The organism is Streptomyces sp. NPDC126503 (assembly GCF_040302405.1).
GTDB classification, from domain to species: domain Bacteria; phylum Actinomycetota; class Actinomycetes; order Streptomycetales; family Streptomycetaceae; genus Streptomyces; species Streptomyces gulbargensis.
The window spans coordinates 54,016-103,944 of sequence record NZ_JBEORS010000022.1 but is presented as its reverse complement, the minus strand read 5'-3'; the positions used below and the strand labels follow the sequence as shown (position 1 = coordinate 103,944).

Below are 49,929 nucleotides of genomic sequence, written 5' to 3'. Positions count from 1 at the left end.
TGCTGCTCGTCACCAACAACGCGGCCGTGCCCGAGACGACCCCCCGTGCCCGCCCCGGGCGGCCCGGTGGCCCCGGGCGCGGCCGACGCGCGCCCGGCCGGCCCCGGGGAGCCGCGTCCCCTGGGGACGCCGGCGGCGGACGGCGCGCCGGCCGTCTCCCCCGGCACGGTGGCCATGTCCGTGTCCCCGCGCAGTCCCGAGTTCGGCGGGGAGGCGGCCGGGCGGCGCGAGGGCGACCGGCTCCGGTTCGTCGGGGCGGCGACCCGGCGCATCGCGCGCGGGCTCGACCTGGACGAGATCGTGCTCGGCCTGTGCCGGGCCACGGTGCCGACCTTCTCGGACGAGATCCTGGTGTATCTGCGCGACCCGCTGCCGGTGGGCGACGAGCGCCCGGTGGCCCCGTTCGTGCTGCGGCTGCGCCGTACCGACCGGCTCCGCTTAACGGACCTGGAGGGCGAGGAGCTCGTCCTCGTCCCCGACCCCGATCCGACGCCCGCGGCAGAGCTGTGCGAGGTGCCGAACGGCAGCGCCCTGGCCGAGGTGCTGCGCGGGGTGCGGCCGGTCTTCGGCGACTCCGACGCGGCCCGGGCCGCGCTCGCCGAACTGCTCGGCTCCGACCATCCGCTGCCCGCCGGGCCGCGGGCGGTGCTCGCGCCGCTGCGCGGACGGCGCCGGGTGATCGGCGCCGCCGTCTTCCTGCGCCGCCCCGAGCGTGCCGTCTTCGAGCCGAACGACCTGCTGGTCGCCGCGCAGTTGGCCACCCACACGGCGCTGGGCATCGACAAGGCGGTGCTGTACGGCCGGGAGGCGTACATCGCGGACGAGCTCCAGCGGACGATGCTGCCGGACTCGCTGCCCCAGCCGACCGGTGTGCGCCTCGCCTCGCGCTATCTGCCGGCCGCCGAGACGGCCCGGGTGGGCGGCGACTGGTACGACGCGATCCCGCTGCCCGGCAGCCGGGTGGCGCTGGTCGTCGGTGACGTCATGGGCCACTCCATGACCTCGGCGGCGATCATGGGCCAGCTGCGGACGACCGCGCAGACCCTGGCCGGCCTCGACCTGCCGCCGCAGGAAGTCCTGCACCACCTGGACGAACAGGCCCAGCGGCTCGGTGAGAACCGCATGGCGACCTGCATGTACGCGGTGTACGACCCGGTCTCGCACCGGATCACCGTCGCGAACGCGGGCCATCCGCCGCCGATACTGCTCCACCTCGGCGGGCGCGCGGAGGTGCTGCGGGTGCCGCCCGGCGCGCCGATCGGCGTCGGCGGGGTGGACTTCGAGGCGGTCGAGCTGGACGCCCCGGCCGGTGCCACGCTGCTCCTCTACACGGACGGCCTGGTGGAGTCCCGGCTGCGGGACGTGTGGACCGGCATCGAGCAGCTGCGGGAGCGGCTCGCGGCGACGGCGCAGCTGACCGGCCCGGACCACTCGCCGCCGCTGGAGGCGCTCTGCGACGACGTCCTGGACATGCTGGGCCCGGGCGACCGGGACGACGACATCGCGCTGCTCGCGGCCCGGTTCGACGGGATCGCGCCGAGCGACGTGGCGTACTGGTTCCTGGAGCCGGAGGACGCGGCCCCGGGCCGGGCGCGGCGGCTCGCCCGGCGGGCGCTCGCCCGCTGGGACCTGGAGGACCTCACGGACTCGGTGGAGCTGCTGATCAGCGAGGTCGTCACGAACGCGGTGCGGTACGCGGAGCGCCCCGTGACGCTGCGGCTGCTGCGGACGGACGTGCTGCGCTGCGAGGTCGGCGACGACTCGCCGCAGCTGCCCCGGCAGCGGCGGGCGCGGGAGACGGACGAGGGCGGGCGCGGTCTGTTCCTGGTGAACCGGCTGGCCCGGCGGTGGGGCGCGACACGGCTCTCGGGCGGCAAGGTGGTCTGGTTCGAGCTGGCGATCCCGCAGGGCTGAGCCGCCTGCCCGGAGGCGCCCCCGCGGACCGGCGCCCGCGCCCACCCCCGTACCGCACGCGGACGAGGACGGCCGGCCCCCTTCCCGGGGGCCGGCCGTCCTCGTGTCTCAGGTCTCGTGCCTCACTGCGGCAGCGGCGGCGTGTCGCTGGTCCGCTGGCCGCCTCGGCCGGGAGTCGCGCCGTCCGGCGGCTCGATCGACGGCGGCGGCGACGGCTCGTCGGTCGGCTTCCGCGTCGGGGACGTCGGGGGCTTCGGCGGCGTGGTGGACGGCGTCTGCGGGGTCCGCGGCGGGGTGGTGGCGGGCGTCGTCGTCGGCGGGGTCGACGGGGTCGCGGGTGTGGTGGGCGGCGGGGTGGTCGTGGGCGCCTCGGTCTCCGGGGCCTCGGTGGTGGGCTCGGTGGCCGGGTCGGTCGGCTCCCACGTGGGGTCGACCGGGACGAAGCTGTCGGTCTTCAGCTCGAAGCGGGCGTCGGAGCCGCCGTCGAGCGCGCGCGTGGTGTAGTCGCCCCAGATGCGGGCGGGGGTGCGGCCGCCGTTGGCGCGGCCCGGGTTGATGGTGTTGGTCAGGGTGACCTGGTCGCCCTTGGGGTCCTCGCCGAAGAGGCCGACGGCGGTGACCAGTTCGGGGGTGTAGCCGACGAACCAGGCGGACCGGTTGTTCTCGGAGGTGCCGGTCTTGCCGGCGGCCTGGTAGTCGCCGGCGGCGCGGGTGCCGGAGCCGTTCTGGACGACGCCCATCATGGCCTTGGTGGTGGTGTCGGCGGCCTCGCGGCTGATGACCTGGTCGCCGATCGGGTCGGCCGGCTCGACCGTGCGGTCCTTGTGCGCGGCGGCCTTCACCAGGGTGGGCGTGACGCGCTTGCCGTGGTTGTCGAGCGTGGCGTACACACCGGCCATGTCGAGGGTGGAGGCGCCCATGGTGCCGAGGGACATGGCGGGCGTCTCGCCGAAGTCCTGGCCGTCCTTCATGCCGAGGTCGAGGGCGGTCTTCTTCACCTTGTCGGTGCCGACGTCGACGATCATCTGCGCGTAGACGGAGTTGATCGACTTGTTGGTGGCCGTCTGCACGGTGACGGAGCCGTGGTCGCGGTCGTCCTCGTTCTCCGGCGCGAACGGGATGTCGCTGCCGACGACCTTGCGCTTGCTGGTGCCGTCGTAGACCGTGCCGAGGCCGATCTTCCGTCCGTCCTGGGTGACGGAGTGGTTGTCGACGGCGGAGGCGAGGACGATCGGCTTGAAGGTGGAGGCGGGCTGGTAGTCGCGCCGGGTGGCGTTGGACATCCAGTGCTCGGTGGCGCCGGCGCCGCCGTAGAGGGCGACGACCCCGCCGGTCCTGGGGTCGACGGAGGTGGCGCCGGCCTGGACGGTGGCGTGCTTGGGGTTGCCCTCGCGGTCGAGCTTGGCCTCCAGCTCCTCGTCGACGGCCTTGACGAGGTCCTTCTGCTTCTCCTCGTCGATGGTGAGGGTGATCGTCCAGCCGCCGGCCTTGATGTCCTCCTCGCTGACACCCCGGCGCACCAGCTCCTGGTTGGCGGCCTCGACGATGTAGCCGGTCTGGCCCTCCATGCCGGGGGCGGGACGCGGCTTCTGCGGGACCGGGAACTTCATGCCGGCCCGCTCGGACGGGGAGAGCCACTCCATCTCGACCATGTTGTCGAGGACGTAGTTCCAGCGCTCCTCGACCAGCTTGCGGCCGGTGGGGCTGGCGGAGGTCCAGTCGTACTGGTTGGGGGCCTGGAGCAGCGAGGCGAGGTAGGCGCCCTGCGCGGTGGTGAGCTTGTCGGCGTCGACGCCGTAGTAGGCGCGGGCGGCGGCCTGGACGCCGTAGGCGGAGCGGCCGTAGTAGCTGGTGTTCATGTAGCCGGCGAGAATGTCGTTCTTGGCCGTCTGCTGGTCCACCTTGAGGGCGATGACCATTTCCTTGAGCTTGCGGGTCGCCGTCTGGTCCTGGCTCAGGTAGAAGTTCTTGACGTACTGCTGGGTGATGGTCGAGCCGCCCTGCTTGCCCTTGCCGGTGACGGTGCTCCAGGCGGCGCGGACGGTGCCCTTGATGTCGACGCCGTTGTCCTTGTAGAAGCTCTTGTTCTCGGCGGCGACGAAGGCCTGCTGGACCTGGCGGGGGATCTTCTCCAGGCCGACTATCTCCCGGTTGATCCTGCCGGTGCGGGCGAGGATCTTGCCGTTGGAGTACTTGTAGATGTTGCTCTGCATGGTGGCCTCGGCGTTGGCCGTGGGCACGGGGACCATGAGGTAGACGACGTACAGGGCGCCCATGGCGATCAGGCAGCACACGAAGAAGGTGCCCAGGAGCTTCTTCCAGGTGAAGAGGCGGCGTATGCCGCTCTTCTTCGCCTTGCTCTTGTCCGGTCGGCCCATGGGTTGCGTCGCTCCGCTCGTCGTGGTCTCGGCGTTCCGGCCCGGGTGTCCGCGCCGGATCAGCTCAGAAAGCTAACACCGGCGAGGCGGACAAAGGGCAGCCGATCCCGTCTTTTCGGGACGTGAGAATCAGCACCCGCCCCCGGGGGAACCGACGTGCGAACGCTCCGGATGGTTGCCTGAGGTGGGCATTCCGCTTATGACCGGGCCGGCGGACGGCACACCTCCGGACCGGCGGGTCGCCTATACACCCCGCGTATACACACCGTGTACAGTGATGCCCATGTCCATCGGTCACACCCTTCTCGGGCTCCTGGAATCCGGACCGCGCCACGGCTACGACCTCAAGCGCGCCTTCGACGAGCGATTCGGCCACGACCGCCCGCTCCACTACGGCCAGGTCTACTCGACCATGTCCCGTCTCCTGAAGAACGGCCTGGTGGTGGTCGAGGGCATCGAGCCCGGCGACGGGCCCGAGCGCAAGCGGTACGCGATCACGGAGGCCGGCATCACCGACGTCGGACAGTGGCTCGCCACGCCCGAGAAGCCGGAGCCGTACCTCCAGTCCACGCTCTACACCAAGGTCGTCCTCGCCCTGCTCACCGGGCGCGGCGCCGCCGACATCCTCGACGCCCAGCGCTCCGAGCACCTGCGCCTGATGCGCGAGCTCACCCGGCGCAAGAGGGACGGCGACCTCGCCGACCAGCTCATCTGCGACCACGCCCTCTTCCACCTGGAAGCCGACCTGCGCTGGCTCGAACTGACCGCCGCCCGCCTGGACCGGCTCGCCGAGGAGGTCCGCCGATGACGACCGCGCCCCTGCTGCGCGCCACCGGCCTGACCAAGGCCTACGGCGCCACCCCCGCCCTCTCCGGGGCCGACTTCGCGCTCCGGGCCGGCGAGGTCGTCGCCGTCATGGGTCCCTCCGGCTCGGGGAAGTCGACGCTCCTGCACTGCCTGGCCGGGATCGTCCGCCCCGACTCCGGCACCCTCACCTACGACGGCCGCGAGCTCACGGCCCTCTCCGACGCGCACCGCAGCGCCCTGCGCCGTACCGACTTCGGTTTCGTGTTCCAGTTCGGCCAGCTCGTCCCCGAGCTGACCTGCGTCGAGAACGTGGCCCTGCCGCTGCGCCTGGGCGGCGAACGGCGGAAGGCGGCCGAGGCCCGGGCCGCCGAGTGGCTGGCCCGCCTGGAGGTCGACGACACGGCGGGCAAGCGGCCCGGCGAGATATCCGGCGGCCAGGGCCAGCGGGTCGCCGTCGCGCGTGCCCTCGTCACCGCCCCGCGCGTGATCTTCGCCGACGAGCCCACCGGGGCGCTCGACTCCCTCAACGGCGAGCGGGTGATGCAGCTGCTCACCGACGCCTCCCGGGACACCGGCGCCGCCGTCGTCCTCGTCACCCACGAGGCCCGCGTCGCCGCCTATTCCGATCGCGAGATCGTGGTGCGCGACGGTTCGGTGCGGGACGCGGAGTGGGCGGCATGAGCCTGTCCGCCCGGGCCCGCGACCTCGCCCTCGGCGCCCGCTTCGCCTTCACCGGCGGCCGCTCCGGCCTGCTGCGCACCGTGCTGACCGCGACCGGCGTCGGCTTCGGCGTGGCGCTGCTGCTGCTCGCCGCCTCCTTCCCGAACATGCTGTTCCAGCGGGAGGTACGGGAGTCGGTCCGCGCCGTCGACGGCAGCGCGCAGGTGACCTCCCCGCGCCCCGACTCCTTTCTCCACCTCGACCGGCCCACGGTCTACCGGGGGGAGGCCGTCAGCGGCCTGCTGCTGCGCCCCGAGGGCGACGCCCCTCCGGTCCCCCCGGGCGCGACGCGGTTCCCCGCGCGCGGCGAGATGCTGGTCTCCCCCGCGCTGCGCGACCTGCTCGACTCCCCCGAGGGCGCCCTCCTCAAGGAACGCCTGCCCTACGAGGCCGTCGGGACGATCGGCCCCGCCGGGCTCATCGGCCCGGCCGAGCTGCGGTACGTCGCCCACGCCGGCTTCCTGACCACCGAGAACCTCGACGGGCGCGGCGTCCGCTTCGGCTGGTCGGTGCCCGAGGAGCCGATGAACGCCTTCCTCGTGCTGCTCGTCCTCGTGGCCTGTGTCGTCCTGCTGCTGCCGGTGCTCGTCTTCATCGCGACCGCCGTCCGCTTCGGCGGCGAGCAGCGCGACCGGCGGCTCGCCGCGCTGCGGCTGGTCGGCGCGGACGCCGCCATGACCCGGCGGATCGCTGCGGGCGAGGCGCTCGCCGGCGCGCTGCTCGGCCTGGCCGTGGGCGGCGGCCTCTTCGCCCTCGCCCGGCAGTTCGCGGGCACCTTCACCATCTGGGACGTCAACGCGTACCCGTCCGACGTCGTGCCGATGCCGGTGCTCGCCGCGCTCGTCCTCGTCACCGTCCCCGTCGCCTCCGTCGTGGTCGCCCTCTTCGCCCTGCGCGGGGTGGCGATCGAACCGCTCGGCGTGGTCCGGACGGCCGCGCCGCGCCGCCGCCGGCTGTGGTGGCGGCTGCTGCTGGTGACGGCCGGCGCGGCCCTGCTGCTGCCGCTGGTCGGCGAGGTGCGGGTGACGGGGACGAGCGTCGACACGGTGGCGATCGCGGCCGGCATCGTGCTCTGTCTGATCGGACTCGTCACCCTGCTGCCCTGGCTGGTCGAGGCCTGTGTGAAGCGGCTGAACGGCGGCCCGGTGGCCTGGCAGCTCGCGGTCCGCCGGCTCCAGCTGAGCAGCGGGACGGCCGCCCGGGCCGTCAGCGGCATCGTCGTCGCGGCGACCGGGGCGATCGCCCTGCAGATGCTGTTCCAGTCGATGGAGAACGACTTCACGCAGTTCACGGGCCAGGACACCTCCCGGGCCCAGGTGGCCGTCGGCACGCACGCCAGGACCGCCGAGGAGGCCCGCCGGGTGATCGAGCGCCTGGAGCGGACCCCGGGCGTCAGCGCGGTGATCGGCACCGTCGAGTCGCACGTGTGGCGGCCGGGCCCGCTCAAGGGCGGCGAGGAGTTCGCTCCCAGCGCCTCGGTCAGGGTCGGCGACTGCGCCTCCCTCAAGGAGTACGCCACCCTGCCCTCCTGCGCGGACGGCGACGTCTTCGTCTTCCTCGCGCACGGGGCCCAGGGCAACCCGGAGGACGCCTGGGTGACGCGGACCGCCCGGCCGGGCGCGACGGTCGTCCTGCGCGACCCGTACCCGCACCCGGACGCGCCGCGCCGTGCCGACGGCGGCCCGCTGCCGCAGTGGCGCATCCCCGCCACCGCCCGGGTGGTGGACGCGCGGCCCGACCCGACGGGCATGTACCGGTTCGGCGTCCTCGCGACGCCGTCGGCGATCGACGGCACCCTGCTCGACGAGCCCGACGCCCAGGCCATGGTCCGGCTCGACCCGACCGTGCCCGACGCGGCCGAGTACGTACGGAACGCGGCGGCGGCGATCGACCCCACGTCCTGGGTGCGCACGCTCCAGGACGTCCAGCGGGACGCGGCCTTCTCCAGCGTCCGGACCGGCATCCTGGTCGGCTCCACCCTGACGATGCTGCTGGTGGCGGCCTCGCTCCTGGTGGCCACCCTGGAGCAGCTGAGGGACCGCAAGCGGCTGCTCTCCTCGCTGGTCGCCTTCGGCACCCGGCGCTCCACCCTGAGCTGGTCGGTGCTGTGGCAGACGGCGGTGCCGATCCTCCTCGGCCTCGCCCTGGCGGCGGCGGGCGGCCTCGCCCTCGGTGTGGTGCTCCTGCGGATGACGGGCCAGCGGGTCCAGGACTGGTCGGTGTTCCTGCCGGTCATGGGCGTCGGGGCCGGGCTGATCGCGGTGGTGACGCTGGTGAGCCTGCCGGTCCTGTGGAGGCTGATGCGCGCGGACGGGCTGCGCACGGAGTAGCCGGTTCGGCGGCGGACGCGGCGGGCGCCGGTTCCTGGCACCGGGGGGTGTCAGGAACCGGCGCCCAGCACCCGTACCGGAAGGTCCTTCATCGCGTCGCGCAGCGCCCCGGCCAGCTCCTCGAACTCGGCGTGCCGGGCGGCGCCGGTCCGCATGGCCAGGGCGACCCGGCGCGAGGGGGCGGGGTCGGTGAAGAGACCGGTGCACAGGGCGGTGTTGCGGGCGGTCTCGACGGTGACCGCGGTGCGCGGCAGCAGGGTCACACCGAGGCCGCCGGCGACGAGCTGCACCAGGGTCGACAGGCCCGCCGCGGTGGTGGTGACCTCGGCACCGTCGGTGCGGCCGGCCTCCCGGCAGATGTCCAGGGCCTGGTCGCGCAGGCAGTGCCCCTCGTCCAGGAGCAGCAGCCGCAGCTCCTTGAGGGCGTCGCGGCGGATGTCGTCCCGGCCGGCCAGCGGATGCCCCTGGGGAGTGACCAGCACGAAGTCCTCGTCGAACAGGGGCAGCTCGGTGACGCCGGGCACCCCGAGCGGCACGGCCAGCAGCAGCAGGTCGAGGCGGCCGGCGGCGAGCCCCTCCAGGAGCGAGGAGGTCTGCTCCTCGTGGACCTGGAGGTCGAGTTCGGGGTAGCGGCGGTGGACCAGGCGCAGCACGGTCGGCAGCAGATAGGGCGCCACGGTGGGGATCACCCCGAGCCGCAGGACGCCGGTGAAGGGAGCGCGCGCCGCCTCCGCCTCCTCCACCAGCTCGGCCACGGCGTCCAGGACGGTCCGCGCGCGGCCCGCCAGCCGCTCCCCCGCGGGCGAGAGCAGTACCTTCCGCGTCGTACGCTCGAGGAGCTGGACACCGAGTGCCTCTTCGAGAGCCGACACCGCGCCCGAGAGCGCCGGCTGACTCATGCCGATCGCCGCGGCCGCGTCGCGGAAATGCAGGTGCTCCGCCACCGCCACGAACGCCCGGAGCTGCGAAAGGCTCGGAAGTTTGGCGCGATGTGGACTGTACGGGGGGCTGTACGGGGATCCCACTGATAACCACCTTCGATCAACACGACCCACTCTAGCTATTTCACTGATCAATGCACCCCGTGCCATGCTGTGATCCGTCCAACCCCTCACGGAAGCCCCCAAAAGGGACCCTTCCACTCTGCAAGGAGAGCGCGTGCTCACTGTCGGTGACCAGTTCCCCACCTACGACCTGACCGCCTGCGTGTCGCTGGAGAGCGGCAAGGAGTTCGAGCAGATCGACCACAAGTCCTACGAGGGCAAGTGGCGCGTGGTGTTCTTCTGGCCGAAGGACTTCACCTTCGTGTGCCCGACCGAGATCGCCGCGTTCGGCAAGCTGAACGACGAGTTCGCCGACCGCGACGCCCAGATCCTCGGCGTCTCCGGTGACTCGGAGTTCGTCCACCACGCCTGGCGCAAGGACCACGACGACCTGCGCGACCTGCCCTTCCCGATGCTCGCCGACTCGAAGCACGAGCTGATGCGGGACTGCGGCGTCGAGGGCGAGGACGGCTTCGCGCAGCGTGCCGTCTTCATCGTGGACCCGAACAACGAGATCCAGTTCACCATGGTGACCGCCGGCTCCGTCGGCCGTAACCCCAAGGAGGTCCTGCGGGTCCTGGACGCCCTGCAGACCGACGAGCTGTGCCCGTGCAACTGGACCAAGGGCGAGACCACCCTCGACCCGGTCAAGCTCCTGGCCGGTGAGTGAGCATGGCCCTCGATGAGCTGAAGGCCGCCGTCCCGGACTTCGCCAAGGACCTGAAGCTGAACCTCGGTTCGGTCATCGGCAACAGCGAGCTTCCGCAGCAGCAGCTGTGGGGCACGGTGCTGGCCTGCGCCATCGCCTCCCGCTCGCCGAAGGTCCTCACGGAGCTGGAGCCGGAGGCCCGGGCGAACCTGAAGCCGGAGGCGTACGAGGCCGCCAAGGCCGCCGCCGCCATCATGGCGATGAACAACGTCTTCTACCGGACCCGGCACCTGCTGTCGGACCCCGAGTACGGGACGATGCGCGCCGGTCTGCGGATGAACGTCATCGGCAAGCCCGGCGTCGAGAAGGTCGACTTCGAGCTGTGGTCGCTGGCCGTGTCCGCGATCAACGGCTGCGGCCAGTGCCTGGACTCGCACGAGCAGGTCCTGCGCCAGGCCGGTGTCGACCGCGAGACGATCCAGGAGGCCGTGAAGATCGCCTCGGTCATCCAGGCCGTCGGCGTCACGCTGGACGCGGAGGCGGTTCTCGCCGAGTAGTCGGCGTCCGTACGGAGAAGGGCCCCGGGGCAGCAGCCCCGGGGCCCTTCTCCGCGTGCGTCACTTCTTGAGGGCGGCGAGGAGGGCGAGGGCGTCCTGGGTCAGGGGGACCTCGATCCCGGAGAGGTCGGTGTCCGGAACCTCCACCGTTCCGTCCGCGTCGGCGGAGTACTGACGGGAGACGTCGATGTCGACCTCGGCCTGGCCGTCGAGGATCCTCAGGAGGCCGCCCTCCTCCCCCCGGTCGTCGAAGAAGGCCCGCTCCCCGAGGCCGTCGATCGTACGGATCGAGCCCTGGTCCAGCGCCCGTGCGTCGAACTCCGGCCCCGGGTCGGTCACCTTGTGCAGGGTGTACGTGATCGAGACCTCCGGCCCGCTCTCGGCCGGCCCGAAGGTGACCGTGCAATGGGCCACGTGGAGCGCGGGCTCGCTCAGGACGGGGCTCCCGGCGGATTGGCTGCGCTTGCCCAGGGCGCCCGCGAGCGCCGGGAGCTCGGCCACCGCGCAGGGGTCCTCGACCGGCTTGTAACCCCCCAGGTCCGGACCGGCGTCCTCGCGCTGTTCGTACGCGTAGAGCCCCGCGCCCCACACCAGCGAGGCCGCGAGCGCGCCGCCGAGCGCCCACGGCCAGGGGCGGCGGCGGCCGGCGGGCCGGGTGGGCGCGGGGGGCTCGGCGAGTGGTGCGGGGCCTTCGAAGCCGGAGCCGCCGTCGAGTTCGGGTTCGGAGATCACGCGTCACCCCGGGGCGGGGTCTCGCCCGGCGGCGTCTCGCCGGGGGGCGGCCCCGGGGCGGCCGGCGGCGCGGGGGCAGGAGCGGAAGCGGGAGCCGGGGTGGGTGCCACTTCGAAGGCGGTCGCGCCGCGCGGCTCGGGCGCGGCGCGCAGGGCCTGTTCGGTGCTCCACGCGCGGAGGTAACCGACCACGGTGTTGGCGACGGCGACCAGCGGGACGGCGACGACGGCGCCGCCGATGCCGGCCGTGAGGCCGCCGGCGGCGACGGCGAGCACCACCGCGAGCGGGTGGACCCGGACGGCCCGGCCGAGGATGAAGGGCTGGAGCACGTGCCCCTCGATCTGCTGCACGGCGAGGACGACGACGAGCACCATCAGGGCGGTGAAGACACCGTTGGTGACGAGGGCGACGACACAGGCGAGGGCGCCCGAGACGACGGCTCCGACCAGCGGGACGAAGGCGAAGAGGAAGATGAAGACGGCGAGCGGCACCGCCATCGGCACCTCGAGGAAGTAGAGGCCGAGGCCGATGAAGACGGCGTCGATGAGGGCGACGATGACCGTGCCGCGCACATAGGCGGTGAGGGTGCGCCAGGCGCGCGGGCCGGCGCCCGCGACGCCGGGACGGGCCTGGGCGGGGACGAGCCCCAGCACCCACTGCCACACCTTCTTCCCGTCGTAGAGCAGGAAGAGGGTGGAGAACATGGCGAGCAGGATGCCGGTCATCGCCTCGACGATCACGGTGACGCCCTGGAGGCCGGCGGAGGTGATCTGTTCGGCGTTGGCGCCGATGGTGTCGCTGAGGTTCTTGGCGATGTCGTTGATCTGCCGCTCGGTCACGTGGAACGGGCTGTCGAGGAGCCAGCGCTTGAGCTCCTCGATGCCGTCCCTGACCCGGTCGGTCAGGTTGTCGATGTTGTCCATCACCTGCCAGACCACGAACCAGCCGACCAGGCCCATCACGACGAAGCCGGAGACGGCGGTGACGGCGGTGGCCAGGCCGCGCGGCAGGCCGCGGCGGCGCAGCATGGCCACGGTCGGCTGGAGCAGGGCGGTGACGAGGAGGGCGGCGACGAAGGCGAGGACGACGAGCTGGACGGAACTGATGACCTTCATCAGGACCCAGACGGTGCCCGCGAGGACGAGGAGCCGCCAGCCCGCTTCGGCCGCGACCCGCATGCCCCACGGGATCGCGTCGACCGGCTCGGGCCGGGCGGCGACGGCCGGGGCGTAGTCGGGGGGCGGGGGCACGGTGAGCGTCTGCCCGCCGGAGGACTCGCCGACGGGCTCCTTCTCCTCGCGCCCGGGGCGCGCCGCCGGCTCCCGGGCGGCGGGGGCGTTCCCGCTCCCGTACGGCGGGCCGACCGGGTCCTCCCGCTCGGCCTCGGCCCTGCGCTCGTCCAGGCGCGCGCCCATCCGGCTCAGGCCTTCGCCCAGCCGTCCGAGCCACCGTGGCACTCTCGACATCTCGTTCCTCTTCCCCCGCCCGCTGTTCACCGCGAACCTACACGCACGAGCCCCTCACCGTAGGACGGCGAGGGGCTCGACGGGGTTGATCACGGCATCTAGTACCAGCGGTTGGCCTGCCAGAAGGACCAGGCGCCGCAGGGGCTGCCGTAGCGGCCGTCCATGTAGCTGAGGCCCCACTTGATCTGGGTGGCGGGGTTGGTCTGCCAGTCCGCGCCGGCCGAGGACATCTTGTGGCCGGGGAGGGCCTGGACGAGGCCGTAGGCGCCGGAAGAGGGGTTGGTCGCGCGGTAGTTCCAGCCGGACTCGTGGTCCACGATGTTGCTGAAGCACTGGAACTGCGAGGCCGGGATGATCTGGCGGGCGATCGCCTTCACCTCGGCGATGGTGTACGAGCCCTGGGCGGGCGCGGAGAAGCTCGACACGTCGCGGGTGGCGTCGCGGCTGGCGCGCTCCTCGGCCTCCCGCTTCTCGCGCTCGGCGCGTTCGGCGCGCTCCTCGGCCTCCTTGCGCTCCTGCTCGGCCTGGTCGGCCGCCTTCTTCTTCGCCTCGGCGTCCTTCGCCGCCTGGAGGCGGGCGGCCTCTTCGGCGGACTTGCGGGCGGAGGCGTCGGCGGCGGCGGCCTGGACGTCGGCCTGCTCCGTGAGGGAGGAGACCTGTACCTGGGCCTGCTCGCCGGCGGGGATGTCCGCGAGGAGGGTGGTGTCGGCCGCGGTGGCCTCGAAGTTGTCGCCCGAGGGCTGGGCGGCGTTGCCCGAGGCAACGCCGACGACGGCGCCGACGGTGGTGACCGCGGTGGCCGAGGCCACTGCGAATCCCCGGACCGAGATCCGGCTCACACGGTTTCCTTCCAGCATCGCCCGCACAGGTGACCACGCGGGCGAAATCGTGCCCCTGGCGCTGGTCTTCGACGTAACGGGTCACTGAAGACACGGGCCCGTGGTGCTGTGGGCGGCATACGGCGGACGGTTGTTGAGTTGTGTGCTGCTGCGTCCCTGAGGATGCACGTGTGCCGTATGCGGGGCCTGACGGAAGCAAGACTCTGCCGGACGGCGACGCCGCAAGGCAATTCCGTGTTGCGTGTGAAAGCTCACACCCGTGTGGCCGCAGGTGATTTGAAGGATGTGGAGGACAGCGGGGCGCCGCCCGGCTAAGCTCCTGCGCTTTGCCGGGCGGCGCCCTCGGTGAGGTGCGTTCGGGTCAGATCTGCACGTCCTCCAGCATTTCGGTCACCAGGGCGGCGATCTGGGAGCGCTCGGACCGGGTGAGGGTGACGTGCGCGAACAGCGGATGCCCCTTCAGTTTCTCGACCACGGCGACGACTCCGTCGTACCGGCCGACCCGCAGGTTGTCGCGCTGGGCCACGTCATGGGTCAGCACCACCCGGGAATTCGCCCCGATCCGGGACAGAACGGTCAGCAGGACGTTCCGTTCCAGGGACTGGGCCTCGTCCACGATGACGAAGGCGTCGTGGAGCGAGCGGCCCCGGATGTGGGTGAGGGGCAGGACCTCCAGCATCCCGCGGCCGAGGACCTCCTCGATGACCTCGCGCCCGGCGACCGCGGACAGGGTGTCGAAGACCGCCTGCGCCCAGGGGCTCATCTTCTCGGACTCGCTGCCGGGCAGGTAGCCGAGGTCCTGGCCGCCGACCGCGTACAGCGGACGGAAGACCATCACCTTCTGGTGCTGACGGCGCTCCAGGACCGCCTCCAGGCCCGCGCAGAGCGCGAGCGCCGATTTGCCCGTGCCGGCCCGTCCTCCCATCGAGATGATGCCGACGTCCGGGTCGAGGAGCAGATCGAGCGCGATGCGCTGCTCGGCGCTGCGGCCCCGGATGCCGAAGGCCTCCCGGTCGCCGCGGACCAGCCGTACGTTCCCGTCGGGCGTGACCCGGCCGAGGGCCTTGCCGCGCTCGGACTGGAGCACGAGACCGGTGTGCACCGGGAGCTCGGCGGCCTCCGGCACGTACAGCCGCTCCTGGTCGTACAGCAGGTCGATCTGCTCGGCCGACAGCGCGAGCTCGGACATCCCGGTCCAGCCGTTGGCGTCCGTGACGGCCAGTTCGGCCCGGTACTCCTCGGCGAGGAGGCCGACCGAGGAGGCCTTGATGCGCAGCGGCAGGTCCTTGGAGACGACGGTGACGTCGAACCCCTCGGCCTGGAGGTTGCGCGCGACCGCCAGGATGCGGGAGTCGTTGTCCCCGAGCCGGTAGCCGGCGGGCAGGACACCGGGGTCGGAGTGGTTGAGTTCGACACGCAGGGTGCCGCCCAGGTCCCCGATGGGGAGGGGGGCGTCGAGGCGTCCGTACCGCACCCGGAAGTCGTCGAGCAGGCGCAGGGCCTGCCGGGCGAAGTAGCCGAGCTCGGGGTGGTGCCTCTTGGCCTCAAGCTCCGTCACCACGACGATCGGGAGCACGACCTCGTGCTCGTCGAAGCGGGTCACGGCCTTGGGGTCGGCCAGCAGGACGCTGGTGTCGAGAACATAGGTGCGCCGGTCTGCAAGGCGGCGTTTCGTGCTGGTCACCACGGAAGGACAGACCCCCTCTGACGACCCGTTTGAGGTCGGAGTGCGACGGAACCGGTGTCGCTGCGGAATGGGACCGGGTTCAGGCCGCGATGCGCGGGCCGGGCACCGGCCCTCCGCTTCTTCCGTACGTGTCCCGCACGGTCGTCCTGGTGCAAGGGGCCTCCCGGGTGGCGGTCTCCGTGCCGCTCACTTCACCCGGGTTATGCCCTTGAACGGACGCCGCCATGCCGACGCGCCCGGCGGCGTGTTCATGAACGTGCGGTGACCGGTTCCGGTCGCGGGGGTGGGGCCGCGCAGGCCCGGGCCGCGGGCCCGGGGACGTGGGGGGCGGGCAGCGGGGGGCCGGGGCGCGGGCGGGGAGGGGTGCCGGGGCTCAGGTGCCGTAACGGCGGTGCCGGGCGGCGTAGTCGCGCAGCGCCCGCAGGAAGTCGACCTTGCGGAAGGCCGGCCAGTGGACCTCGCAGAAGTAGTACTCGGAGTGGGCGCTCTGCCACAGCATGAAGCCGGACAGGCGCTGCTCGCCGCTGGTGCGGATGACCAGGTCCGGGTCGGGCTGGCCGCGCGTGTAGAGGTGCTCGGAGATGTGCTCGACGTCGACGATCTCGGCCAGCTCCTCGAAGCTGGTGCCCCGGTCGGCGTGCTCCAGGAGCAGCGAACGGACCGCGTCGGCGATCTCCTGGCGGCCGCCGTAGCCCACGGCCACGTTCACCAGTATCCCGGTGTTGTCGCGGGTGGCCTCCTGCGCCTCCTTCAGCACGGACTGGGTCCGTGCGGGCAGCAGGTCGAGCGTGCCCACGTGGTGCACCCGCCACCGGCCGTCGGCGGCGAGCGAGCGCACCGCGTCCTCGATGATGGCGAGCAGGGGGACGAGCTGCTCCTCGGGCCGGTTCAGGTTGTCCGTGGAGAGCATCCAGAGCGTGACGACCTCGACGTCCGTCTCGGCGCACCAGCCGAGCAGCTCCTGGATCTTGTCGGCGCCGGCCTTGTGTCCCTGCTCGGGCGTGCCGCCGGAGGCCTTGGCCCAGCGCCGGTTCCCGTCCAGGATGACCCCGATGTGCTTGGGCACCTGGGCATGGTCGAGTCGGCCTTCCACCCGGCGTGCGTAGAGCCCGTACACCAGGTCGCGCAGGTTCACTGTTCTTTACCCCTCCATGGGCGGCGGTCCGCAAGCGGCCACACTACTGCGCACGGGCGACGGGCTCCCAGCCCGGGACGGTCACAAGTCCGTGATAAGCAGAGATACGTGACTGATTCCCCCCTCTACCGCGCCTCCGCGGACCGCTACGACACGATGGAGTACCGCCGCACGGGCCGCAGCGGTCTCAAGCTCCCGGCGATCTCGCTCGGCCTGTGGCACAACTTCGGCGACGACCGCACGCTCGACTCGCAGCGGGCGATCCTGCGCCGCGCCTTCGACCTCGGGGTCACCCATTTCGACCTGGCGAACAACTACGGGCCGCCGCCCGGCTCCGCCGAGCTGAACTTCGGCAAGATCTTCGCCCAGGACTTCGCGCCCTACCGGGACGAGCTGATCGTCTCGACGAAGGCCGGCTATCTGATGCACCCGGGGCCGTACGGCGAGTGGGGTTCCCGCAAGTACCTGATGTCCTCGCTCGACGCCTCGCTGAGGCGCATGGGCCTCGACCACGTCGACATCTTCTACTCGCACCGCTTCGACCCGCACACTCCGCTGGAGGAGACGATGGGGGCCCTGGCCTCCGCCGTGCAGCAGGGCAAGGCGCTGTACGTGGGCGTCTCGTCGTACAACAGCGAGCAGACCACCGAGGCGGCGCGGATCCTGAAGGAGATGGGCGTCCCGGCCCTCATCCACCAGCCGTCGTACTCGATGATCAACCGCTGGACGGAGGAGGACGGCCTGCTCGACACCCTGGAAGCGGCCGGGATGGGCTGCATCGCCTTCGTGCCGCTGGCGCAGGGCCTGCTGACCGACAAGTACCTGAAGGGGATCCCGGAGGGCTCGCGGGCCACCCAGGGCAAGTCGCTCGACCCGAACCTGCTCTCCGACGAGGTGCTGCGGCGGCTGCGCGGCCTCGCGGACATCGCCGAGCGGCGCGGGCAGTCCCTGGCGCAGCTGGCCCTGTCGTGGGTGCTGCGGGACGAGCGGATGACGTCGGCGCTGATCGGCGCGTCCAGCGTCGCCCAGCTGGAGGAGAACGTGGCGGCCCTGGCCGGTGCCCCGCTCACCGCCGAGGAGCTCGAGGAGATCGACTCGTTCGCTATCGACACCGAGGGCACGAACATCTGGGCCGGGCGGGGCTGAGGCGCCCGCGGGCCGTGACGTGCGGGGGCTCGGGGAAGCCGGGAACAGAAAACGGGCCGGTCCGTGGGGGGGATACGGACCGGCCCGAGGGGGGGTTTCCACCATAACCCTTCATTAGTCGTGCTGCGCGCAACGCGCGCCGAAGGAGTGGCCACCGATTCCCCCGATCCCAGGCGGGACAAGGGTCCCGGGCCCCGGTGGCGGGTTTGCGCCCCGGCGTGGCGGCGGGGTTCCGTCCCTCCCACGGGGGACCGTCCCGGACCGTAGCCGCGTTGACGCGCCGCGTGGTCCGGGGCGGCTCCTGGCAGGTCAGGCGGCCTGCGCCGCCTTGCGGGCGACGATCTCGGCCATGAAGCGGTCGCCCCACTCCCCCAGCGGCAGGAGCGCCGTGTTCAGCGCCTCGCCGAGTTCCGTCAGGGAGTACTCCACCCGGGGCGGCACCTCGCGGTAGATCTCCCGGTGCACGATGCCGTCCGCCTCCAGCTCGCGCAGCTGCTGGATCAGCATCTTCTCGCTCACCCCCGCGACCAGGCGGCGCAGCTCCCCGAAGCGGACCGGGGCGTGGGCGTGCAGCGCCCACAGGATGAGGGGCTTCCACTTGCCGCCGACCACGTCGACGGCCGCGTCGAGGCCGCAGCCGTACATGCTCTTTCCCTTGGCCATCGCCAACTCCCCTACTCCCAGCCGCTCGGTCCCGGTGCCTGACAACGGTACGTCCGAAGGGGTGCCGCGAGTTCCGCCTTCCGCCAGGAGCGGACCCTTCAGGGCACGGCGGTGAACGCCCCGAGGAGCAGGCCGAGAAGACCGCCCACGAGCATGAAGGGGCCGAAGGGGATCGCCGAGGAGCGGCCGGCCCGGCGCAGCAGGACGAGCCCGCCGCCGTACACCGCGCCCAGCAGGAAGCCCAGGAAGGCGCCCGCGAAGAGGACGTCCCAGCCGTACCAGCCGAGTGCCGCGCCCAGGGGCACCGACAGCTTCACGTCACCGAAGCCGAGCCCCCGCGGGCTGAGCAGGTGGAGCACCAGATAGGCGCCGCCGAGGCCGAGGCCGCCGAGCAGCGCGTGCGTCCAGGAGCCGGAGTCGTACGGCAGGAGTTCGGCAACTCCCAGGAGCGGCGGCACGCCGGCCGCCAGCGGCAGGGTCAGTTGGTCCGGCAGCCGGTGCACGCGCGCGTCGACCGAGGCGAGGAGGACGGCGAACGGCGCGGCGAGCAGCCAGACCCCGAGTTCGGGGCGCGGTCCGCCGGTGGCCGCGGCGAGCGCGGCGCAGACGAGGGCGGTCACCAGGGGCGCGGCGAGGGGCACCCGGGTGGTCGCGCAGGCCGCCCGCCCCGGGCCGCCGAGCCAGCCGCGCGCCGGACCGGTGAGGACGTGTCCGGCGGGGCAGCTGTTCCGCCAGGGGTCACCGGCCGGGACGGCGAGCCGGTACGCGGCACGGGGGACGAGCGACCCGGCGACGGCGCCCCACAGGGCGGCGAGGGCGATCAGCGTGGCGTACACCCGCCAGACCCTAGGGGGTCTGTGCCGGGGCGGGGGCCCGAACGTCCGGGCCGGGCGCGGCGGTTCGGGTGTTAGCGTCATGCCGTGGTGGAGCACCGGGACGAGACCAGGGCGGCCTACGACGGGGTCGTCGAGCTGTACGCGTCGCTGTTCGCGGACGGGCTGGAGACGCAGCCGTTCGCGCGGTCCATGATCGGCACCTTCGCCGAGCTGGTGCGCGGTACGGGGAACCTGCGGGTGGCCGACGTGGGCTGCGGGCCGGGGCACGTGACGGCCCTGCTGCGCGAGCTGGGTCTCGACGCCTGCGGCTTCGACCTCTCCCCCGGCATGGTGGACCACGCGCGGCGGACGTACCCGGGGCCGAGGTTCGACGTGGCGCCGATGGAGGAGCTGCCGGTGGCGGACGGCGCGCTCGGCGGCGTCCTCGCCCACTACTCGATGATCCACACGCCGCCCGCCGAGCTGCCCGCGCTGCTCGCCGAGCAGGTGCGGGTCCTGGCGCCGGGCGGTCTGCTCATGGCCTCGTTCTTCGGGACGGAGGGACCGGAGCCGGTCCGCTTCGACCACAAGGTGACGCCCGCCTACAGCTGGCCGGTGGACCGTTTCGCCGGCCTGCTGGCCGGAGCGGGACTCGTCCCCTTCGCCCGTCTGCTCCACGACCCGGCCTCCGAGCGGGGCTTCCTCGACACACACGTACTGGCCCGCCGCCCCTAGGAGAGGGCGTCGGACCGTCGGACACGGGAGGGGCGGGTCATGGGGTGGTGGCGTCCGGCGTGGCGGGACGGTGCCGGGGTGCTGGCCGTACCGGGCGGCCCGGGCACGCTTCCCGGCGGGCGGCTGGAGGTGCCGCTGGAGATCGCGGCCTCGTACCGGGCGCGGCGCAGGGGGCTGCTCGGCCGGGACGGGATCACGGGGGCGATGCTGATCACCCCCACCAACAGCGTGCACACCTTCGGCATGCGGTTCCCCATCGACGTCGCGTACCTGGACCGCTCGTTCCGGGTCCTGTCGGTGGTGACGATGCGGCCGGGCCGGCTGGGCCTGATCCGCCCGCGCGCCCGGCACGTCCTGGAGGCGGAGGCGGGCGCGATGGGCGGGTGGGGTCTGCGTCCGGGGGTCAGGGTGGAGCCGCGGGCCGGGTGACCGCCGGGGTCGGGGCACCGTCCGGGTGAGTGAGGGTCAGGGCGGGCCGGAGCCGAGGAGGGTGAAGGCGCCGTACGCGGCGGAGGCGAGGGCGAGAGCGGCGAGGACGGGGACGGCGGTACGGGGCCGGAGCCGGGCCAGGGCGGCGGCCGGCGGCAGCAGCAGCCCGAAGGCGGGCATCATCAGACGCGGCCGGGAGCCGAAGTACGCGGCCCCGATCAGGGAGACGACGACCACGCCGACCGTGTACACGAGCAGGGGCAGCGGCTGCCGCTGCCGCACGCAGAGCGCCACGAGCCCGCCGAGGAGGACCAGGGCGGCGGTCAGGCCGAGCGCGGCGGGCCAGGGGAGGCCGGCGATGAAGCGGGCGAGGGCGAGGCCGCCGTCGATGGAGTTGCCCCAAGCGGCCTGCACGGCGAAGTAGGCGGTCGGACTGTCCTCGCGGACACCGACGTACGTGACGTGGCCGAGCCAGCCGAGGGGCGCGATCAGTACCCCTGCGGCGGTACGCGGCGGCAGCCGCCGGTCCCGTACGAGCGCGGCGAGGGCCGTGACGCCGAGGGCGGCGATCAGCGCGACCGCCGTCGGCCGGGTCAGTCCGGCAACGGCGCAGAGCAGGCCGGCGAGGATCCAGCGCGCGCGGAGCACCGCGTACAGGGACCAGGCGGCGAGGGCGGTGAACAGGCTCTCCGTGTACGCCATCGACTGCACGAACGCGGTCGGGTACACGCCCCAGAGCACGGCGAGCAGCACCCCGGTCCGCTGTCCTGCGATGTGGGCGCCGCACCGGTACAGGCCCCAGGCGGCGGCGAGCGAGGCGGTCCAGGAGACGAGCAGTCCGGCGGTGGCCGCGTCGAGCGGGAGGACGGCGGACAGGCCCCGCTCCAGGGCCGGGAGCAGGGGGAAGAACGCGAGGTCGGAGTGGACGGCGCCGGTGGGGAGGGTGGCCTCGTACCCGTAGCCGTTCTCCGCGACGCGGACGTACCAGACGGAGTCCCAGCGGCCCCGCAGCCGGTGCAGCCAGTCCTCGCCGGACACGGCGGCGGCGAGCGCGAGGACCGCGAGGCCGGTGAGCCGGGTGGCGGCGTAGCCGCCGACGGCGAGGAGGGCGGGGCGGGGGAGGCGGGTCGTGCCGACGGTCTTCGGGGTGCCGGTGGTCTTCAGGGTGCCGGTGGTCTTCGGGGTGCCGGTGGGATGGGTGGTGCCGGTGGGGCGGGGCGGGTCGGGCATGCGGTCGATTATCCGGGGGGCGCCGGCGGCTCAGCCGAGGGGCCTCATCCGGACGAACTTCGCGAACAGGACGGGCCCGAGGTGGTGGACGATGGCGTGCCCCGGCTCGTGCGGCGCGGGAAGGTCACCGAGGAAGGAGGTGACGATCACCTCGTCGATCCCGAGGATCCCGCGCCGGCTCTGCTCCTCCAGGAAGTCGAGCGTGCGGCGCCAGTCGGGGGACGCGGGGGTTCCGGACGTGCCGGGCGGGTACGGCACCTCCGGCAGCGGTCCCTCGCGGAGGAACGAGCGGACCGTGCCCTGGACGACGTCCCAGAAGAAGACGTGCGGCAGGACACCGCCCTGCAGGAAGACGTGCGACTCGTACGCTCCCCGGAACTCGGGGATCCGGGCGACGAGATCACTGACCAGCTGCACACTCGGCGTCGTCGACGTCATCTGCGGCCCACTCCGGACGGTCCCTGTTGTCGTTCCGCTCCAGAATGCTCCTCCACAGGCGGTTTTCCACAGGGGGTGCGAAGTATCCCTCTCCCGTGGATCGTTGGGCGTATGTACGAGTTGCTGATCCTCGCGCGGGGCGGGGTGCTCCTGACGGTCCGGGCGCTGGCGGCGGGCTGGTCGCGCGGCCGGCTCGCGGGCTGCCTGCGCCGCGAGCGCTGGCAGCGGATCTGCCGGGGCGCGTGGGCCGTACCGGGCAAGGAGGTGGACTGGCGGGTGCGGGCGCAGGCGCTCCAGCTGCTCCGCCCCGAGCTGGTGTGCAGCCACCGGACGGCGGCCCTCCTGCACCGCATCGAAACCCTGGCGCCCCCGGGCCACCCGGCCGGCGCCGAACTCCTGGACTTCACCGCCCCCTGGCCCGCGAAGGCCTCCCACGACGAACGGATACGCGTCCACACCACCGTCCGCCCGGCCGAACGGGACCGAGTGCTGCGCCGCGGCCTGTGGACGACGGCCCCGGCCCGAACCGTCGCCGACCTCATACGGGGCTGCCACGGCCGGGAGGAAGCGGTCGTGGTGGCGGACTCGGCACTCGCCCGGCGAGCCGTCGCGGGCGTCCGCCGCGAACCCCTGGTCCACCGCGAGGAGCTGGCCACCGCACTGTCCGCCCGGCACCCCGGCGCCCGGCGCGCCCGCGCCTGGCTCCGGCTGGCCGAACCCGCCTCCGGCTCGCCCGCCGAGACCGTCGCCCGCCTGCGGATGGCGGACGCCGGCCTCTTCCCCGAACCGCAGCCGGCCCTCCGCACCGCGCGGGGCCACGTGGTGCACCCCGACTTCCTGTTCCGCGCGGCCGGCCTGGCCGTCGAGATCGAGGGCTACGCCTTCCACGGCACCCGCCGCGCCCACGAACGCGACATCGCCCGCTTCAACGCCCTCCAGTCCTGCCCGGAGATCCGCCGCGTCCTGCGCTTCACCGCCCGCGAGGTCTTCACCCACCCGGACCGCATGACGGCCACGATCCGGGAGGCGCTGGCGTTGGAGCGATGACGGGAGGGACGGGGAGAGGGGGCGGGGGTGGGGGTGGGGAGGGTGGGGGGAGGGGCGGGGGCGGGGGTCAGGGGGCGTCGGTGCGGGGGAAGGAGATCTCGACGCGCCGGTTCTTCCTGCGGCCGTCCTCCGTCCGGTTGTCGGCGATCGGGTAGTCCTCGCTGTACCCGCGGATCTCGTACGACGTCCCCGGGTCGAGCCGCCGCGCGAGCACCCGCTGCACGGCGGCCGCGCGCTCCTTGGAGAGCTTCAGCCCGTGCTCGTACGTCCCCAGGTTGTCCGTGAACCCGAACACCCGGACCCGTCCGGCCCCCTGCTTGCTCACCTCGGCGGCGATCGCGAGGATCCGGGCGGTGGCGGAGGGACTGAGCTGGGCACTGTTCTTCGGGAACAGCACCTCGGCCTGCAACGCGAACGTCACGTCCACGTTGGTGTCCTGCCGCCGCTGCTCGCCGCCCTGCTCCTCCACGATCTGCTTGATGTCGAGCACCTTGGCGGGCGCGAGGGTGGCCCCGTCGGGCAGCATCAGCCCCGGCGCGTTCGCATCCACCGCGGGCGGCGCGGCCACGACCCCGGCGGACCCGGGCGGGTCGTCCGCATGCGCGACCCCGGCCTGCAGTCCCCAGGCGAGCGTGACCCCCACGATGAGGAGGGTGGCGAAGCGGCGCGGTCTTGTCGTCGTCATGGTCGTCATGGCGTCGCCTCAGGAGAGCTTGAGGGTGGCGGGTTCGAAGGTGGGGAGTTGGAAGGAGACTTCGGTGGTGGTGGCGGGGGGTGCGGGGAATTGCATGAAGATGTCGAGGGAATCGCCGGCAGGGAGGATGTCGAGGCCCGTCGTGGTCAAAGGACGGCCGTCCGTGTCCCTGAGCACGTAGTACCTCTTCTTGTTCACCGAGTCGACGAGCGTAGCGCCGCCCAAGGAATTTCCGTGCTTCATCACTTCGGTCTCAACGCCCCGGATCTGGCCCGGCAGGGCAACTGATCGGGTAGAGGCGTTCTTCATCGTGCCCTTGACGGTGAGAAAACCGCCCGCATCGCGTTCTGCCGTGTTGATGGTGAGCTGCACCCCGTTCTTCCCTTGCAGAACAGCCAGGGTTTCCGTAGGTTCAGCCGGCGTCTGCGAACTCGACACGCGTCCCGAACTTTGCACGGCCGTAGACGGCTTCACGGACGGGCCTTTGGCATCGGGCTCATCCTCGACGCCGCAACCACTCAGCAGGAGCACCGCCGACACGATGGCTACGGCCGCCGTGGCGCTGCGGCCCTTCGCATACCGGACGTTCATGAAAACGGGCATCCTTTGTTCGTCGCGGGTCAGTTGGTCAATCTCACCGTGAAGAGGTCGGCCGCGTCCGGGAGGACGGGCTGCTCCGGGTCAATCTCCCAGGGCTCGCCGTAGCAGACGAGCCCTACGATCGGCTTTTCCCCCCCGGGGGGATCCTCAGAGGCCTCAGGAGGCGTGGGCGACTCGGCAGGGGGCACCGGCTCCTCGAAGTGGCAGCGCGGTTCGAGCACCGCCTCGGCGTGAGCCACGGCGGGCATGGACTCCGAGACAGGAACGACTGACGGCCCGACCGTGTCCTGCGTCCGGACCGTCACCCTGAAGCCTTCCTGTCCCGAAAGAAGCGGCTCGCAGCCGTCCCTCCAAAGGTCCGCTCCGTTCTGCGTCGCGAAGACGGCCGCCCGCTGGCACGCCAAATCCACCTCGTAGCCCTCACCTCTCAGGATCGGATCCCAAGAGGACGGGTCGAGAAGGCTGTCGAGCCATCGCTCACGAAGTTGCTCCCGAGCATCCTGCGCGGCGGCAAGTGCAGCCGCGTCGGCGGCCGTCTGCGCACTGCCGCGAAGCCCCCCTGCTTGCCCTACGGCGAAGTAGACAAGCCCCAGCAGGAGGAGGCCTGCGATCACCGCCACATAGGCGGGGAAGGCCTGCCCCTCATCGCTCGACGCCGGAGGTAGGCCTAGTTGCCGCCCGTCAGATCGGCGATCTTCTGCGTGATGGCGTTCTTGATCGAGTTGCCGATGTCCGTGCCGGTGATCGCGACCACGATCGCCACCACCACCACGATGATGCCCAGGTACTCCACCGCCGTCTGGCCCCGGTCGCCTCGGGGCGTGGTCCAGAGCTTGGCCTTGGTCAGGGCTTTCAGCATCGCGTCGTTCATCGTGGTCCCCTCCGCGGTCGGACGCTTGCGTGTGGGCACGGTGCGGCCCGTGGGCTGGTGTACCCCGGGGGTGCCCGGGGTGTTCGTCGGGTGTGGTCATGGCCGGGGCCTCGTGCCTAGCCAGGAGGCTAGGGCCTCGGGGTGGGGGTGGGGGTGGAGTTCCGGGAAGAGGGGTGGGCGGGTGGGGGTGTGTGGCCGGAACGTGGTGGTCATCCGTGGCTCCTCCCCCGGGGAACGTACGCTCGCAGACAAGGTTGCGCCTGCGAAGGCGATCCGTAAAGGGGCCCTTCGGCAAAGGGGCTTGGGTGCGGCCCGGTGGTGTGCAGTCGCACGGTCGTCTCCCTCATTCACCGGTGATCGAGCCGAAATCCGTGCCTGTGCCCAGAAACAGGCCCGCTCCCAGGAGGATCATCGTCGCCGGGACCATCAGGGTCGTGATGACCATCGTCGCCTTGGGGACCGCCCGTGCGGCTTTCCTCCGGGCGTTCTGGGCGTCCGTGCGGCGCATGTCGTCGGCGATCTGGATGAGGGTCTCGACGATCGGGGCGCCGAGTTCCTCGCCCTGCTGGAGGGCGGTGACGAACTGGGCGACCTGTTCCGAGTCGTTGCGGCGGCGCAGTTCGTCGAAGGCCTGCCGGCGGCTGACTCCCATGTCCATCTGGCGCAGGGTGATGCGGAGTTCGTCGGCCCAGGGGCCCTCGTACTTGTCCGCGACGCGTTCGAGGGCCTGCCGGAAGCCGAGGCCGGCGGAGACGACGACGGCGAGGACGTCCAGGAAGTCCGGCAGGGTGCGTTCGATCTGGTCCTTGCGGATGCGGACCGCCGACCAGATGCCGACCTCCGTCCAGAACGCGCCGAAGGCGAAGAGGAGCAGCGCGGTGAGGTAGGAGCCCTTGGAGAGCATCAGCAGGCCGCCGAGGGTGCCGAGGAAGCCGTAGACGGCGCGCCGGGCGCCGTACCGGTCGATGGTCAGTCCGCCGGGGTTGCCCGCCAGGTCGATGCGGCGGCGGACAGCGTTGACCCGCTTGGGGCCCATGAGGCGCAGGACGGCCGGGGACCAGCGCATGCCGAGCCGGTCGACGGCGGAGTCCACGGCGCCGGTGCGGGTGGCGCCGACCTCCAGGGCGAGGCGGAGGTCGTCGGGGAGGCGGGCGTCGGCGCGGTAGAGGCGCAGGCCGTAGGCGATGCCGGCGACGGACAGGCCGGCGAGGAGGGCGAGGAGGAGGTCCATCACACGGTCACCCGGCCCTAGACGTCGATCTTCGAGAAGCGGCGGATGGCGGCGAAGCCGACCACGTACAGGACGCAGGCGGCGACGACCGCGAGCTGTCCGGCGGCGGAGTCGGTCATGCGGTCGAGGGCGCCGGGCTGCATGTTGTCGATGAGGAGGAGGGAGCCGATGCCGATGACGGGGACGGCGTAGGCGGTCATGCTCACCTGGGACAGCTGGGTGCGGACCTCGCGCCGGGTCTCCTTGCGTTCCTCCAGGGTCTTGGTGAGGTTGCGGAGGGAGGAGACGACGGTGCCACCGGCGCGGTTGGCGAGGACGAGGGTGGTGACGAGGACGACGAGTTCGCGGGACGGGAGCCGTTCGGCGAGTTCGCCGAGGGCGTCGTCGAGGGAGGTGCCGACGGCGAGCTGCTGGGCGACCTTCTCCAGTTCGTCGCCGGCCGGGGCCTCGAGTTCGTCGGCGGCGAGGCTGAGCGCCATGCGCAGGGCGAGTCCGGCCTGAGTGGCGTTGGCGAGGATGCGGGAGAGTTCGGGGAGCTGGTTGATGAACTTCTCGATGCGTTTCTGGCGCTGCCAGTTGAGGTAGCCGAGCGCGACCCAGATGCCGAGGAGCCCGCAGATCGGGCCGAAGAACGGGGAGAGCGCGGCCTGACCGGCGATCCAGAGGACGGCGACGGTGACCGTGAGGGCGGCGGTGAACTCGCCGGGGGTGATGTCGAGCCCGGTGGCCGCGATCCGCAGTTCCAGTTTCCGGCCGGGGGCGGTGGACCGGATCCGCCTGTCGAGGGTACGGAAGCGGCGTCTGCGGCGGCCGGCCGTCCCGGGTGCGGCCGTGTCGTCGAGCCGCGCGACCAGGGCCGCGTGGCGCCGGGCCCCGTCGGCGTACAGCTGGACTCCGACGATGCCGAGCACGCAGGCGAGCAGCACCGCCCCGAGGGTGAGCCAGAAGGGGTCCGTCCACAGGGACGACCACGAGGGGTCCTTCGTCATTCCGCCTCCCGGGTGGCGAGGTGGGCGTCGGTGGCGGCCACGCCGAAGGCCTGGGGGATCGGTTGTCCGGCCAGGTAGAGGCGTTCGGCGACGCGCCGGGGCAGCGGGTGGTACGCGTACTGCCCGTACACGCGGCCGTCGGCGGCGAGCGGCTGGGCGTGGAAGCGGCAGACGGTGGCGAGGAGGAACCGTTCGCGGCCCTGGGAGGCGAGGACGGCGATCTCGGTGATCCTGCGGGTGCCGTCGGGGTGCCGGGTGAGCTGGACGAGGACGTCGACGGCGCTGTTGATCTGGTCGCGCAGCGCCTCGAAGGGCACCTTCACCTCCGACATGGAGGCGAGGGTCTGGAGCCGCATGAGGGCGTCCTCGGCGGAGTTGGCGTGGACGGTGGCGAGGGAGCCGTCGTGGCCGGTGGACATGGCCTGGAGCATGTCGAGGGTCTCACCGCCGCGGACCTCTCCGACGATGATGCGGTCGGGGCGCATGCGCAGGGAGTTGCGGACGAGGTCGCGGATGGTGATCTGGCCGCGGCCCTCGATGTTCGGCGGGCGGGCCTCCAGGCGGATGACGTGGGACTGCTGGAGCTGGAGTTCGGCGGAGTCCTCGATGGTGATGATCCGTTCGCCCTCGGGGACGAGGCCGGAGAGGGCGTTGAGGAGGGTGGTCTTCCCGGTACCGGTGGCGCCGGACACGATCACGTTGAACCGGGCCTGGACGAGCCCGGAGAGCAGGAACAGCATCTGCTCGTCCAGTGAGCCGAGGCCGATCATCTCGTGGAGGGTGTACGCGCGGGGGAAGCGGCGGATGGTGAGGGTCGCGCCGGTGAGGGAGAGCGGCGGGATGATCACGTTGACGCGTTCGCCGGAGGGGAGGCGGGCGTCGACCATCGGGTTGGACTCGTCCACGCGGCGGTTCACGGTGGAGACGATCCGCTCGATGGTCTGCATGAGCTGGTCGTGGGAGGCGAAGCGGAGCGGCAGGAGTTCGACGCGGCCGGCGCGTTCGATGAAGATCTGGTCGGGGCCGTTGACCATGATCTCGGTGATGGAGGCGTCTTCGAGGAGCGGTTCGAGGACGCCGAGGCCGAGGGCCTCGTCCACGACCCGGCGGATGAGCTGGGCACGTTCGGCGGTGGAGAGGACCGGGCCCTCGCGGCTGATGATGTGGCCGAGGACGCGTTCGAGGCGGGCCCGGCGCTCGGCGGCGGCGAGCGCGGACATCTCGGTGAGGTCGATCTCCTCCAGGAGCTTGGCGCGGAAGGCGGCCACGAGGTGGCCGTCCTCGCGTCCGCCGCCGGTGCCTTTCTCCTCGGGGGCGTTGATCCGGGCGCGCAGGCTCATGGCCGCTCCTCGGGGGTGGCGGGCAGGGGCATGGTGGCGGTCTTCGTCACGTCGCCGAAACCGCCCCAGAAGGGGACGACGGAGGGGATGCGCACGGTGGCGGTGACGGTGACCTCGCCGTCTCCGGGCACCGGGTCGATGCTCGGGTCGACCCATCCGCTGACGGCCGCCCGGCCGGCCGTCACGGGGTCGGGCGCGTTCTCGTCGTCGGTCATGCTCGCGGCTCTCGCCGCGGCGCGGGCGGCGGTGCCCGCCTGCTGGGCGGCGTACGCGGCGATGCCGAGCTGGAAGCCGGCGAGCCCGACGAGGAGGAGCAGCGGGAGGAAGCCGAGGTACTCGAGGGCGGCTTGGCCGCGGTCGCCCCGCCGGGGGCCGCGGGGGCGGGGGCCTGGACCCGGGAGCGGACGGTTCCACGGGGAGCCAGGGGCCCTGCGCACCCGCGCCCGGGAAGAACCACGACCCCCGAGGGCCGGGACTCGCCGTACCCGGAGCAGGGCACCCTGGACTCGCCGTACCCGGAGCAGGGCACCCTGGACTCGCCGTACCCGGAGCAGGGCGCCCGGGACTCGCCGCGCCACGAGCAGGGCGCCCGGGACTCGCCGCGCCACGAGCAGGGCGCCCGGGACTCGCCGTACCCGGAGCAGGGCGCCCGGGGCGCGGCGGCGCGGGGTCCGGGATGCGGCGGGGCGGTCCGCCCGCACCCGGGGGGTCGTGTCCGGCCGGGCCGTGAGCCGCGCACTCACTGCGGTACCTCCGCGACCGCGCCCGCCTCGCCGACCACCGGGATGAGTCCGCCCGTGCCGGGGACGAGGACGGGGGCCTGGAGTTCGACGCGCACGTGGACCATGGCGCCGGCCGGCTCGCAGCGGCCGCCCGAGATGCTCCAGGCGCCGTCGATGTGCCGTCGGGCCGCGGCGAAGCCGTCCTCGCCGACGGCACAGGCGCGGGCCGCCTCGTCCGCCGCGTTCCCCGCCAGGGTGTACGTGTAGCCGACGAGGACGATCTGCCAGAGCAGGGCGAGGGTGAGCAGGATCAGCGGCACCATGCCGAGGAACTCGATCGCCACCTGCCCCCTGTCGTCGTCCCGGATCGCGGTCACGGTCACGGTTCAGCGTCCTCCGGTGCGGCGCCGCAGGCCCAGGGAGCCGCGGTCGCCCGCGCGGGCGAGCTGGCGGCCGGGGGCGCCGGGTGCCGGGGCGGCGGACGCCGGGGCGCCGGTCAGGCCCAGTTCACCGGCGAGGGTCCACAGGGCCTGCTTGACGGTGGATCTGGCGTCGAGTTCGTGGAGGCGGCCCGCGTCCACGACGGCCTGCAGGTCCTTGAACTGGGCGGGAACGGTGACGGCCGCCGTCCGGGTGCCGGTGATCTTCTGGACCAGGGGTGCCTGGATCTCGGCGGAGCGGTGGTGGCGGTTGACCAGGGTGACGGTCTCCTCGGCCTTGCGGACCTGGAGCCGTTCCCACATCCGTACCGTCCGCTTGGCGGAGCGCACGGCGATCACGTCGGGTGTGGTGACGAGCAGGGCCGTGTCGGCCATCTCGACGGTTGCGGCGCCCGCGCCGGTGAGCTGGGAGCCGCAGTCCACGACGACGACCTCGTGGCGGCCGCGGAGGGCGCTGACGACCTGGCGGGCGGCGCGGTCGGTGACCTCCTCGCCGCGTTCGCCCTCGGCGGGGGCGAGGAGCAGGGAGAGCCCGGTCTCGTGGACGTAGACGGCGTCCTGGAGGACCCGGGGCGAGATGTCGGCGATGGCGGCGAGGTCGGCGACGGAGCGCCGGAACTGGACGTCGAGGTAGGAGGCGACGTCCCCGCTCTGGAGGTCCATGTCGACCAGGGCGACGGTCCGTCCGGCGGCGCGGGCGGCGAGGGCGAGGTGGACGGCGGTGACGGTGGTGCCGACGCCGCCCTTCGCGCCGCTGACGGTGACGACGGTGCCGCCGGGCCCGGTGACGGTCTCGGCGCCGCCGCCGAGGTGGCGGCGGACGCCGGCGGACCACTGGGCGGCGGCCTGGACGCGGCTGGCCAGTTCCTCGTAGCCGAGCGGGAGGGTGGCGAGGCCGCGGGCGCCGGCGTCCATGGCGGCGGAGAGGAGGGCGGGGCCGGCGTCGGCGGTGATGAGGACGACGCCGACGGCCGGGAAGCGGAGGGCGACCTCGCGGACGAGTTCGAGGGCGGGGACGGGGCCGATGCGCTCGTGGACGAGGACGACCTCGGGCAGCGCGTCGAGGGAGTCGGCGGCGAGCCGGGCGAGGGTGTCGAGGAGCTGGGTGGAGTCGGGGACGGGCGGGGCCGGTTCGGCGTCGGGGAGCTGGCCGGCGAGGGTGGTGACGGACCGGGCCGCGTCGGGGTCGCCGACGGCCGGCAGGATCCTGGTGGTCATACCGGCCTCACTTGTCCTTGTCGAGCGTGTAGGTGCGGTCGCCGGGTGCGGCGGGGGCGCCGGCCGAGGAGGGGGCGACGAGGGCGAGGCGTACGTGTTCGGCGAAGGACTCGGCGTACGCGACGCGCTGGGCGTCGGCGGTGGTGAGGGCGAAGGTGATGGGGACGGCGGAGGTGGCCCGGTCGGTGCGGTCGGTGCGGCTGTCGATCGGGGTGATCTTCCCGACGCCGATGACGCGGGCGGCGGCGACGATGAGGCGGGACTGGGGCGCCTCGCCCTTCTTCACGCCGTCGAAGGTGGCGTAGATGTTGACGCGGGCGCCGGCGGTGATCTTGCCGGCGACTCCGGTGCCGGCGTCGATCATGATGGCGATCTCCTGCTCGCCGGGGCGGAGTTCGGGGCGCTCGACGATCATGTCGGTCTGGAGCAGCGAACCGGACCGGAGGGTGGTGACGGCGATCTTGCCCTCGATCTGCCGCAGGTCGGTGACGGCGGTGGCGGACAGCCACCGCTCGGGCATGGTGATCTTCTCGAACTGCGAGGCCTTGAGGGGGGTGTACGGCTCCACGTCGGCGCGCGCGACGCGGTAGGCGGTGACCTCCGGGCCGACCTTCGCGTTCACGTCGCTGATGACGGCGAGGACGCCGGCGAAGGCGCCGAGCGCGCACAGGACGGACAGCAGCAGCAGGATGACGCCGCGGCGCTGGCGGGAGTTCATGGCCGTACTACCTCGTTCGGATCCGTGGGACGGGGGACGGGGGGCCGGCTCCGCCTCACCGGCACCGGGCCGGGGGCCGGTCGGGGAGCGGCGCCGGGGCCGGTGCCGGGCCGGGGGACGGTGCCGGTCACGGGAGGGCCGAGGTCCCGGGCCCGAGGGCCGGCGGTGACGCTCCCGGCGGTACGGCTCCGGCCGGACCGCCGGGTACGGCTCCCGTCCGGTTCCCCGGCGGTACGGCTCCGGCGTGCCCGGGCGGTACGGCTCCGGCCTGTCGGGGGACGGACGCTGGGGTGGCCGGCGTGCGATGGTGACCGGGCGCGGACGGCGCCGGCAGCGGCGCGGCGCAGAATCCGCAGCGGTCACCGATGAGTTCCAGACCGCACCAGTGGCAGGTCTCGCGGCGTACGGAGGCGACGAGCCGGTAGAGGACCGGCAGGTCGGGCAGGTGGGCGACGAACTCGACGAGTTTGCCGGTCCCCCACCAGCCGGGGGAGGCGGCGGGCAGCGCCGTCTCCTGCACGGGCCCCTGGATGCGCCAGCCGGGGACGAGGGTGGTGGCCGGCCAGTCGGTCTGGAGCCGGCCACGGGCGAGGAGCAGCTGGGTGGGGAACTCCGGTCCGGTGAGCGGTGTCTCGTGGGAGCCGATGCGGACCATCTGCGGGGTGGGACCGGCGAGGACGGCGAAGTGGGCCCCGGGGAGCAGGCCGGTGAGGTGGGAGCCGAGGCCGACGGGGACGCGGTCGAGGCGGGAGACGGAGCCGAGGACGGCTCCGGCGTAGAGGTAATGAGCGAGCAGCCGGGCGGCGGAGGCGAGGACGCCGGGGCTGAAGTCGCAGCCGGCGAGCTGGCGGAGCTGGCGGACGAGGACGGCGGCGGCGAGGGGCGGCAGGTCGGTCCTGACCAGGGCGATGCGGTCGCTCTCCAGGAGGGCGCGGACGGCGAGGACGCGGTGGGCGACGGCGGGGGGCGCGGAGGTGGGGCAGACGACGATCACATGGCCGTGGTGGTCGAGCAGGTGGCGGGCGTCGGCCAGGGAGGCGTCGAGCGGCTGGGTCCCGGGGGGTGGCAGGACGGTGGCGTGCGGGGTCCGCCCGTCGGTGGGTGGCAGTACCAGGTCGGCGCTGGTGACCGCGATCGCTGTCGGCACGTCAGGCTCCCCGTCCCCTCCGGCCTCCGGTGTCCCGGGGCGGTGGCCCCCCGGCCCGGATCACTCCCTACCCAGGATCCCGCTCTGATCACTTACCGCGTTCGGTGCGTCACGGCGGTGCGCGGCTGCTCTGCACCTTATCCACGGTGACCGGGGTGGTGAACACACAATCCGCCAACTCCCCCCGCATTCTTCGGTGCCCGGCGCCGGAGGTCTTGACAACGGCATTGGTCTGGACCAGCTTGGTGCGACAGCGACAGCGACAGCGATGCGCGGCGGTGGCCACCGAACGCACCCCGTACGGACCCGAATCCCCCCGTACGGCCCGCACGACGACGTACGACGGCGTACGGCACCCTCCCTCTCCCCCACTCATCCCGGAGGACGCACGTGGACCGCACCACCCCCCGCCCCCGCGGCCGCAGATGGCTCGGCGGCGCCCTCGCGCTCGCCCTCGGTTCCGGACTGGTCCTGGCCGGCGGCGCCGGCACCGCTCAGGCCGCCGACATCGACGTGGCCCGGAACGGCGGCTTCGAGAACGGCCTGGCCAACTGGACCTGTTCGGCCGGCAGCGGTACGGCCGTCACCTCACCGGTACGCAGCGGGACCGGCGCCCTGAAGGCCACCCCGTCCGGCCTCGACCACGCCAAGTGCGTGCAGAAGGTGACCGTCCGGCCGAACGCGACGTACACGCTGAGCGCCTGGGTCCAGGGCGGGTACGCCTACCTGGGCGCGAGCGGCACCGGGACCGGCAACGGCTCGGTCTCCACCTGGACGCCCGACGCGCCGGCCTGGAAGCGGCTCACGACCACCTTCACCACCGGCGCGAACACCACCACCGTCGACGTCTTCACCCACGGCTGGTACGGCACCGCCGCCTACCTGGTGGACGACCTGAGCGTGGTCGGTCCCGACGGCGGCGGCGGGCAGGACCCGGACCCGGTCGTCCCGGCCACTCCGGCCGGTCTCGCGGCCGGCACCGTGACCAGCAGCTCGGTCGCGCTGAGCTGGAGCCCGGTGACCGGGGCCACCGGCTACAAGGTCTACCGGGACGGCAGCCTCGCGGCGACGGTCGGCGGTACGTCGGCCACGGTGACGGGGCTCGCCGCCGACACGGCGTACCAGTTCCAGGTGGCGGCGGCCAACACGGCGGGCGAGTCGGCGAAGTCGGCCGCCGTGACGGCCCGGACGAGCAAGGCGACCGACCCCGGCCCCGGCCCTGCCGTGCCGAAGCACGCGCTGACCGGCTACTGGCAGAACTTCGACAACGGCGCGACCGTGCAGAAGCTCCGGGACGTGCAGGCGCAGTACGACATCATCGCCGTCTCCTTCGCGGACTCGACCGCCACGCCCGGGCAGATCGTCTTCAACCTCGACCCGGCCGTCGGCTACGCCTCGGTCGCCGACTTCAAGGCCGACATCGCCGCGAAGAAGGCGGCGGGCAAGTCCGTGATCATCTCGGTCGGCGGCGAGAAGGGGAACGTCACCATCAACAGTGACGCCTCCGCGACCGCCTTCGCGAACAGCGCGTACGCGCTCATGCAGGAGTACGGCTTCAACGGGGTCGACATCGACCTGGAGCACGGCATCAACTCCACGTACCTCGTGAAGGCGCTGCGGCAGCTCTCCGCCAAGGCGGGCCCGTCGATGGTCCTGACGATGGCACCGCAGACGATCGACATGCAGAACACCGGTACGGAGTACTTCAAGACGGCGCTCGCCGTGAAGGACATCCTGACCGTGGTCAACATGCAGTACTACAACAGCGGTTCGATGCTGGGCTGCGACGGCAAGGTGTACAGCCAGGGCTCGGTGGACTTCCTCACCGCGCTCGCCTGCATCCAGCTGCAGGGCGGCCTCGACCCCTCGCAGGTCGGCCTGGGCGTGCCGGCCTCGACCCGGGGCGCGGGCAGCGGCTACGTCTCGCCGCAGATCGTCAAGAACGCGCTCGACTGCCTCACCCGGGGCACGGGCTGCGGCACCTTCAAGCCGGACCGGACGTGGCCGACGCTGCGCGGCGCGATGACCTGGTCGACGAACTGGGACGCCACGGCCGGCAACGCCTGGTCGAACGCGGTGGGCCCGCACGTCCACGCCCTGCCGTAACGGCGCCGCCTCAGGCCCGGTGGGCCAGGTAGTGCCCGAGCACGGGGCCCAGCTCCGCCAGCCACTGGTGGAGCCGGGCCCCGCGCCGTGCGTCGATCCGGCACTCGTACAGCGTCCCGCCGGGGTGGCGGACCGCCACCATGAGGACGTGGCCGTACGGGGCGGGGGCGGCGTGCACGGCCGCGACGCCCGCCCACGGGAAGTCCATGGTGTGGCCGTTGACCTCCAGGGACACGCCGGCCGGATCCACGATCACCGAGTTCCTGCGGTCGTGCGCCACGAACTCCGGCCCACCGGCCGCCGGCGCCCCGTACGGGACCACGGCGGGCACCCCGTACGGAACGGGCGCCGGACTCCCGTACGGGACCTGGGGTGCCCCGTACGGAGCCTGGGGAGGCGCCCCGTACGGCGAGGGCGGCGGTATCGGGGGGCCGAACCCGGCGGGCGTCGTATGTCCTCAGTATGGCGAGCCGGCCCTCCCGGCGATCACCAGGGCAGCTCCCGCACCTGCTGCACGCACAGCACCAGGAACAGCAGTCCGGCCGCGCCCAGGACGCCGTTGCTCAGCCAGCCGTTGCGCCATTCGCGGGGCGTGCGGGAGGAGTTGAGGAGCCAGACCAGGGTGAGGGCCAGGAACGGCATGAAGAAGGCCCCGATCACGCCGTACACGATCACCAGGCCGAAGGGCTGGTCCAGGAACAGCAGGCTCATGGGCGGGAACGTCAGCCACAGCAGGTAGCCGCGGAAGGGCAGCGACTTCTCGCGGACGCCCGCGGCGACCTTCTCGGCGGTGGCCGCGCCGCCCTCGCGGAAGCGGGACACGAAGTCGGCGAACATCAGGCTCACGCCGTGCCACACGCCGATGAGGGAGGTGATGGAGGTGGCGAAGAAGCCGATGAGGAACAGCTTGGAGGTGACGGTGCCGTACCTGTCCTCCAGGACCTTGCCGAGGTCGAGGAGTCCCTTGTCGCCCTTGGCGAGCGCGACTCCGGAGGAGTGGAGCAGTTCGGCGCCGACGAACAGCATGGCGACGACGAAGACGCCGGTGGTGATGTAGGCGACGCGGTTGTCCAGGCGCATCACCTTCATCCAGGAGGTGTCCGTCCAGCCCTTGGCGTTGACCCAGTAGCCGTACGCGGCCAGCGTGATGGTGCCGCCGACGCCGCCGATCAGGCCGAGCGTGTAGATCAGCGAGCCGCTCGGCAGGACGGGAACGAGTCCGGCCAGCGCCTCGCCGAGGTGCGGGGTGACCCGCACGGCGAGGTAGACGGTGACGACGAACATGACGCCGACGAGGAGGGTCATCACCTTCTCGAAGACGGCGTACCGGTTGAACCAGACGAAGACCAGGCCGCCCACGCCGCACAGGACGGCCCACCACTTGAGGTCCATGACGCCCGGGAAGAGGGCCTGGAGGGGCAGGGCGCTGGAGGACATGGCCGCGGCGCCGTACACGAAGCCCCAGATGGCGACGTACACCGCGAAGTAGACGGTGGTCCACGGGCCGAGGCTGCGCCAGCCGTCGAAGAGGGTGCGGCCGGTGGCCAGGTGCCAGCGGCCGGCGGCCTCCGCGAGGGAGATCTTCACGAGGCAGCCGACGACGGCCGCCCAGAGGAGTGTGTAGCCGAATTTGCTGCCGGCGATGAGCGTGGCCACGAGGTCGCCGGCGCCGACGCCGGTCGCGGCCACGACGATGCCGGGTCCGATGTACCGCCAGCTCGTCTTGCGGAAACGGGGGCCGCTCGTGCCCTCGGTCCCCTCCCGCCGTGCGGTGTCCGTCATGGTTGCCCGCCCTTCGCTCGTCCTGTGACACATGTGACGTCAGGTCACCCAAGCGTGGCGTGGGGTGATCGGGCAAGGGGTCCGGTGCGGCGCGGCGCGATCGGCCGGGGGCCCACCGGGGCGCCAGGGCGTGACCGGAACGGGTTATTGACGCGCTCATGCCATGGCTGGACGATGCAGGCACGGGGTCACCCACCCCGCACCCCCCACGGCAGGAGTCGACATGCGCTCGCGCTCGCGTCCCCGCACCGGCACACGCACCCGCCCGCACGGCAGAAGGACCGCCACCCTCGCGGCCCTCGTGGCGCTCGCCCTGGCGGCGCCCCTCTCCGCCCTCTCGTCCCCGGCCGGCGCGGGCCCGGCCCCGACCGCCGCCTCCCCCGCCGTCGAGGAGGTGATCCGGCAGTACGAGATCCACGGCCCGTCCACCTCCGCCGAGCGCACCGCGCTCGCCGCCTCCGGTGTCTCCATCGACGAGGCCGACGACCACTCGGTCGTCGTCAGCGCCAACGCCGAACAGCTCCGCAAGCTGCGGGCCCTGGGCCACGAGCCCGTCGCCCTCCCCGGCCCCCCGCAGCGCGGCACCGCCGCGCGCAGCGCCGCCGGGCCGCTCGACTTCCCCTCCGCCGACGCCAGGTACCACAACTACGCGGAGATGAACGCCGAGATCGACCAGCGGCTGGCCGCCCACCCGTCCATCATGAGCAAGCGGGTCATCGGCAAGTCGTACCAGGGCCGCGACATCGTCGCCATCAAGATCAGCGACAACGTGGCCACCGACGAGAACGAGCCCGAGGTCCTCTTCACCCACCACCAGCACGCCCGCGAGCACCTCACCGTCGAGATGGCGCTCTACCTGCTGCGCGAGCTCGGTGCCGGGTACGGCACGGACAGCAGGATCACCAACGCCGTCAACGGCCGCGAGATCTGGATCGTGCCGGACCTGAACCCGGACGGCGGCGAGTACGACATCGCCTCCGGCTCGTACCGCAGCTGGCGCAAGAACCGCCAGCCGAACTCCGGCTCCACGTACGTCGGTACGGACATGAACCGGAACTGGGACTACAAGTGGGGCTGCTGCGGCGGCTCCTCCGGCTCCAAGAGCTCGGAGACCTACCGGGGCGCGGCCCCCGAGTCGGCCCCCGAGGTGAAGGTCGTCGCGGACTTCGTGCGCTCCCGGGTGATCGGCGGCAAGCAGCAGATCAGGGCGGGCATCGACTTCCACACGTACAGCGAGCTGGTGCTGTGGCCGTTCGGGTACACGACGGCGGACACGGCCCCCGGCATGACGCAGGACGACCGGAACGCCTTCGCCGCCGTCGGCGGCAAGATGGCGGCGAGCAACGGCTACACGGCCGAGCAGTCCAGCGACCTGTACGTGACGGACGGTTCGATCGACGACTACCTGTGGGGCGCCCACAAGATCTTCGGCTACACCTTCGAGATGTACCCGGCCTCGTCCTGGGAGGGCGGCTTCTACCCGCCCGACGAGGTGATCGAGCGCGAGACCTCCCGCAACCGTGACGCGGTGCTCCAGCTCCTGGAGAACGCGGACTGCATGTACCGCTCGATCGGCAAGCAGGCGCAGTACTGCACGAGCTGATCGCCACGGTACGGCGCGCGGGCGCCCCGGCCTCCGGGCCGGGGCGCCTTCGTGCGGTTGCGGCCCGGGGCGCCTCCGTACGGTTCGGACCGGGCGGCCGGCAGGGGCGGCGGGGTCAGACCAGCAGGCTGAGCAGGGCCGCCACCGCGAAACCCGCCAGGGACAGCACCGACTCCAGGACCGTCCAGGACTTGAGGGTGTCCCGCTCCGAGATGCCGAAGTACTTCGAGACGATCCAGAAGCCGCCGTCGTTGACGTGCGAGGCGAAGATGGAACCGGCCGAGATCGCCATGATGACGAGGGCCAGGAAGGCCTGCGAGTGCCCGCCGCCCTCGACCAGCGGCAGGACGATGCCGGCCGTGGTGACGATGGCGACCGTGGCCGAGCCCTGGGCGACGCGCAGCACCAGGGAGATCAGGTAGGCGAGCACGATCACCGGCAGGCCGACGTCCCGGAAGGTGTCGGAGAGCGCCTGGGCGACCCCGCTGGCCTTGAGGACGGCGCCGAAGACACCGCCCGCGCCGACGACGAGCAGGATGTTGCCGACCGGCTTCAGGGACGAGGTGGACACCTGCTCCAGGGAGGCGCGCGACCAGCCGCGCCGGACACCGAGCAGCCAGTACGCCAGGACCAGCGCGATCGTCAGCGCCACGAACGGGTTGCCGAAGAACTCGACCACCGAGCGGAGCGTGGACGGGGCGAGGGCGACGGAGGAGAAGGTCGCGGCGAGGATCAGGACGAGCGGCGTGCCGATGACGAGGAGGACCGTGGAGAGTCCGACGGGGGCCTCGCCGGTGCCACGGCGTTCGGCCGCCGCCTTCGCCCGGGCGTCCTCGGCGGCCTCCAGCATGTCCTGCGGGACCTCCACGAAGACGCGCCTGCCGATCCAGGCGGCGTACCCCCAGGCGGCGAGGACGGCGGGCACGCCGACCAGGACGCCCATGAGGACGACCCAGCCGAGGGAGACGTGCAGCAGGCCGGCGGCGGCGACCGGGCCGGGGTGCGGCGGCAGGAACGCGTGGGTCATCGACAGGCCGGCCAGCAGCGGCATGGCGTACAGGAGGACCGACTTCCCGGACCGCTTGGCGGCCGCGTACACGAGCGGCGCGAGGACGAAGATGCCGACGTCGAAGAAGACGGGGATGCCGAAGAGGAGGCCGGTGAGGCCCATGGCGAGCGGGGCGCGCCGCTCGCCGAAGAGTCCGAGGAGCCGGGAGGAGAGCACCTCGGCGCCGCCGGAGACCTCGAGTATCGCGCCGAGCATGGTGCCGAGGCCGATGATGATGGCGACGTGGCCGAGGATGCCGCCCATGCCGCTCTCGACGACGGAGCCGACGGCCGACTTCTGGACGGTGCCGAAGAGTTCGGTGACGGAGAGCCCGGCGGCGAGGCCGACGGTGACGGAGACGGCGAGCAGCGCGACGAACGGCTGGAGCCGGATCCTGATGATGAGGAACAGCAGGAGCGCGATGCCGAGGGCGGCGACGGTCAGCAGGCCCGCGGTGCCGGGGAGAAGGAGCAGCAGACCGCCGGTGTGGGGCGGCGGGGCGGTGGGAGGCATGGCAGGGGGACCTCGTTCGGGGTAGGGGGGAGCGCGGCACGGCGTCCGGGGGGCGGACGCCGTGCCGTGGAGCGGCGGGTGCGGGGAGTTCAGGTCGGTCTCGGCTCGGTCTCGGCCCGGTCGTGGCGGGGGGACGGGTCCGGGGGCGGGCGGGGTTCCTGGCCGTGGGTCAGCTCAGGACCGCGAGCGCGTCGATCTCGATGAGGAGGCCCTTGGGGAGGCCCACGTACACGGTGGTGCGGGCGGCGGCGGGCTCCTTGAGGCCCTGCTCCTCGAAGTACTGGTTGTAGATCTCGTTCATCTCGGCGAAGTGGTCCACGTCCGTGAGGTAGACGCGCATCATCATCACGTCGTCCCAGGTCGCGCCGCCCTCCTCCAGGATCGCCTTGACGTTGGCGAAGGTCTGGAGGGTCTGCTCTCGCAGGGTGGGGCCGGCCGGCGTCGGCGGCTGTCCCTCCACGGCGGGGAGGAAGCCGACCTGGCCGGCGACCTGGAGGATGTTGCCCTTGCGGACGCCGTGGGAGAACTTCGCGGGCGGGGCGGTGTGGGTGGCCGGGGTGAGGGCGGTCTTTTCGGTCATGTGCGGTCCTTGCCTGAGTAGTCGCGGCTGATGGCGTCGGCGGTGCGGCGCACCAGCGGGAGCAGGGTGAGGAGTTCCTCGGCCGTGACGACCACGTTGGGCGCCGAGACCGACATGGCGGCCACGACCCGGCCGTCCGCGCCCCGCACGGGGGCGCCGACACAGTTGATGGACTCCTCGTGGCCACCGAGGTCGGTGGCCCAGCCCTGTTCGCGTACGGTCGCCAGCTCCTTGAGGAAGGCGGTGGCGTCCGGGGTCGAACGGGGCGTGTACGGGGGGTAGTCGAGCTTCGCGGCGAGGGCGCGCCGCTCCGGCTCGGGCAGGTCGGCGAGGAGCAGCTTGGCGACGGCGGCGACCGTGATCGCGACGGGCTTGCCGATGCGCGAGTACATCCGGACCGGGTAGCGGCTCTCGACCTTGTCGATGTAGAGGACCTCGCCCTCCTCGTACACGGCGAGGTGGACGGTGTGGCCGATCTCCTCGTTGAGGGCGACGAGGTGGGGGTGGGCGATCTCGCGGATGTCGAGGTTCTCGACGGCTTCCTGGGCGAGGGCGAAGAGACGGGCGCCGAGGCGGTAACGCTGGTCCTGCTGGCGGTAGACGAGGCCGTGCTCGTGGAGGGTCCGCAGGAGCCGGAGGGCGGTGGACTTGTGGACGCCGAGGCGCTCGGCGACCTGCCCGAGGTCGGCGGGGCCCTGCGCGAGCAGCGGCAGGATGCTGAGCGCGCGGTCGACGGTCTGGCTCATGGCGTACGTACCTCCTGGTCCTCCCCCGTCCAGCCGGGGCCGAGGTGAAGTGTCCCCCAGGCGGTCTCGTCGAGTGCGGCGAGCCGGTCGGCGCGGGCGCGGCGGGGAGGCACGGCGAGGTCGCCGGGCACGGTGAGGGCGGCGGCGGCCATGAGGTGCCCGTGCCGCAGCCGGGCGGTGAGTCCGAGCCCCCGCAGGCCGGCGGAGAGGAACCCGGCGGCGAAGGCGTCACCGGCCCCGACGTGCGCGACCACGTCGACGCGGGGCGCCGGGACGGTGACGACGGTGTCGGGGCGCGGGTCGCGGACGGCGGGCGGCCGGGAGCCGGGGTGCTCCTCCCGCGCGTACGCCACCGCGTCCCGCGCTCCGCGCTTGACGACCAGGACGGACGGTTCGGGGAGGGCCGCGCGGAGGGCGGCGGGGTCGCCGAGGCCCCAGAGGGTCTCGGCCTCGTCGGCGCCGACGAGCACGAGGTCGGCGCCCCGGGCGAGGTCGAGGAGGACGGCGGGGGCCGAGCCGTCCCGCCAGAGCCCGGGGCGGTGGTTGACGTCGAAGGAGACGAACGGCCGCCCTGCGCGCGGCGCGGTGAGCGCCCGCACGAGGGCGAGGCAGTCCGCGGAGAGGGCGGCGGTGATGCCGGAGAGGTGCAGGACGCGCCCCCGGTCGGTGAAGCGGTACGGCACGTTCGCGGGCGACATCGCGGAGGCGGCCGATCCGGCCCGGTAGTAGACGACCTCGTGCCCCTCCTCGGCCCGGTCTCCGGCCGTGCGGAAGTAGACGCCGGTCGGCCGGTGGGGGTCGCGCCGGACGGCGGCGACGTCGACGCCGTGGGCGGCGAGGGTCTCCACGAGGTGGTCGCCGAAGCCGTCCCGCCCGACCCGCCCGACCCATGCGGCCCGGTGGCCGGCCGCGGCGAGGGCGCAGGCGACGTTGGACTCGGCCCCGCCGATGGCACGGGTGAAGGAGGGGACGTCGGCGAGGCGGCCCGGGCGGCCGGGCAGGAAGGTGACCATGGACTCGCCGAGGCAGACGACGTCGGCGCCGGGGAGTTCGGGCTCGACGGTCTCGTCCACGGGCGGGTTTGCGGTCACTCTCGCGCTCCTGGTGGTCGTGCGGCCCCCGGGGGACCGGCGGCGGCCGGATCCATTGACCCGCCGTTGGCCCGGATGTTAGACAGCTGTAAGCGATATGCGCAATGGGTGTTGCACACTATGCAACGCCGAGGAGGAGGAGCCATGCCGGACCTGGCGAGCGAGCGCGTCGACCACCGATTCAAGGGCCTGCCCCCGGACGCCGAAGGCCTCACCGTCGGCGAGCTGGCGGCCGAGCGCCGGAACCTGTTCACCGGCGGGTTCACCACTCCCGTCCTCGCGCTCTCCGCCGAGTCCGTCGAGCACAACCTCCGGCTCCTGGAGGAGTACGCGCGGCGCCACGGCCTGGCCTTCGCCCCGCACGGCAAGACCTCCATGGCCCCCCGGCTCTTCGAGCGCCAGCTGGAGCACGGCGCCTGGGGCATCACCGCCGCCGTCCCCCACCAGGCCCGCGTCTACCGCGCCCACGGCATCGCCCGGATCTTCCTCGCCAACGAACTGGTCGACGCCGTCGCCCTGCGCTGGCTCGCCGCCGAACTCGACGCCGACCCCGGATTCCGCTTCGTCTGCTACGTCGACTCGGTGCGCGGCGCCGAGCTGATGGACGAGGCCCTGCGGGCGGCCGGGGCGTCCCGCCCCGTGGACGTCGTGGTCGAACTGGGCGCCGGTGAGGGGGCCCGTACCGGAGTGCGTACGGAGGCGGAGTGCGCGGCCGTGGCCGACGCGGTCGCGGCGGCCGGCACCCTGCGGCTCGTGGGCGTCGCCGGGTACGAGGGCGAGGTGCCGGCGGCCGACCCGGAGCGGGTCCGCGCCTGGCTGCGCCGACTGGTCGCGCTGGCCGCCGACTTCGACAAGGCGGGCCGCTTCGACCCGGCGGCCGGCGAGATCGTGGTGAGCGCGGGCGGCAGCGCCTGGTTCGACACGGTGGCGGAGGTCTTCGCCGAGATCCCGGACCTCTCGCTGCCCGTCCTGAAACTGCTGCGTTCCGGCGCGTACGTCTCGCACGACGACGGCCACTACCGCACGCTCACCCCCTTCAACCGGGTCCCGGCGGAGGGCGCGCTGCGGCCGGCGTTCCGCCTCTGGTCGCAGGTCGTCTCCCGGCCCACCCCCGAGCAGGCCTTCACCAACGCGGGCAAGCGGGACGCGGCGTACGACCTCCACCTGCCCGAGGCGCAGGTGGTCCGGGACGCCCGCACCGGCGCCCTCCGCCCGGCCGAGGGCATCGAGGTGACGGGCCTGTCCGACCAGCACGCCTGGCTGCGCACGGCCGCGGGCGCCCACCTGGAGGTCGGGGACTGGGTGGGCATGGGCCTGTCGCACCCCTGTACCGCCTTCGACAAGTGGCAGCTCATCCCGCTGGTCGAGGCCGACGGCACGGTCGTCGACTACGTCCGCACGTTCTTCTAGGGGGCCGTGATGGATCTCGTCATCCGCGACGCCGAGGTCGTCGACGGCAGCGGCGGCCCGTCCTACCGGGCCGACGTGGCGATCGACCGCGGCCGGATCGCCGCCGTCGTCCAGGAGGGTGCCGCGGCCGGCTGCCGGCGCCCCACCGGCCGCCGCGTCCTCGACGCCGAGGGGCTCGCCCTCTCCCCCGGCTTCATCGACATGCACGCCCACAGCGACCTCGCGCTGCTGCGCGACCCGGACCACAGCGCCAAGGCCGCGCAGGGGGTGACCCTGGAGGTGCTGGGCCAGGACGGGCTGTCGTACGCCCCCGTCGACGACCGCACCCTGGCGGAGGTCCGCCGGGCGATCACCGGCTGGAACGGCGACGGCTCCGACGTGGACCTCGACTGGCGCACGGTCGGGGAGTACCTGGACCGGCTCGACCGGGGCATCGCCGTCAACGCGGCCTACCTCGTCCCGCAGGGCACGGTCCGGATGTACGCCATGGGCTGGGAGGACCGCCCGGCGACACAGGCCGAGCTGGACCGGATGCGGCAGTTGGTCGCCGAGGGACTGGAGCAGGGCGCGGTCGGCATGTCCTCCGGGCTCACCTACACCCCCGGGATGTACGCGCCCGACGCCGAGCTGACCGAGCTGTGCCGGGTGGTGGCGCGGTACGGCGGCTACTACTGCCCGCACCACCGCTCGTACGGGGCGGGGGCGCTGCGCGCGTACGAGGAGATGGTGGCGCTCACCCGGGAGGCGGGCTGCGCGCTGCACCTGGCCCACGCCACCATGAACTTCGGCGTCAACAAGGGCCGGGCCCCCGAGCTGCTGGCCCTCCTGGACCGGGCGCTGGACGACGGCTCCGACATCAGCCTCGACACGTATCCGTACACGCCGGGCTGTACGACCCTGCTCGCGCTGCTGCCGTCCTGGGCTCAGGAGGGCGGCCCGGAGGCGGTCCTCGCGCGGCTGGCCGACGCGGGGACGGCGGAGCGCGTCCGGTACGACCTGGAGGTGACGGGTTCGGACGGCTGCCACGGGGTGCCCGTGGATTGGGACACGATCGAGATCTCGGGGGTGACCGAGCCGGGGCTCGGGGCGTACGTGGGACGGCGCGTCGACGGCTGGGACACCGCCCGCCGGCTCCTGACGGCCGACCGGCTGGGGACGACGATCCTCCAGCACGTGGGCCACGAGGAGAACGTCCGGGCGATCATGCGGCACCGGGTCCACACCGGCGGCTCCGACGGCATCCTGCAGGGCGCCAAGCCGCACCCGCGCGCGTACGGCACGTTCCCCGAGTACCTCGGCCGGTACGTGCGCGAGCTCGGCGTGCTCACCCTGGAGGAGTGCGTCGCCCATCTGACCGCCCGCCCGGCGGCCCGGCTGCGGCTGCCGGATCGGGGCCGGGTGAAGGAGGGGTACAAGGCGGACCTGGTCCTCTTCGACCCGGCGACGGTCGCGGCGGGCTCCACCTACGAGAACCCGCGCGCCCTGCCGGTGGGCATCCCGCACGTCCTGATCGACGGCCGCTTCGTCATCGAGGACGGCCGCCGGACGGACGTCCTCGCGGGCCGGGCGATCCGCCGGACGCCGGTGGGCTAGGAGGCGAGCCGGGCCCGGACCCAGGCGGGGTCGGGGTTGACGTGGGCCCGGCCCGCCACGACGACCGTCGGGACGGTCTCGTCGCCGCCGGTGGCCTCGCGCACCGCGGCCGCCGCCTCCGGGTCGCGCCAGATGTCGACCCAGTGCGCGCGGCGGGCGCGGAAGCCGAGCCGCGTCCGCAGGCGCAGGCAGTACGCGCAGCCCGGCCGCCAGTAGACGATCGGGCGCCCGTCGGCCTCGGCGAGGCGGCGGGCCTCCGCCGCGCCGGTCGACCGCGGGAAGGCCAGCGGTGAGACGGCGGCCGCGAGCGGGGCGAAGAGCAGCAGCGCGGCGAAGGCGCCGCCGGGGCTGCCCTGCGCGGCCCGGACCGCCGTGAGGGCGCCGCCGAGGGCGAGCACCAGGAGCGGCAGGGTCCAGGGACGTCGCGTCATGGCCCGGAGGCTACCGCCCCGCGCCCACCGGTCTCGCGCCCTCCGCCGCGCCGCCCGAGCGCGCGGGCGGCCACGGGTCGCGGCGGAGCCACAGGAGGCCGAGGGCGAGGACGAGCCCGGCCGCGACGAAGCCGTACCAGGGCGTGCGGCCGTCCGGCTGGGTCTCGTACACCAGCGCCGCCGAGAGGACGGCCAGCACCTGACCGGCCCGGCTGCGCCGAGCGGCGGCCGCGACGACGGCCGTGCCCCACAGCAGGTACCAGGGCTGCACCATGGGCGAGAGCGCGACGAGGGCGACCAGCGAGAGCCCGAGGCCGAGGACGGGATCGGTGCGGCCCCGGTAGGCGCGCCACGCCAGGACGGCGATCACCGCCGCGGCGGCGAGCAGCCCCGCCTGCTGGACGGCGGTCTTGACCGGACCCGGGTCGTCGGCGACCAGCGTCCCGAGGGCGAGGCCGAGGTCGCTGGTGAGCGAGAGCGGGGTGTGGATCGCGCCGGCGACGGACTGCGTGCCCAGCCAGCCGAAGCCGGTGCCGGCGAGGAGGCTCGCCCCGGCCGCGACGGCCCCGGCGACCGCGCCGGGCAGGAGCCCCTTCGCGAGGCCCCGGGCCCCGCCTCCGGCCCGACGGGCGACGAGCACCCCGATGAACAGGAGGGCGACGGCGGCCGGGGACTTCACCATCACGGCGCAGCCGACGAGGACGCTGCCCCCCACCCACCGGCCGCGCACGGCGAGCAGGACGCCGGCGAGCATGAGTCCGGCCATGATGCCGTCGTTGTGGACGCCGCCGACGACGTGGACGAGGACGAGCGGGTTGAGCACGGCGAGCCAGAGGGCCCCCTCGTCGCGGTCGAGGCCGCGCACGGCCCACACGAGGAGGGCGACCGCCGCCACCGCGACCAGCCGGAACAGCAGCACGGCCGGCACGACGGCCCCGCCGGTGAGCCGCACGACCGCCTCGGCGACCAGCAGGAACACCGGGCCGTACGGGGCGGGGGTGTCGGTCCAGTTGCCGCCGACGCTCGCCGCCGCGTCCGCGCCGAGGTCCCCGGGCCCGAGGACGGAGGGCCCGGCGCCGTACACGTCGTGGCCTTCCAGGACCATGGCGCCCTGGGCGATGTAGCTGTAGACGTCGGCGCTGTGCAGGGGCGGGGCGACGAGCAGCGGCGCGGCCCAGCAGGCCAGGGTCACCAGGGCCCGGTCCCGCGCCCCGCGCGCGAGGAGGACGCCGTACCGCCACCAGGCGAGGACGAGCAGGGTGAGGCCGAGGGCGCAGAGCACCGCCCCCAGGGCCTCGGGCCCGCTTCCGCGTGGCGCCCACACCTCGCCGCCGCCGCGCACGGGCAGCGCGCCCGCCGCGTATCCGCCGACCGTGACGCCGAGGGACCCGGCCGCACCCAGCCACCGGCACCCGGCGGCACTCAAAGCCCACATGACGGGCCAACCTACCCGCCGTCCGGCCGCGCGCCCGCGGCCCGCCACCGGGGTGGCCGCAGTGCCGCGTGCTGTCACCGGGGGCGCTTCGCCGCGCCCCTGCCCCGGCCGGGGTGGGCGGGTCCGTCCGTGGACTCCGGGTCCGCCGTTTCCGAGGGGCCGGCCGTGGACGGTTCCGCTTCGGGGGTGGCGGACCGCTCCGGCTGCTGCCGTCCGGGGCCGTCGCGGTCCGGGGCGGCGGAGGAGGGCGTTCCCCCGGACGGCCCCGCGCCGGGTGCGGACGTCTCCGGCGGGCCGGCCGTGCCGGTCCCGGCGCCGGGTGCGGTCGGGCCGCCGTCTCCCGTGGCGGAGCCGGAGCCGCTGCCGGAACCGCTGCCGGAGCCGGTGCCCGGGGACCGCGACGGGCCGCCGGAGGCGCCGGTCCCGCCGGCGGAGGGGTCGGCCTGGATGAGGGCGGGCAGCCCGCCCCCGCCGTCCCCGGCCGGGGCGCCCGGCCCACCGCCCGTACGGGATCCACCGCCGAACAGGGCCGCCGCGGCGAGGCCCAGGACGGCGGCCCCGCCCGTGGCGACGAGCCACACCGGGCCGCGCCCGCGCCGGGCGGGGGCGTGACGGCGGCGCCCGCGCGGGGCGCTGCGGGGCAGGTCGTCGCTCATGGCCCGGATTGTAGGGAGCACGACACCCCGGGTGCGATCCGGGTCACACCGGCTGCCCCGGCGGGCGCGCCGCGCCGTCCGACGTGTCCGAGAACACGAGGCGCCCCGCTCCCGCCCGCCGTAAGCTCTCGTCATGCAGGTGATCCAGTCCACGAAGCTCGCCAACGTCTGTTACGAGATCCGGGGCCCGGTGCTCGAAGAGGCGATGCGGCTCGAAGCGGCGGGGCATCGCATCCTCAAGCTCAACACGGGAAATCCGGCCGCCTTCGGCTTCGAGTGCCCGCCCGCCATCCTCGAGGACGTGCTGCGCAACCTCTCCGACGCGCACGGTTACGGGGACGCCAAGGGCCTGCTGTCGGCCCGCCGCGCGGTGATGAGCCACTACGAGACGAAGGGCATCCCGCTCTCCGTCGAGGACATCTACCTCGGCAACGGCGTCTCGGAGCTCATCCAGATGTCGATGCAGGCGCTCCTGGACGACGGCGACGAGGTGCTGGTCCCCGCGCCGGACTATCCGCTGTGGACGGCCTCGGTCTCGCTGGCCGGGGGGACGGCGGTGCACTACCGCTGTGACGAGCAGGCCGACTGGATGCCGGACCTGGCGGACATCGAGCGGAAGATCACGGACCGCACCAAGGCGATCGTGATCATCAACCCGAACAACCCGACGGGCGCCGTCTACGACGACGAGATGCTGCGCTCCCTGACGGAGATCGCCCGCCGCCACAACCTCGTGGTCTGTTCGGACGAGATCTACGACAAGATCCTCTACGACGGCGTCACGCACACGCCGACGGCGGCCATCGCGCCGGACCTGCTCGTGCTCACCTTCAACGGGATGAGCAAGAACTACCGGGTGGCCGGCTTCCGCTCCGGCTGGCTCGCGGTCTGCGGCCCGAAGCACCACGCCTCCTCGTACATCGAGGGCCTGACGATCCTGGCCAACATGCGGCTGTGCGCCAACATGCCGGCGCAGCACGCGGTGGCCGCCGCGCTCCAGGGCCGGCAGTCGATCGAGGACCTGGTGCTGCCGGGCGGGCGGCTGCTCGAGCAGCGGGACACGGCGTACGAGCTGCTGACGCGGATCCCCGGGGTGACGTGCGTGAAGCCGAAGGGGGCGCTGTACCTCTTCCCGCGGCTCGACCCGAACGTCTACAAGATCAAGGACGACCGGCAGATGGTCCTGGACCTGCTGCGGGCGGAGAAGATCATGGTCGTGCACGGGACGGGCTTCAACTGGCACGAGCCGGACCACTTCCGGATCGTGACGCTGCCGGCCGCGGCGGACCTGGCGGACGCGGTGACGCGGATCGGCCGCTTCCTGGACGGATACAGCCAGCCGTGACCGCCTGACGGGCCCCGTGACGGGCCCTTCGGCGCCCGAACCGGACGCCGCTCAACTTTAGAACGAATCTAAGCTAGGATGGCTTCCCGAGCAGTCAGGAGGCCATCCCCATGTACGAACCGATCCGCACCAAGTCGGTCCATCGGATGGCCGACGACGACCACGCGTACCCGCACCGCTCCCGCGAGGAGGAGCTGGACATCCAGCTCGCGGGACACCTCGCCGCCCTGCTCGCCGTCACCGACGAGCTGGGCGACACGGAGGCCGGCGAGCTCATCGCCCGGCAGGTGGCGCGGCTGCGCGGCGCGCCGCCCGCGCGGCACGCGGGCCTGAGCGGCTCCTCCGCCCAGGCCCTGCACCGCAAGGCGCACGCCCTCGCGGGCCGCGCACTGGTCGTCGCCGCCTCCCGGGCCGACACCGCCGCCGCGATCCTCGCCGCCGAACGCATGGACGCGCACACCGCGGCACTGGCCGGGGACTCCCTGGTCGCCGCCCCCTGACGGCCCCGGTCCGCGCGCCACGAACCGCGCGGACCGGGTGCCACCCATCCGCCGCGTACGCTCCGGCGCCTGACGACCCGTCCGGCCGGCCGCCCCGCGCGCGCCGCCTCACGTACCGCCCGCCTCCCGTGCCCACCGTCCTCCGCGCCACCCGCCGCCCACACGCGCCCGGCCCCCGGAGCCTGAGGGGGCTCCGGGGGCCGGAGGGGTCGTGGTGGGCCGTCGTGACCCCACTGGTCAGGGCGGAATGTCGGGGCAACCCACCACGAGTGTGCGGTGCGGGATCAGCCCAGGCGCTTCACGAGCGCGTGGTACTGGTCCCACAGCTCCTTCGGCGTGTGGTCGCCGAAGGTGTTCAGG

48 protein-coding genes and 1 pseudogene (1 of these 49 only partly in view) are annotated in these 49,929 nt (G+C 73.2%); 16 read left to right on the top strand and 33 right to left on the bottom strand.

Annotated features, from left to right (window positions below):
* Window positions 1–120: 120 nt before the first annotated feature.
* A complete protein-coding gene (locus ABTY40_RS24985) occupies window positions 121–1,914 on the top strand; it encodes a SpoIIE family protein phosphatase (protein WP_352061576.1) in 1,794 nt (597 codons plus the stop codon).
* A gap of 122 nt (window positions 1,915–2,036) precedes the next feature.
* Here ABTY40_RS24985 and ABTY40_RS24980 read toward each other — a convergent pair whose 3' ends face one another.
* Complete coding sequence (locus ABTY40_RS24980) at window positions 2,037–4,292, bottom strand: transglycosylase domain-containing protein (RefSeq protein ID WP_352061570.1); 2,256 nt, start codon at window positions 4,290–4,292, stop codon at window positions 2,037–2,039.
* A 283-nt stretch (window positions 4,293–4,575) separates the two neighbouring features.
* Here ABTY40_RS24980 and ABTY40_RS24975 point away from each other — a divergent pair, with 283 nt between their 5' ends.
* The 3 genes from ABTY40_RS24975 to ABTY40_RS24965 are packed head-to-tail and all read left to right on the top strand — an operon-like array spanning window position 4,576 to window position 8,149.
* Window positions 4,576–5,100: a PadR family transcriptional regulator gene (locus ABTY40_RS24975; protein WP_352061569.1), complete on the top strand. Its 525-nt coding sequence runs from the start codon at window positions 4,576–4,578 to the stop codon at window positions 5,098–5,100.
* Window positions 5,097–5,780 carry an ABC transporter ATP-binding protein gene (locus ABTY40_RS24970; protein ID WP_352061568.1) on the top strand — a complete coding sequence of 228 codons (684 nt, stop codon included), beginning with the start codon at window positions 5,097–5,099 and terminating at the stop codon, window positions 5,778–5,780. The genes ABTY40_RS24975 and ABTY40_RS24970 overlap by 4 nt, the downstream gene beginning before the upstream one ends.
* Complete coding sequence (locus ABTY40_RS24965) at window positions 5,777–8,149, top strand: FtsX-like permease family protein (protein WP_352061567.1); 2,373 nt, start codon at window positions 5,777–5,779, stop codon at window positions 8,147–8,149. The genes ABTY40_RS24970 and ABTY40_RS24965 overlap by 4 nt, the downstream gene beginning before the upstream one ends.
* A 50-nt stretch (window positions 8,150–8,199) precedes the next feature.
* Here the strand turns inward: ABTY40_RS24965 and ABTY40_RS24960 are convergent, their stop codons facing one another.
* On the bottom strand, window positions 8,200–9,174 hold the full coding sequence (locus tag ABTY40_RS24960; protein ID WP_345284941.1) for a LysR substrate-binding domain-containing protein: 975 nt from the start codon (window positions 9,172–9,174) through the stop codon (window positions 8,200–8,202).
* Window positions 9,175–9,307: 133 nt separating this feature from the next.
* Between ABTY40_RS24960 and ABTY40_RS24955 the strand changes: the two genes are divergently transcribed.
* Together ABTY40_RS24955 and ABTY40_RS24950 are read left to right on the top strand one after the other, a co-directional pair.
* Entirely contained in the window at window positions 9,308–9,862 is a 555-nt protein-coding gene (locus ABTY40_RS24955; protein WP_345284943.1) for a peroxiredoxin, read from the top strand.
* Between the two features lie 2 nt (window positions 9,863–9,864).
* Window positions 9,865–10,398, top strand: a complete 534-nt coding sequence (locus tag ABTY40_RS24950) for an alkyl hydroperoxide reductase (protein ID WP_309056114.1) — start codon at window positions 9,865–9,867, stop codon at window positions 10,396–10,398.
* 60 nt (window positions 10,399–10,458) lie between these two features.
* On the opposite strand, the gene ABTY40_RS24945 is transcribed toward ABTY40_RS24950, so the two are convergent.
* The 5 genes from ABTY40_RS24945 to ABTY40_RS24925 all read right to left on the bottom strand — a co-directional run bounded on the left by ABTY40_RS24945 (window position 10,459) and on the right by ABTY40_RS24925 (window position 16,257).
* On the bottom strand, window positions 10,459–11,130 hold the full coding sequence (locus ABTY40_RS24945) for a hypothetical protein (protein ID WP_352061566.1): 672 nt from the start codon (window positions 11,128–11,130) through the stop codon (window positions 10,459–10,461).
* Window positions 11,127–12,596 (bottom strand): AI-2E family transporter, encoded by a 1,470-nt coding sequence (locus ABTY40_RS24940; protein WP_352061565.1) that lies wholly within the window; start codon window positions 12,594–12,596, stop codon window positions 11,127–11,129. The genes ABTY40_RS24945 and ABTY40_RS24940 overlap by 4 nt, the downstream gene beginning before the upstream one ends.
* 98 nt (window positions 12,597–12,694) lie before the next feature.
* The gene (locus ABTY40_RS24935) at window positions 12,695–13,435 is read right to left on the bottom strand and encodes an aggregation-promoting factor C-terminal-like domain-containing protein (RefSeq protein ID WP_352061564.1); all 741 of its coding nucleotides are present in this window, start codon (window positions 13,433–13,435) and stop codon (window positions 12,695–12,697) included.
* Window positions 13,436–13,796: 361 nt separating this feature from the next.
* Window positions 13,797–15,122: an RNA 5'-3' helicase PhoH2 gene (phoH2, locus tag ABTY40_RS24930; RefSeq protein ID WP_309051227.1), complete on the bottom strand. Its 1,326-nt coding sequence runs from the start codon at window positions 15,120–15,122 to the stop codon at window positions 13,797–13,799.
* A 373-nt stretch (window positions 15,123–15,495) separates the two neighbouring features.
* Window positions 15,496–16,257, bottom strand: a complete 762-nt coding sequence (locus ABTY40_RS24925; protein WP_309051226.1) for an isoprenyl transferase — start codon at window positions 16,255–16,257, stop codon at window positions 15,496–15,498.
* Between the two features lie 108 nt (window positions 16,258–16,365).
* Between ABTY40_RS24925 and mgrA the strand changes: the two genes are divergently transcribed.
* A complete protein-coding gene (gene mgrA / locus ABTY40_RS24920) occupies window positions 16,366–17,403 on the top strand; it encodes an L-glyceraldehyde 3-phosphate reductase (RefSeq protein WP_352061563.1) in 1,038 nt (345 codons plus the stop codon).
* Between the two features lie 309 nt (window positions 17,404–17,712).
* On the opposite strand, the gene ABTY40_RS24915 is transcribed toward mgrA, so the two are convergent.
* Together ABTY40_RS24915 and ABTY40_RS24910 are read right to left on the bottom strand one after the other, a co-directional pair.
* The gene (locus ABTY40_RS24915; RefSeq protein WP_309051224.1) at window positions 17,713–18,066 is read right to left on the bottom strand and encodes a winged helix-turn-helix transcriptional regulator; all 354 of its coding nucleotides are present in this window, start codon (window positions 18,064–18,066) and stop codon (window positions 17,713–17,715) included.
* 98 nt (window positions 18,067–18,164) lie between these two features.
* Window positions 18,165–18,902 carry a prepilin peptidase gene (locus ABTY40_RS24910; protein WP_352061562.1) on the bottom strand — a complete coding sequence of 246 codons (738 nt, stop codon included), beginning with the start codon at window positions 18,900–18,902 and terminating at the stop codon, window positions 18,165–18,167.
* An 84-nt stretch (window positions 18,903–18,986) separates the two neighbouring features.
* Here ABTY40_RS24910 and ABTY40_RS24905 point away from each other — a divergent pair, with 84 nt between their 5' ends.
* Entirely contained in the window at window positions 18,987–19,616 is a 630-nt protein-coding gene (locus tag ABTY40_RS24905) for a class I SAM-dependent methyltransferase (RefSeq protein WP_352061561.1), read from the top strand.
* Between the two features lie 39 nt (window positions 19,617–19,655).
* Window positions 19,656–20,045 carry a DUF192 domain-containing protein gene (locus ABTY40_RS24900; RefSeq protein ID WP_352061560.1) on the top strand — a complete coding sequence of 130 codons (390 nt, stop codon included), beginning with the start codon at window positions 19,656–19,658 and terminating at the stop codon, window positions 20,043–20,045.
* A gap of 36 nt (window positions 20,046–20,081) precedes the next feature.
* On the opposite strand, the gene ABTY40_RS24895 is transcribed toward ABTY40_RS24900, so the two are convergent.
* Together ABTY40_RS24895 and ABTY40_RS24890 are read right to left on the bottom strand one after the other, a co-directional pair.
* A complete protein-coding gene (locus ABTY40_RS24895; protein ID WP_352061559.1) occupies window positions 20,082–21,275 on the bottom strand; it encodes a mannosyltransferase family protein in 1,194 nt (397 codons plus the stop codon).
* Between the two features lie 30 nt (window positions 21,276–21,305).
* Window positions 21,306–21,713, bottom strand: a complete 408-nt coding sequence (locus tag ABTY40_RS24890) for a hypothetical protein (RefSeq protein WP_352061558.1) — start codon at window positions 21,711–21,713, stop codon at window positions 21,306–21,308.
* 111 nt (window positions 21,714–21,824) lie between these two features.
* On the opposite strand from ABTY40_RS24890, the gene ABTY40_RS24885 reads away from it, so the two are divergent.
* Window positions 21,825–22,760 carry a hypothetical protein gene (locus ABTY40_RS24885; protein ID WP_352061557.1) on the top strand — a complete coding sequence of 312 codons (936 nt, stop codon included), beginning with the start codon at window positions 21,825–21,827 and terminating at the stop codon, window positions 22,758–22,760.
* Between the two features lie 67 nt (window positions 22,761–22,827).
* Here ABTY40_RS24885 and ABTY40_RS24880 read toward each other — a convergent pair whose 3' ends face one another.
* The 12 genes and pseudogenes from ABTY40_RS24880 to ABTY40_RS24825 form a co-directional block, all read right to left on the bottom strand.
* Window positions 22,828–23,445, bottom strand: coding sequence for an OmpA family protein (locus tag ABTY40_RS24880; protein WP_352061575.1), 618 nt, complete (start codon window positions 23,443–23,445; stop codon window positions 22,828–22,830).
* Window positions 23,446–23,463: 18 nt separating this feature from the next.
* Window positions 23,464–24,045, bottom strand: a complete 582-nt coding sequence (locus ABTY40_RS24875; protein ID WP_352061556.1) for a hypothetical protein — start codon at window positions 24,043–24,045, stop codon at window positions 23,464–23,466.
* 29 nt (window positions 24,046–24,074) lie between these two features.
* A pseudogene (locus ABTY40_RS24870) lies at window positions 24,075–24,683 on the bottom strand (pilus assembly protein TadG-related protein); the annotation flags it as partial.
* Window positions 24,684–24,721: 38 nt separating this feature from the next.
* Entirely contained in the window at window positions 24,722–24,925 is a 204-nt protein-coding gene (locus tag ABTY40_RS24865; RefSeq protein ID WP_352061555.1) for a Flp family type IVb pilin, read from the bottom strand.
* A gap of 343 nt (window positions 24,926–25,268) precedes the next feature.
* On the bottom strand, window positions 25,269–26,156 hold the full coding sequence (locus tag ABTY40_RS24860; RefSeq protein ID WP_352061554.1) for a DUF5936 domain-containing protein: 888 nt from the start codon (window positions 26,154–26,156) through the stop codon (window positions 25,269–25,271).
* 17 nt (window positions 26,157–26,173) lie between these two features.
* Window positions 26,174–27,145, bottom strand: a complete 972-nt coding sequence (locus tag ABTY40_RS24855) for a type II secretion system F family protein (protein ID WP_352061553.1) — start codon at window positions 27,143–27,145, stop codon at window positions 26,174–26,176.
* Complete coding sequence (locus tag ABTY40_RS24850; protein ID WP_352061552.1) at window positions 27,142–28,485, bottom strand: TadA family conjugal transfer-associated ATPase; 1,344 nt, start codon at window positions 28,483–28,485, stop codon at window positions 27,142–27,144. Before ABTY40_RS24850 ends, ABTY40_RS24855 begins: the two co-directional genes overlap by 4 nt.
* Window positions 28,482–28,922, bottom strand: coding sequence for a TadE/TadG family type IV pilus assembly protein (locus ABTY40_RS24845; protein WP_352061551.1), 441 nt, complete (start codon window positions 28,920–28,922; stop codon window positions 28,482–28,484). Before ABTY40_RS24845 ends, ABTY40_RS24850 begins: the two co-directional genes overlap by 4 nt.
* 302 nt (window positions 28,923–29,224) lie before the next feature.
* Window positions 29,225–29,584: a TadE/TadG family type IV pilus assembly protein gene (locus tag ABTY40_RS24840; protein ID WP_352061574.1), complete on the bottom strand. Its 360-nt coding sequence runs from the start codon at window positions 29,582–29,584 to the stop codon at window positions 29,225–29,227.
* A gap of 9 nt (window positions 29,585–29,593) precedes the next feature.
* A complete protein-coding gene (locus ABTY40_RS24835) occupies window positions 29,594–30,865 on the bottom strand; it encodes a CpaE/TadZ family protein (RefSeq protein ID WP_352061550.1) in 1,272 nt (423 codons plus the stop codon).
* Between the two features lie 7 nt (window positions 30,866–30,872).
* Window positions 30,873–31,583, bottom strand: a complete 711-nt coding sequence (cpaB, locus tag ABTY40_RS24830) for a Flp pilus assembly protein CpaB (RefSeq protein WP_352061549.1) — start codon at window positions 31,581–31,583, stop codon at window positions 30,873–30,875.
* Between the two features lie 127 nt (window positions 31,584–31,710).
* A complete protein-coding gene (locus ABTY40_RS24825; protein ID WP_352061548.1) occupies window positions 31,711–32,730 on the bottom strand; it encodes a hypothetical protein in 1,020 nt (339 codons plus the stop codon).
* 390 nt (window positions 32,731–33,120) lie between these two features.
* Here ABTY40_RS24825 and ABTY40_RS24820 point away from each other — a divergent pair, with 390 nt between their 5' ends.
* Window positions 33,121–34,836, top strand: a complete 1,716-nt coding sequence (locus ABTY40_RS24820) for a chitinase (protein ID WP_352061547.1) — start codon at window positions 33,121–33,123, stop codon at window positions 34,834–34,836.
* Between the two features lie 10 nt (window positions 34,837–34,846).
* Here the strand turns inward: ABTY40_RS24820 and ABTY40_RS24815 are convergent, their stop codons facing one another.
* Window positions 34,847–35,158, bottom strand: coding sequence for a hypothetical protein (locus tag ABTY40_RS24815; RefSeq protein ID WP_352061546.1), 312 nt, complete (start codon window positions 35,156–35,158; stop codon window positions 34,847–34,849).
* A gap of 164 nt (window positions 35,159–35,322) precedes the next feature.
* Window positions 35,323–36,618 (bottom strand): Nramp family divalent metal transporter, encoded by a 1,296-nt coding sequence (locus tag ABTY40_RS24810; RefSeq protein ID WP_352061545.1) that lies wholly within the window; start codon window positions 36,616–36,618, stop codon window positions 35,323–35,325.
* 223 nt (window positions 36,619–36,841) lie between these two features.
* Between ABTY40_RS24810 and ABTY40_RS24805 the strand changes: the two genes are divergently transcribed.
* Entirely contained in the window at window positions 36,842–38,221 is a 1,380-nt protein-coding gene (locus tag ABTY40_RS24805) for a M14 family metallopeptidase (RefSeq protein ID WP_352061544.1), read from the top strand.
* 115 nt (window positions 38,222–38,336) lie between these two features.
* On the opposite strand, the gene ABTY40_RS24800 is transcribed toward ABTY40_RS24805, so the two are convergent.
* The 4 genes from ABTY40_RS24800 to ABTY40_RS24785 form a co-directional block, all read right to left on the bottom strand.
* Window positions 38,337–39,782: a GntP family permease gene (locus ABTY40_RS24800; protein ID WP_352061543.1), complete on the bottom strand. Its 1,446-nt coding sequence runs from the start codon at window positions 39,780–39,782 to the stop codon at window positions 38,337–38,339.
* A gap of 169 nt (window positions 39,783–39,951) precedes the next feature.
* Window positions 39,952–40,362: a RidA family protein gene (locus ABTY40_RS24795; RefSeq protein ID WP_352061542.1), complete on the bottom strand. Its 411-nt coding sequence runs from the start codon at window positions 40,360–40,362 to the stop codon at window positions 39,952–39,954.
* Complete coding sequence (locus tag ABTY40_RS24790; RefSeq protein ID WP_352061541.1) at window positions 40,359–41,108, bottom strand: IclR family transcriptional regulator; 750 nt, start codon at window positions 41,106–41,108, stop codon at window positions 40,359–40,361. The genes ABTY40_RS24795 and ABTY40_RS24790 overlap by 4 nt, the downstream gene beginning before the upstream one ends.
* On the bottom strand, window positions 41,105–42,121 hold the full coding sequence (locus tag ABTY40_RS24785; protein WP_502990671.1) for a sugar kinase: 1,017 nt from the start codon (window positions 42,119–42,121) through the stop codon (window positions 41,105–41,107). The genes ABTY40_RS24790 and ABTY40_RS24785 overlap by 4 nt, the downstream gene beginning before the upstream one ends.
* A 222-nt stretch (window positions 42,122–42,343) precedes the next feature.
* Between ABTY40_RS24785 and ABTY40_RS24780 the strand changes: the two genes are divergently transcribed.
* Together ABTY40_RS24780 and ABTY40_RS24775 are read left to right on the top strand one after the other, a co-directional pair.
* Window positions 42,344–43,609 carry an alanine racemase gene (locus ABTY40_RS24780; RefSeq protein WP_352061539.1) on the top strand — a complete coding sequence of 422 codons (1,266 nt, stop codon included), beginning with the start codon at window positions 42,344–42,346 and terminating at the stop codon, window positions 43,607–43,609.
* 9 nt (window positions 43,610–43,618) lie between these two features.
* Window positions 43,619–45,202, top strand: a complete 1,584-nt coding sequence (locus ABTY40_RS24775; RefSeq protein ID WP_502990668.1) for an N-acyl-D-amino-acid deacylase family protein — start codon at window positions 43,619–43,621, stop codon at window positions 45,200–45,202.
* On the opposite strand, the gene ABTY40_RS24770 is transcribed toward ABTY40_RS24775, so the two are convergent.
* The 3 genes from ABTY40_RS24770 to ABTY40_RS24760 all read right to left on the bottom strand — a co-directional run bounded on the left by ABTY40_RS24770 (window position 45,199) and on the right by ABTY40_RS24760 (window position 47,724).
* On the bottom strand, window positions 45,199–45,633 hold the full coding sequence (locus ABTY40_RS24770; RefSeq protein ID WP_352061537.1) for a glutaredoxin family protein: 435 nt from the start codon (window positions 45,631–45,633) through the stop codon (window positions 45,199–45,201). The genes ABTY40_RS24775 and ABTY40_RS24770 overlap by 4 nt on opposite strands.
* Window positions 45,634–45,643: 10 nt before the next feature.
* Window positions 45,644–47,068 carry a polyprenol phosphomannose-dependent alpha 1,6 mannosyltransferase MptB gene (gene mptB / locus ABTY40_RS24765; RefSeq protein WP_352061536.1) on the bottom strand — a complete coding sequence of 475 codons (1,425 nt, stop codon included), beginning with the start codon at window positions 47,066–47,068 and terminating at the stop codon, window positions 45,644–45,646.
* Between the two features lie 74 nt (window positions 47,069–47,142).
* Window positions 47,143–47,724: a hypothetical protein gene (locus ABTY40_RS24760; RefSeq protein WP_352061535.1), complete on the bottom strand. Its 582-nt coding sequence runs from the start codon at window positions 47,722–47,724 to the stop codon at window positions 47,143–47,145.
* A gap of 133 nt (window positions 47,725–47,857) precedes the next feature.
* Here ABTY40_RS24760 and ABTY40_RS24755 point away from each other — a divergent pair, with 133 nt between their 5' ends.
* Entirely contained in the window at window positions 47,858–49,069 is a 1,212-nt protein-coding gene (locus ABTY40_RS24755; protein WP_352061534.1) for a pyridoxal phosphate-dependent aminotransferase, read from the top strand.
* 110 nt (window positions 49,070–49,179) lie between these two features.
* Entirely contained in the window at window positions 49,180–49,569 is a 390-nt protein-coding gene (locus ABTY40_RS24750; RefSeq protein ID WP_345285019.1) for an SCO4983 family protein, read from the top strand.
* Between the two features lie 284 nt (window positions 49,570–49,853).
* On the opposite strand, the gene ABTY40_RS24745 is transcribed toward ABTY40_RS24750, so the two are convergent.
* Window positions 49,854–49,929: the 3' portion of a phosphoenolpyruvate carboxykinase (GTP) gene (locus ABTY40_RS24745; RefSeq protein WP_352061533.1), read on the bottom strand. Its footprint extends 1,748 nt past the window's final position; 76 of the gene's 1,824 nt are visible here — the last part of the coding sequence; its start codon lies beyond the right edge, outside the window; it ends in the stop codon at window positions 49,854–49,856.

Excerpts from the sequence above, each read along its gene's own strand:
- ABTY40_RS24980 (WP_352061570.1), bottom strand. The coding sequence starts at position 4,292 with ATGGGCCGACCGGACAAGAGCAAGGCGAAGAAGAGCGGCATACGCCGC.
- ABTY40_RS24975 (WP_352061569.1), top strand. The coding sequence starts at position 4,576 with ATGTCCATCGGTCACACCCTTCTCGGGCTCCTGGAATCCGGACCGCGC.
- ABTY40_RS24970 (WP_352061568.1), top strand. The coding sequence starts at position 5,097 with ATGACGACCGCGCCCCTGCTGCGCGCCACCGGCCTGACCAAGGCCTAC.
- ABTY40_RS24965 (WP_352061567.1), top strand. The coding sequence starts at position 5,777 with ATGAGCCTGTCCGCCCGGGCCCGCGACCTCGCCCTCGGCGCCCGCTTC.
- ABTY40_RS24950 (WP_309056114.1), top strand. The coding sequence starts at position 9,865 with ATGGCCCTCGATGAGCTGAAGGCCGCCGTCCCGGACTTCGCCAAGGAC.
- ABTY40_RS24940 (WP_352061565.1), bottom strand. The coding sequence starts at position 12,596 with ATGTCGAGAGTGCCACGGTGGCTCGGACGGCTGGGCGAAGGCCTGAGC.
- ABTY40_RS24915 (WP_309051224.1), bottom strand. The coding sequence starts at position 18,066 with ATGGCCAAGGGAAAGAGCATGTACGGCTGCGGCCTCGACGCGGCCGTC.
- ABTY40_RS24900 (WP_352061560.1), top strand. The coding sequence starts at position 19,656 with ATGGGGTGGTGGCGTCCGGCGTGGCGGGACGGTGCCGGGGTGCTGGCC.
- ABTY40_RS24895 (WP_352061559.1), bottom strand. The coding sequence starts at position 21,275 with ATGCCCGACCCGCCCCGCCCCACCGGCACCACCCATCCCACCGGCACC.
- ABTY40_RS24890 (WP_352061558.1), bottom strand. The coding sequence starts at position 21,713 with ATGACGTCGACGACGCCGAGTGTGCAGCTGGTCAGTGATCTCGTCGCC.
- ABTY40_RS24885 (WP_352061557.1), top strand. The coding sequence starts at position 21,825 with ATGTACGAGTTGCTGATCCTCGCGCGGGGCGGGGTGCTCCTGACGGTC.
- ABTY40_RS24880 (WP_352061575.1), bottom strand. The coding sequence starts at position 23,445 with ATGACGACGACAAGACCGCGCCGCTTCGCCACCCTCCTCATCGTGGGG.
- ABTY40_RS24875 (WP_352061556.1), bottom strand. The coding sequence starts at position 24,045 with ATGAACGTCCGGTATGCGAAGGGCCGCAGCGCCACGGCGGCCGTAGCC.
- ABTY40_RS24865 (WP_352061555.1), bottom strand. The coding sequence starts at position 24,925 with ATGAACGACGCGATGCTGAAAGCCCTGACCAAGGCCAAGCTCTGGACC.
- ABTY40_RS24860 (WP_352061554.1), bottom strand. The coding sequence starts at position 26,156 with ATGGACCTCCTCCTCGCCCTCCTCGCCGGCCTGTCCGTCGCCGGCATC.
- ABTY40_RS24855 (WP_352061553.1), bottom strand. The coding sequence starts at position 27,145 with ATGACGAAGGACCCCTCGTGGTCGTCCCTGTGGACGGACCCCTTCTGG.
- ABTY40_RS24850 (WP_352061552.1), bottom strand. The coding sequence starts at position 28,485 with ATGAGCCTGCGCGCCCGGATCAACGCCCCCGAGGAGAAAGGCACCGGC.
- ABTY40_RS24835 (WP_352061550.1), bottom strand. The coding sequence starts at position 30,865 with ATGACCACCAGGATCCTGCCGGCCGTCGGCGACCCCGACGCGGCCCGG.
- cpaB (WP_352061549.1), bottom strand. The coding sequence starts at position 31,583 with ATGAACTCCCGCCAGCGCCGCGGCGTCATCCTGCTGCTGCTGTCCGTC.
- ABTY40_RS24810 (WP_352061545.1), bottom strand. The coding sequence starts at position 36,618 with ATGACGGACACCGCACGGCGGGAGGGGACCGAGGGCACGAGCGGCCCC.
- ABTY40_RS24805 (WP_352061544.1), top strand. The coding sequence starts at position 36,842 with ATGCGCTCGCGCTCGCGTCCCCGCACCGGCACACGCACCCGCCCGCAC.
- ABTY40_RS24800 (WP_352061543.1), bottom strand. The coding sequence starts at position 39,782 with ATGCCTCCCACCGCCCCGCCGCCCCACACCGGCGGTCTGCTGCTCCTT.
- ABTY40_RS24795 (WP_352061542.1), bottom strand. The coding sequence starts at position 40,362 with ATGACCGAAAAGACCGCCCTCACCCCGGCCACCCACACCGCCCCGCCC.
- ABTY40_RS24790 (WP_352061541.1), bottom strand. The coding sequence starts at position 41,108 with ATGAGCCAGACCGTCGACCGCGCGCTCAGCATCCTGCCGCTGCTCGCG.
- ABTY40_RS24785 (WP_502990671.1), bottom strand. The coding sequence starts at position 42,121 with ATGGTCACCTTCCTGCCCGGCCGCCCGGGCCGCCTCGCCGACGTCCCC.
- ABTY40_RS24780 (WP_352061539.1), top strand. The coding sequence starts at position 42,344 with ATGCCGGACCTGGCGAGCGAGCGCGTCGACCACCGATTCAAGGGCCTG.
- ABTY40_RS24775 (WP_502990668.1), top strand. The coding sequence starts at position 43,619 with ATGGATCTCGTCATCCGCGACGCCGAGGTCGTCGACGGCAGCGGCGGC.
- ABTY40_RS24770 (WP_352061537.1), bottom strand. The coding sequence starts at position 45,633 with ATGACGCGACGTCCCTGGACCCTGCCGCTCCTGGTGCTCGCCCTCGGC.
- mptB (WP_352061536.1), bottom strand. The coding sequence starts at position 47,068 with ATGTGGGCTTTGAGTGCCGCCGGGTGCCGGTGGCTGGGTGCGGCCGGG.
- ABTY40_RS24760 (WP_352061535.1), bottom strand. The coding sequence starts at position 47,724 with ATGAGCGACGACCTGCCCCGCAGCGCCCCGCGCGGGCGCCGCCGTCAC.
- ABTY40_RS24755 (WP_352061534.1), top strand. The coding sequence starts at position 47,858 with ATGCAGGTGATCCAGTCCACGAAGCTCGCCAACGTCTGTTACGAGATC.
- ABTY40_RS24750 (WP_345285019.1), top strand. The coding sequence starts at position 49,180 with ATGTACGAACCGATCCGCACCAAGTCGGTCCATCGGATGGCCGACGAC.